Annotated in this window: 55 protein-coding genes and 1 tRNA gene (2 of these 56 running past the window's edge); 36 read left to right on the top strand and 20 right to left on the bottom strand. The window is 65.6% G+C overall.

All coding sequences use genetic code 11. The features are described 5' to 3' along the window. The 7 genes from pheT to ACYQ3G_RS06495 form a co-directional block, all read right to left on the bottom strand. On the bottom strand, positions 1-1221 hold the 5' portion of the coding sequence (gene pheT / locus ACYQ3G_RS06525) for a phenylalanine--tRNA ligase subunit beta (RefSeq protein ID WP_459823901.1). The gene continues 1161 nt to the left of window position 1, outside the view; the window shows 1221 of its 2382 coding nt (coding positions 1-1221); its start codon is at positions 1219-1221; its stop codon lies off the left edge, out of view. 18 nt (positions 1222-1239) lie between these two features. After that, a complete protein-coding gene (gene pheS / locus ACYQ3G_RS06520) occupies positions 1240-2283 on the bottom strand; it encodes a phenylalanine--tRNA ligase subunit alpha (RefSeq protein ID WP_459823899.1) in 1044 nt (347 codons plus the stop codon). After that, positions 2283-2636 carry a 50S ribosomal protein L20 gene (rplT, locus tag ACYQ3G_RS06515; protein WP_028576214.1) on the bottom strand — a complete coding sequence of 118 codons (354 nt, stop codon included), beginning with the start codon at positions 2634-2636 and terminating at the stop codon, positions 2283-2285. Before rplT ends, pheS begins: the two co-directional genes overlap by 1 nt. 76 nt (positions 2637-2712) lie before the next feature. Beyond that, positions 2713-2913 carry a 50S ribosomal protein L35 gene (gene rpmI / locus ACYQ3G_RS06510; RefSeq protein WP_028576215.1) on the bottom strand — a complete coding sequence of 67 codons (201 nt, stop codon included), beginning with the start codon at positions 2911-2913 and terminating at the stop codon, positions 2713-2715. Positions 2914-3015: 102 nt separating this feature from the next. Next, positions 3016-3537 carry a translation initiation factor IF-3 gene (infC, locus tag ACYQ3G_RS06505; protein WP_028576216.1) on the bottom strand — a complete coding sequence of 174 codons (522 nt, stop codon included), beginning with the start codon at positions 3535-3537 and terminating at the stop codon, positions 3016-3018. Next, entirely contained in the window at positions 3521-5455 is a 1935-nt protein-coding gene (gene thrS / locus ACYQ3G_RS06500; RefSeq protein WP_459823895.1) for a threonine--tRNA ligase, read from the bottom strand. The genes infC and thrS overlap by 17 nt, the downstream gene beginning before the upstream one ends. A 56-nt stretch (positions 5456-5511) precedes the next feature. Beyond that, positions 5512-5586: transfer RNA gene (locus ACYQ3G_RS06495), tRNA-Val, on the bottom strand. A gap of 120 nt (positions 5587-5706) precedes the next feature. Between ACYQ3G_RS06495 and ACYQ3G_RS06490 the strand changes: the two genes are divergently transcribed. From ACYQ3G_RS06490 to ACYQ3G_RS06475, 4 genes are all read left to right on the top strand, one after another. Further along, entirely contained in the window at positions 5707-6954 is a 1248-nt protein-coding gene (locus ACYQ3G_RS06490) for a M48 family metallopeptidase (RefSeq protein ID WP_459823892.1), read from the top strand. 74 nt (positions 6955-7028) lie between these two features. Further along, positions 7029-8150 carry a PP2C family protein-serine/threonine phosphatase gene (locus tag ACYQ3G_RS06485; protein ID WP_459823889.1) on the top strand — a complete coding sequence of 374 codons (1122 nt, stop codon included), beginning with the start codon at positions 7029-7031 and terminating at the stop codon, positions 8148-8150. A gap of 2 nt (positions 8151-8152) precedes the next feature. Beyond that, positions 8153-8566 carry an ATP-binding protein gene (locus tag ACYQ3G_RS06480; protein WP_459823887.1) on the top strand — a complete coding sequence of 138 codons (414 nt, stop codon included), beginning with the start codon at positions 8153-8155 and terminating at the stop codon, positions 8564-8566. Further along, complete coding sequence (locus ACYQ3G_RS06475) at positions 8566-8958, top strand: secondary thiamine-phosphate synthase enzyme YjbQ (protein WP_459823885.1); 393 nt, start codon at positions 8566-8568, stop codon at positions 8956-8958. Before ACYQ3G_RS06480 ends, ACYQ3G_RS06475 begins: the two co-directional genes overlap by 1 nt. A gap of 3 nt (positions 8959-8961) precedes the next feature. Here ACYQ3G_RS06475 and ACYQ3G_RS06470 read toward each other — a convergent pair whose 3' ends face one another. Beyond that, on the bottom strand, positions 8962-9954 hold the full coding sequence (locus ACYQ3G_RS06470) for an NAD(P)H-dependent glycerol-3-phosphate dehydrogenase (RefSeq protein ID WP_459823883.1): 993 nt from the start codon (positions 9952-9954) through the stop codon (positions 8962-8964). 153 nt (positions 9955-10107) lie between these two features. Between ACYQ3G_RS06470 and ahbB the strand changes: the two genes are divergently transcribed. The 12 genes from ahbB to ACYQ3G_RS06410 all read left to right on the top strand — a co-directional run bounded on the left by ahbB (position 10108) and on the right by ACYQ3G_RS06410 (position 24713). Further along, on the top strand, positions 10108-10578 hold the full coding sequence (gene ahbB / locus ACYQ3G_RS06465) for a siroheme decarboxylase subunit beta (RefSeq protein ID WP_084435218.1): 471 nt from the start codon (positions 10108-10110) through the stop codon (positions 10576-10578). 22 nt (positions 10579-10600) lie between these two features. Next, positions 10601-11869 (top strand): glutamate-1-semialdehyde 2,1-aminomutase, encoded by a 1269-nt coding sequence (gene hemL, locus ACYQ3G_RS06460; RefSeq protein ID WP_459823879.1) that lies wholly within the window; start codon positions 10601-10603, stop codon positions 11867-11869. 105 nt (positions 11870-11974) lie between these two features. Further along, positions 11975-12403: a cytochrome c3 family protein gene (locus tag ACYQ3G_RS06455; RefSeq protein WP_028576225.1), complete on the top strand. Its 429-nt coding sequence runs from the start codon at positions 11975-11977 to the stop codon at positions 12401-12403. A 182-nt stretch (positions 12404-12585) separates the two neighbouring features. Next, entirely contained in the window at positions 12586-14298 is a 1713-nt protein-coding gene (locus tag ACYQ3G_RS06450; protein ID WP_459823877.1) for a hypothetical protein, read from the top strand. 191 nt (positions 14299-14489) lie between these two features. Further along, on the top strand, positions 14490-14681 hold the full coding sequence (locus ACYQ3G_RS06445; protein WP_028576227.1) for a hypothetical protein: 192 nt from the start codon (positions 14490-14492) through the stop codon (positions 14679-14681). Then, entirely contained in the window at positions 14668-15369 is a 702-nt protein-coding gene (locus tag ACYQ3G_RS06440; protein ID WP_459823874.1) for a ubiquinone/menaquinone biosynthesis methyltransferase, read from the top strand. The genes ACYQ3G_RS06445 and ACYQ3G_RS06440 overlap by 14 nt, the downstream gene beginning before the upstream one ends. A gap of 58 nt (positions 15370-15427) precedes the next feature. After that, complete coding sequence (locus tag ACYQ3G_RS06435; RefSeq protein WP_459823872.1) at positions 15428-16738, top strand: nucleotide sugar dehydrogenase; 1311 nt, start codon at positions 15428-15430, stop codon at positions 16736-16738. Positions 16739-16753: 15 nt separating this feature from the next. After that, complete coding sequence (gene mqnB / locus ACYQ3G_RS06430) at positions 16754-17440, top strand: futalosine hydrolase (RefSeq protein ID WP_459823870.1); 687 nt, start codon at positions 16754-16756, stop codon at positions 17438-17440. Further along, positions 17437-18228: a 1,4-dihydroxy-6-naphtoate synthase gene (locus ACYQ3G_RS06425; protein WP_459823867.1), complete on the top strand. Its 792-nt coding sequence runs from the start codon at positions 17437-17439 to the stop codon at positions 18226-18228. Before mqnB ends, ACYQ3G_RS06425 begins: the two co-directional genes overlap by 4 nt. Further along, positions 18225-19205 (top strand): polyprenyl synthetase family protein, encoded by a 981-nt coding sequence (locus ACYQ3G_RS06420; protein WP_459823864.1) that lies wholly within the window; start codon positions 18225-18227, stop codon positions 19203-19205. Before ACYQ3G_RS06425 ends, ACYQ3G_RS06420 begins: the two co-directional genes overlap by 4 nt. A 1-nt stretch (position 19206) precedes the next feature. Further along, positions 19207-21708 (top strand): diguanylate cyclase, encoded by a 2502-nt coding sequence (locus ACYQ3G_RS06415; RefSeq protein WP_459823861.1) that lies wholly within the window; start codon positions 19207-19209, stop codon positions 21706-21708. Between the two features lie 20 nt (positions 21709-21728). Next, positions 21729-24713, top strand: coding sequence for a phosphoribosylformylglycinamidine synthase subunit PurS (locus ACYQ3G_RS06410; protein WP_459823858.1), 2985 nt, complete (start codon positions 21729-21731; stop codon positions 24711-24713). 237 nt (positions 24714-24950) lie between these two features. On the opposite strand, the gene pyk is transcribed toward ACYQ3G_RS06410, so the two are convergent. The 6 genes from pyk to ACYQ3G_RS06380 all read right to left on the bottom strand — a co-directional run bounded on the left by pyk (position 24951) and on the right by ACYQ3G_RS06380 (position 32163). Continuing rightward, on the bottom strand, positions 24951-26372 hold the full coding sequence (pyk, locus tag ACYQ3G_RS06405; protein ID WP_459823855.1) for a pyruvate kinase: 1422 nt from the start codon (positions 26370-26372) through the stop codon (positions 24951-24953). A gap of 31 nt (positions 26373-26403) precedes the next feature. Next, positions 26404-28239 (bottom strand): UbiD family decarboxylase, encoded by a 1836-nt coding sequence (locus ACYQ3G_RS06400; RefSeq protein ID WP_459823852.1) that lies wholly within the window; start codon positions 28237-28239, stop codon positions 26404-26406. A 136-nt stretch (positions 28240-28375) separates the two neighbouring features. Then, positions 28376-28771, bottom strand: coding sequence for an FxsA family protein (locus ACYQ3G_RS06395; protein WP_459823849.1), 396 nt, complete (start codon positions 28769-28771; stop codon positions 28376-28378). Next, positions 28771-30006 carry a phosphoserine phosphatase SerB gene (gene serB / locus ACYQ3G_RS06390; RefSeq protein WP_459823847.1) on the bottom strand — a complete coding sequence of 412 codons (1236 nt, stop codon included), beginning with the start codon at positions 30004-30006 and terminating at the stop codon, positions 28771-28773. The genes ACYQ3G_RS06395 and serB overlap by 1 nt, the downstream gene beginning before the upstream one ends. A 6-nt stretch (positions 30007-30012) precedes the next feature. Continuing rightward, complete coding sequence (locus ACYQ3G_RS06385; RefSeq protein ID WP_459823845.1) at positions 30013-30855, bottom strand: DNA polymerase III subunit delta'; 843 nt, start codon at positions 30853-30855, stop codon at positions 30013-30015. 33 nt (positions 30856-30888) lie between these two features. Next, a complete protein-coding gene (locus ACYQ3G_RS06380) occupies positions 30889-32163 on the bottom strand; it encodes an adenylosuccinate synthase (RefSeq protein ID WP_459823842.1) in 1275 nt (424 codons plus the stop codon). 299 nt (positions 32164-32462) lie between these two features. Between ACYQ3G_RS06380 and ACYQ3G_RS06375 the strand changes: the two genes are divergently transcribed. The 5 genes from ACYQ3G_RS06375 (at position 32463) to plsY (ending at position 37541) form a co-directional block, all read left to right on the top strand. Continuing rightward, a complete protein-coding gene (locus ACYQ3G_RS06375) occupies positions 32463-32858 on the top strand; it encodes a DUF6982 domain-containing protein (RefSeq protein WP_459823840.1) in 396 nt (131 codons plus the stop codon). Between the two features lie 27 nt (positions 32859-32885). After that, on the top strand, positions 32886-33362 hold the full coding sequence (locus ACYQ3G_RS06370) for an ecotin (protein ID WP_459823838.1): 477 nt from the start codon (positions 32886-32888) through the stop codon (positions 33360-33362). A gap of 125 nt (positions 33363-33487) precedes the next feature. Then, complete coding sequence (locus tag ACYQ3G_RS06365) at positions 33488-34762, top strand: IMP cyclohydrolase (protein ID WP_459823836.1); 1275 nt, start codon at positions 33488-33490, stop codon at positions 34760-34762. Positions 34763-34831: 69 nt separating this feature from the next. Next, positions 34832-36874: a ribonuclease catalytic domain-containing protein gene (locus tag ACYQ3G_RS06360; RefSeq protein WP_459823834.1), complete on the top strand. Its 2043-nt coding sequence runs from the start codon at positions 34832-34834 to the stop codon at positions 36872-36874. Positions 36875-36953: 79 nt separating this feature from the next. Continuing rightward, a complete protein-coding gene (gene plsY / locus ACYQ3G_RS06355; RefSeq protein ID WP_459823831.1) occupies positions 36954-37541 on the top strand; it encodes a glycerol-3-phosphate 1-O-acyltransferase PlsY in 588 nt (195 codons plus the stop codon). 276 nt (positions 37542-37817) lie between these two features. Here the strand turns inward: plsY and hflX are convergent, their stop codons facing one another. The 3 genes from hflX to ACYQ3G_RS06340 all read right to left on the bottom strand — a co-directional run bounded on the left by hflX (position 37818) and on the right by ACYQ3G_RS06340 (position 40755). After that, positions 37818-39278, bottom strand: coding sequence for a GTPase HflX (gene hflX / locus ACYQ3G_RS06350; RefSeq protein WP_459823829.1), 1461 nt, complete (start codon positions 39276-39278; stop codon positions 37818-37820). 202 nt (positions 39279-39480) lie between these two features. Then, entirely contained in the window at positions 39481-40074 is a 594-nt protein-coding gene (locus tag ACYQ3G_RS06345; RefSeq protein ID WP_028576243.1) for an IMP cyclohydrolase, read from the bottom strand. 123 nt (positions 40075-40197) lie between these two features. After that, complete coding sequence (locus tag ACYQ3G_RS06340) at positions 40198-40755, bottom strand: tetratricopeptide repeat protein (RefSeq protein ID WP_459823825.1); 558 nt, start codon at positions 40753-40755, stop codon at positions 40198-40200. A 251-nt stretch (positions 40756-41006) separates the two neighbouring features. Here ACYQ3G_RS06340 and flgB point away from each other — a divergent pair, with 251 nt between their 5' ends. Genes flgB through ACYQ3G_RS06305 form a run of 7 tightly spaced genes read left to right on the top strand, consistent with a single transcriptional unit; the run spans position 41007 to position 46895 of the window. Next, complete coding sequence (gene flgB / locus ACYQ3G_RS06335) at positions 41007-41417, top strand: flagellar basal body rod protein FlgB (protein WP_459823823.1); 411 nt, start codon at positions 41007-41009, stop codon at positions 41415-41417. Beyond that, positions 41417-41854 (top strand): flagellar basal body rod protein FlgC, encoded by a 438-nt coding sequence (gene flgC / locus ACYQ3G_RS06330; RefSeq protein ID WP_459823821.1) that lies wholly within the window; start codon positions 41417-41419, stop codon positions 41852-41854. Before flgB ends, flgC begins: the two co-directional genes overlap by 1 nt. Before the next feature lie 36 nt (positions 41855-41890). Further along, positions 41891-42214, top strand: coding sequence for a flagellar hook-basal body complex protein FliE (gene fliE, locus ACYQ3G_RS06325; protein ID WP_028576247.1), 324 nt, complete (start codon positions 41891-41893; stop codon positions 42212-42214). 25 nt (positions 42215-42239) lie between these two features. Then, a complete protein-coding gene (gene fliF, locus ACYQ3G_RS06320; RefSeq protein WP_459823818.1) occupies positions 42240-43850 on the top strand; it encodes a flagellar basal-body MS-ring/collar protein FliF in 1611 nt (536 codons plus the stop codon). Next, positions 43851-44861 carry a flagellar motor switch protein FliG gene (gene fliG, locus ACYQ3G_RS06315; protein WP_028576249.1) on the top strand — a complete coding sequence of 337 codons (1011 nt, stop codon included), beginning with the start codon at positions 43851-43853 and terminating at the stop codon, positions 44859-44861. It begins immediately after the preceding gene. Beyond that, positions 44854-45552, top strand: coding sequence for a FliH/SctL family protein (locus tag ACYQ3G_RS06310; protein ID WP_459823814.1), 699 nt, complete (start codon positions 44854-44856; stop codon positions 45550-45552). Before fliG ends, ACYQ3G_RS06310 begins: the two co-directional genes overlap by 8 nt. Beyond that, the gene (locus ACYQ3G_RS06305; RefSeq protein ID WP_459823811.1) at positions 45549-46895 is read left to right on the top strand and encodes a FliI/YscN family ATPase; all 1347 of its coding nucleotides are present in this window, start codon (positions 45549-45551) and stop codon (positions 46893-46895) included. The genes ACYQ3G_RS06310 and ACYQ3G_RS06305 overlap by 4 nt, the downstream gene beginning before the upstream one ends. On the opposite strand, the gene ACYQ3G_RS06300 is transcribed toward ACYQ3G_RS06305, so the two are convergent. Beyond that, positions 46892-48667, bottom strand: a complete 1776-nt coding sequence (locus tag ACYQ3G_RS06300; RefSeq protein ID WP_459823808.1) for a GspE/PulE family protein — start codon at positions 48665-48667, stop codon at positions 46892-46894. The two genes, ACYQ3G_RS06305 and ACYQ3G_RS06300, sit on opposite strands and share 4 nt — an antisense overlap. Next, positions 48657-49160 (bottom strand): D-glycero-beta-D-manno-heptose 1-phosphate adenylyltransferase, encoded by a 504-nt coding sequence (gene rfaE2 / locus ACYQ3G_RS06295; RefSeq protein WP_459823805.1) that lies wholly within the window; start codon positions 49158-49160, stop codon positions 48657-48659. Before rfaE2 ends, ACYQ3G_RS06300 begins: the two co-directional genes overlap by 11 nt. Before the next feature lie 69 nt (positions 49161-49229). Between rfaE2 and ACYQ3G_RS06290 the strand changes: the two genes are divergently transcribed. The 6 genes from ACYQ3G_RS06290 (at position 49230) to ACYQ3G_RS06265 (ending at position 54332) form a co-directional block, all read left to right on the top strand. Beyond that, positions 49230-50003, top strand: coding sequence for a hypothetical protein (locus tag ACYQ3G_RS06290; protein ID WP_459823802.1), 774 nt, complete (start codon positions 49230-49232; stop codon positions 50001-50003). A gap of 36 nt (positions 50004-50039) precedes the next feature. Then, a complete protein-coding gene (locus ACYQ3G_RS06285) occupies positions 50040-50573 on the top strand; it encodes a hypothetical protein (protein ID WP_459823799.1) in 534 nt (177 codons plus the stop codon). After that, on the top strand, positions 50570-51781 hold the full coding sequence (gene coaBC, locus ACYQ3G_RS06280) for a bifunctional phosphopantothenoylcysteine decarboxylase/phosphopantothenate--cysteine ligase CoaBC (protein ID WP_459823796.1): 1212 nt from the start codon (positions 50570-50572) through the stop codon (positions 51779-51781). The genes ACYQ3G_RS06285 and coaBC overlap by 4 nt, the downstream gene beginning before the upstream one ends. Then, positions 51757-52380, top strand: coding sequence for a hypothetical protein (locus tag ACYQ3G_RS06275; protein WP_459823793.1), 624 nt, complete (start codon positions 51757-51759; stop codon positions 52378-52380). The genes coaBC and ACYQ3G_RS06275 overlap by 25 nt, the downstream gene beginning before the upstream one ends. A 119-nt stretch (positions 52381-52499) precedes the next feature. Then, the gene (locus ACYQ3G_RS06270; protein WP_459823790.1) at positions 52500-53507 is read left to right on the top strand and encodes an NAD-dependent epimerase; all 1008 of its coding nucleotides are present in this window, start codon (positions 52500-52502) and stop codon (positions 53505-53507) included. A 36-nt stretch (positions 53508-53543) separates the two neighbouring features. Next, entirely contained in the window at positions 53544-54332 is a 789-nt protein-coding gene (locus ACYQ3G_RS06265; protein ID WP_459823788.1) for a ParA family protein, read from the top strand. Here the strand turns inward: ACYQ3G_RS06265 and ACYQ3G_RS06260 are convergent. Continuing rightward, the gene (locus ACYQ3G_RS06260; protein ID WP_459823785.1) at positions 54308-54718 is read right to left on the bottom strand and encodes a hypothetical protein; all 411 of its coding nucleotides are present in this window, start codon (positions 54716-54718) and stop codon (positions 54308-54310) included. The genes ACYQ3G_RS06265 and ACYQ3G_RS06260 overlap by 25 nt on opposite strands. Positions 54719-54811: 93 nt before the next feature. Between ACYQ3G_RS06260 and ACYQ3G_RS06255 the strand changes: the two genes are divergently transcribed. Continuing rightward, positions 54812-55696: a ParB/RepB/Spo0J family partition protein gene (locus ACYQ3G_RS06255; protein WP_459823782.1), complete on the top strand. Its 885-nt coding sequence runs from the start codon at positions 54812-54814 to the stop codon at positions 55694-55696. Next, positions 55693-56475, top strand: the 5' portion of a protein-coding gene (locus ACYQ3G_RS06250) for a bifunctional heptose 7-phosphate kinase/heptose 1-phosphate adenyltransferase (protein WP_459823779.1). It continues 237 nt past the right edge of the window; 783 of the gene's 1020 nt are visible here — the first part of the coding sequence; it begins with the start codon at positions 55693-55695; its stop codon lies beyond the right edge, outside the window. The genes ACYQ3G_RS06255 and ACYQ3G_RS06250 overlap by 4 nt, the downstream gene beginning before the upstream one ends.

Here is a 56475-nt window from a genome sequence, read left to right as displayed (position 1 = left end):
GAAATTGATGGCGCGCGCCGCATAGGGCCGGGGCTCGGCCTTGGCCACGCCCGGGGCCACGACGCCGCCCGAGACCGCGGCCATGAGCGCGGCGGCGCGGTTCATGGCGTGGGTGTTGCCAATCTGGTCCACGCCGCGCTCGAAACGGTAGGAGGCGTCGCTGGACAGGCCCAGCCTGCGGGCCGTCTTGCGGATGGAGGCCGGGTCGAAGACCGCGCTCTCCAGCAGGACCGTGGAGCTGCCATCGCCGATCTCGGAGTTGGCGCCGCCCATGACCCCGGCCAGCGCCACCGGGCGCTCGTCGTCCCAGATGAGCAGGTCGCGGCCCGTGAGCAGGCGCTCCTGGCCGTCGAGGGTTGTCAGGCGCATGCCGTCCTCGGCCAGGCCGACGCGGATGCGGGCGCCGCGCAGCAGGTCGCGGTCAAAGGCGTGCAGGGGCTGGCCGCACTCCATCATGACGTAGTTGGTCACATCGACGATGTTGTTGATGGGCCGCAGGCCCACGGCGATGAGCCGGTAGCGCAGCCAGGCCGGGCTCGGCCCGATCTTCACGCCGCGGATGAGCCGGGCCTGGTACAGGGGGCACAGGGCCGGGTCGGGCTCGATGCCGAAATTCTCGAAGGCCTCGCCGCCCTCGGTCAATTCGGTCTGCGGCACGGACAGGGGCAGGTCGAAGGCGGCCGCCACTTCGCGGGCCAGGCCGAGAACCGAGAGGCAGTCGGCGCGGTTGGGCGTGATGCTGACGTCGAGGACGGTCCCATCCAGGCCCAGGGCCTCGCAGATGGGCGTGCCCACGGCCAGGCCGGCGTCCAGGACCATGATGCCATCATGGTTCTCGCCCAGGCCCATCTCGCGCTCGGAGCAGATCATGCCGCACGACGTCTGGCCGCGCAGCTTGGCCTTCTTGATCTCCAGGCCGCCGGGCATGACCGTGCCCACGGGCGCAACGGGCACCTTCTGGCCGGCGGCCACGTTGGGCGCGCCGCAGACGATGTCGAGCAGTTCGCCCGTGCCGATGTCGACCCTGCAAACCGAGAGGTGGTCAGAGGACGGATGCGCCGCACACTCGGCGACAAAGCCGACCACGATCTTCTCCAGGGCGGCGAAGGGATGGCCGATCTCCTCGACCTCCAGGCCGAGCATGGTCAGCCTGTCGGCCAGGGTCTGGGCGTCGCCCGTGTAGGGCACGAATTCCCGCAACCAGTTGAGACTCAAAAGCATGGTGAAACCCTATGTCGCTCAGGCGAATTGCCGGAGGAAGCGCAGATCGTTCTCGAAAAACATGCGCAGGTCGCCGATGCCGTACTTGAGCATGGCGATGCGCTCCACCCCGAGGCCGAAGGCGAAGCCGGTGTAGACTTCCGGGTCGTACCCGACCTTCTCGAACACGGCCGGATCGACCATGCCGCAGCCCAGGATCTCCACCCAGCCCGTCTCCTTGCACACGCGGCAGGGCTCGCCGTTCACGCGGCCCTTGCCGCCGCAGATGACGCAGCTGATGTCCACCTCGGCGCTGGGCTCCGTGAAGGGGAAGAAGCTCGGCCGGAAGCGGACCTTGGTGTCATGGCTGAACACGGTCTGGACAAAGGCCGTGAGGATGCCGCGCAGATCGGCCATGGTCACGTTCGTGTCGACGAGAAGACCCTCGACCTGATGGAACATGGGCGTGTGCGTGATGTCCGAGTCGCGGCGGTAGACCTTGCCCGGCGCGACGACGCCCAGAGGCGGCTTGCGGGCCAGCATGGTCCGCACCTGCAGGGGCGAGGTGTGGGTGCGCAGCAGGATGGAGTCGGAAATGTAGAGGGTGTCCTGCATGTCCCGGGCGGGGTGCTCGGGCGGGAGGTTCAGGGCCTCGAAGTTGTTGAAGTCGTTCTCGACCTCGGGGCCGGACACGACCTCGAAACCCAGGCCGGTGAAGACCGCGCAGATCTCGCGGGTCACGCGGGTCACGGGGTGCAGGGAACCCAGGTCCGGCTGCCAGGACGGGAACGAGGAGTCGAAGGCGCCCAGGGCCTTCTCCTGTTCGCGCGCCTTGAGGGTGGCCTGCCGGTCCTCCCACAGGGAGGTCATGGCGGTCTTGACCTGGTTGGCGGCCTTGCCTGCGGCCGGGCGTTCCTCGGGCGAAAGCGCCGTCAGCCCGGACATGAGGTCGGCCAGGAGGCCCTTGCGGCCGAGAAAGCGGACGCGCAGTTCCTCCAACTCTTCCAATGAAGAAGCCTGGCCCAGGGCTTCAGTCAGCTCCGGGACCAGGCTTTCCAGCTTGCAAGTGATATCGTGAGCCACTAGTTCGCCTTGGATTTTACCATTTCACACAGCTTGGCGAAGGCGTCCTTTTCATAGACAGCCATGTCGGCCAGGGCCTTACGGTTGAGATTGATCTCGGCGAGCTTCAGGCCGTGCATGAAGCGGTTGTAGGTCAGGCCGTACTGGCGCACGCCGGCGTTGATGCGCACGATCCACAGCTTGCGGAAGGCTCTCTTCTTCTGCTTCCGGTCGCGGTAGGCGAAACATAAGGCGCGCTCGACGGTTTCGCGGGCGGTGCGGTACAGGACTCTGCGGCCTGCGCGGTAGCCCTTGGCAAGGGTCAGAAACTTCTTGTGCCTTCTGTGGGCTGTTTTTCCTCTTTTGACTCTCATGGTGTTCTCCTTTCAATGTCAGGCATAGTGGGAAAAGACTATGCGCTGAGCTGAGGCTCCGGCCCGATGCCGGAAACTAGAAAATGTACGGGACCAGGCGGCGAATGGCGGCAACACAGGACTGGGCAGCCGTGGTGGACTGACGCAGCTGTCTTTTGCGCTTCGCGGATTTCTTGGTCAGGATGTGGCGCATGTTGGCATGGCTTCTCTTCACCTTGCCGCTGCCCGTGACCTGAAAACGCTTGGCTGCACTTCTGTTGGTCTTGACCTTTGACATAGTTCCTCCTCGGACGACTCGTATGGCCGCGTGAGCGGCCGGCAATACTGCTCCCTCCCGCCAAAACGGCGGGAAATTTTTCTTTGGGGGCGGGAAGGGAGCCTATTTCTTGGGAAGCCCTGCCAGCAGCAGGAACATGGTCCGGCCTTCGACGCGGGAAGTCTGCTCGACCTTGGCCACATCGGCGAGCATTTCCACCACCCGGTCCAGGATGACCTGTCCGCGATCCTTGTGCGCCATCTCGCGCCCACGGAAAAAGACCGTGACCTTGCAGCGGTCCCCGTCTTCGATGAAGCGGCGGATGTGCTTGACCTTGGTCATCAGGTCGTGGTCGTCGGTGTGCGGCCGGAACTTGATTTCCTTGACCTGGATCTGGGTCTGGCGCTTCTTGGCTTCCTGGGACTTCTTCTTTTCCTCGTAGAGATACTTGCCGTAGTCCATGATCTTGCAGACCGGCGGCTTGGCGTTGGGCGCCACCTCGACCAGGTCAAGACCCAATTGTTCGGCACGTTCCAGGGCCTCGGGCACACTCATGATGCCCAACTGGTTCCCGTCATCTCCTACAACCCGGATTTCCTTGGCCCTGATTTGCTTGTTCCGGCGGGCCTTAGCAGCTGAAAGAATATCTCATTCCTCCATTTTTAAAGGGTTTCTCGCACTCTTCCCGCAACAGGGCGGCGAAGGCATCGATGGGCATGGCACCCAGATTGGTGCCGCCGAGCGCGCGCACATTGACGCGGGCCTGCTCGACTTCCTGATCACCGATGACAAGTGCGTACGGAATCTTCTCCAGCTGGGCCTCGCGCACCTTGTACCCGAGCTTCTCGTTGCGCAGATCCAGTTCCACGCGCACCCCTTCGCGCCGCAACGCTTCCTGGCACGAACGGGCAAATTCGTTGTGGCTGTCGGTCACGGTCAGGATGCGGGCCTGCACGGGCGCGAGCCAAGCCGGGAAGGCCCCGGCGAAATGTTCCGTGAGGATGCCGATGAACCGCTCCACCGATCCCATGATGGCGCGGTGCACCATGACAGGCCGGTGCCGTTCGCCATCTTCGCCCACGTATACCAAGTCGAAACGATCCGGCAAGGTGAAATCGACCTGGATGGTCGAGCACTGCCACAGGCGGCCCAGGCAGTCGCGCAGCTTGACGTCGATCTTGGGTCCGTAGAAGGCGCCGTCGCCCTCGTTGATGGCGTAGGGCAGGCCCATTTCGTTCATGGCGTCCATGAGGGCGGCCGTCGCCCGCTCCCAGTCCTCGTCGGAGCCGATGGACTTCTCGGGGCGGGTGCTGATCTCCATGGTGTATTCGAACCCGAACACGCCCATGAGGTCCTGGATCCAGGCCATGACGCCCTTGATCTCGCCCTGGAGCTGGTCCGGACGGCAGATGATGTGGGCGTCGTCCTGGGTGAACTGGCGCACGCGCATGAGGCCGTGCAGCACGCCCGAAAGCTCGTGGCGGTGCACCACGCCGAACTCGAAGAGTCGCACGGGCAGGTCGCGGTAGCTGCGCTGGCTCGTGTTGTAGATGAGCATGTGCGCCACGCAGTTCATGGGCTTCACGCCGTAGGGGACCTCGTCGATCTCCGTGAAGTACATGTTCTCACGGTAGTTGGCGTAGTGCCCGGAGGTCTCCCACAGGTCGCGCTTCAAAATCTGGGGGGTGCGCACGATGCCGTAGCCGCGGCGGATCATTTCCTTGTTCACGAAATCTTCGAGGATGGTCCGCAGCAGGCCGCCCTTGGGGTGCCAGTAGGCCATGCCCGCGCCGCCGCGTTCGTGGAAGCTGAAAAGGTCGAGCTGGGGGCCGAGCTTGCGGTGGTCGCGCTTCTTGGCCTCCTCGATCATGGCCAGGTGGGCCTTCAAGTCCTTAGGGGTGGCGAAGGCCGTGCCGTAGATGCGCTGCAGCATGGGGCGGGCGGAATCGCCGCGCCAGTAGGCGCCGGCCACGGAGGTCAGCTTCACGGCCTGCAGGAAGCCCGTGGAGGGCAGGTGCGGGCCGCGGCAGAGGTCGGCGAAGTCGCCGTGGCGGTACACGGAAACGCGGTCCGCGCCGAGGTCGTCGATGATTTCAAGCTTGTAGGTCTCACCCATGGATGCGAACAGGGCCTTGGCCTCGTCCGCGCTCATCTCCTCGCGGGAGAAGGGACGGTTGGCGGCCACGGACGCGCGCATGCGCTCCTCGATCCGCTCCAGGTCCTCGGGGGTGAAGGGGCGCTCGTAATCGAAATCGTAGTAGAAGCCGTTTTCGATGTCCGGGCCGATGGTGACCTTGGCGGAAGGGAAAAGCTCCTTCACGGCCTCGGCCATGACGTGGGCGGCGCTGTGGCGCAGGACGGCCAGGCCCTTAGGGGTTTCGAGGAACACGGGCTCCAGGGTCGCGGTCCCGGCCGGCACGGTCTGCGCCAGATCGACGAGGATCCCGTCGCACTCGCACGCAACCACGGATTTCATCTTCTTGCCGGAAAGCACGCCGCGCAGCGCGTCGGCGCAGGTCTGCCCTGCCTGGATCTCGATGTCCTGTCCCTGAATCTGAGCCATATGCCTTGCCTCACAAACACGATAGGGAGGCTTGAGCCTCCCTATGAGTTCTTTTTTGGTAGGCGCGAGGAGGGTCGAACTCCTGACCCCTTGCACGTCAAGCAAGTGCTCTCCCACTGAGCTACGCGCCTAAATGGAGAGCCGCATATATCCCCGCATTTGCGAGCATGTCAACACCCTTTTTTCACGTCTTGCGATTTTTTTTCGGAACTGCCATCGCAGGCCCACCGGTCAACACCCACGGAGCCGCAATGAACCCATATCTCATCATCGTCCTGTCCTCCGTCATCCTGGGCGCAGGCTGGAGCCTCCTCCTCGAATGGCTCAACCTCAAGTCCCTTGCCCCGTCCGCCCCGCCTCTGCTCGCCAACGTCCACGACCCGCAGGCCTACCGCCGCTCCCAGGACTACGCCCGCGCCCGCGGCGCCTGGGACATGATCGAGCAGACCGTAGGCACGGCGGCCATCCTGGTCTTCATCCTGGCGGGGGGCTTTCCCCTGGCCGACCGCCTGGCCCGCATCGGCGACAGCGACATCCTGACAGGCCTGGCCTTCTTCTGCCTGCTCTTCGCCGGTTCGGAACTGCTGGGGTTGCCCTTTTCCATATATAGGACCTTCGTGCTCGAGGCTCGCTTCGGCTTCAACACCACCACGCCCGGCACCTTCATTCTGGACAGGCTCAAGGGGTACCTCCTGGCCGCCGCCCTGGGCCTGCCCCTGCTGGCCGCGGCGCTCTGGCTCTTCTCGTCCTTCGGTCCATGGGCCTGGACACTGTGCTGGGCGGTCACGACGCTCTTCTCCGTGGCCCTGACCTTCCTCGCCCCGTCCCTGATCATGCCCCTCTTCAACACCTTCACGCCCCTCGAGGACCGCAATCTGCTGGACCGGCTGCGGGACTTGGCCCGGCGCACCGGTTTCGACCTCGGCGGCGTCTTCGTCATGGACGGATCAAAGCGGTCCACCAAGGCCAACGCCTTCTTCACGGGCCTGGGACGCACCAAACGCATCGCCCTCTACGACACGCTGCTGGCGGCCCACGAGGCCGACGAGATCGAGGCCATCCTGGCCCACGAAATCGGACACTACCGTCTGGGGCACATCACCAGGGGGCTCGTCCTGTCCATCCTGCAGACGGGGCTGCTCCTCGCCCTGATGGGCCAGGCGATCACCCTGCCGGAACTGTACGAGGCCTTCGGCATGACCGCCAAGCCCGTGCACGCGGGCCTGGTCTTCTTCCTCCTGCTGTATTCCCCGGTGTCGCTGGTGCTGACACCGTTCTTCGCCGGGCTCTCGCGCCGCCGCGAATTCGAGGCCGACAGCTTCGCCGCGGCGCACCTCCCCTCGCCCGAGCCCCTGGTCCGCGCCCTGAAGAAGATATCCGGCCAGAGCCTGGCCAACCTCACCCCGCACCCCTGGTACGTCTTCTTCCATTACAGCCACCCCCCGCTGGGCGAAAGGATTGCGGCCCTGGCCGGCATCGGCAACTCCGCGCGCAAGTGACGGCCGTCTTTGCAATTCCGGAGATTTCGGCTATCCACGCTGCCATGCACTCCACCCCAAGCCAGGCGCGCACCGTGAACGACACGACACCCTGCATCCTGATCGTCGACGACGAACCGCTGAACATCAAGCTGCTCGACATCGTGCTGACGAAAGGCGGCTACCGGACCATTTCGGCCACCAGCGGACCGGCCGCGCGCGCCGCGACCCTGGAGCAGTCGCCGGACCTCATCCTCCTCGACGTGCTCATGCCCGGCGAGGACGGTTACGTCACCTGCGAACTGCTCAAGCACGACCCCCGGACCTCGGACATCCCGGTCATCTTCATCTCGGCCCTGACGGACACTTCCAGCAAGGTCCGCGGCCTGGAAGTCGGCGGCGTGGACTTCGTGTCCAAACCCTTCGAGAAGGCCGAGGTCCTGGCGCGGGTCAAGGTGCACCTCAAACTGCGGCTGACCTACAAGGCCCTGATCGAAGCCCAGGCCCAGCGCCTGGCCCAGGTCCAGGACGCCCAGCAAGCCCTCCTGGTCCAGCCCGGCGACCTGCCCGAGGCGGGCTTCGCCGTGCACTTTGAGCCTGTCCTGGAGGCGGGTGGCGACTTCTACGACGTTCTGCGCGTGGGCGGCTCGTCCTTCGACTACATCGTGGCCGACGTCAGCGGGCACGACCTGGGCACGTCCTACGTGACCTCGGCCCTGAAGGCCCTCTTCAGCCAGAACTGCAACGTGGTCACCTCCCCGTCCGAGAGCCTGACCATGATCAACAGCGTCCTGTGCCGCATCCTGACCGGCGGCACCCACATCACGGCGGGGTTCGCCCGCCTGAACCGCGAACAACGCACCCTGCACTACGTCAACGCCGCCCACCCCGCCCCGGTCCTGCTGCGCGCCGACGGCAGCGTGGAGATCCTCCAGGCCACGGGGGACCTGCTCGGCGTGTTCGACTCGGTCCTGTTCGAAGCCCTGTCCATTCCCGTGAACCCGGGCGACCGGCTCTTCATGTACACCGACGGACTCATCGAGGGCTTCGGCGACGAAAAGATGACCCGGGAGGAAGGCCTGGAACGCCTGACCGCGACCTGCGCCGCCCATCGCGGCCTGCCAATGGCCCGGGCCGTGGAGGCAATCCACGCCGCCCTCGTTCCCCCCGGCGCGCCGCGCGGGGACGACACCATCCTGCTGGCCCTGGAGGTCTGAACATGCTCGACTTCACGCCCCTGCACCACGGCTTCGACCTGGAGATGGACACGGACCTGAGCAACGTCGACCTCTGCGTGGAGCGCATCCGGCTCTTCCTGGAGGAGCGCGGGGAGCAGGGACACCTCTTCGCCGTCACCCTCTTGGCGAGGGAGGCCCTGAACAACGCCATGATCCACGGCAACGGACTGGACCCGGCCAAGCGGGTGTCCTTCAGGTTCACCGCCACGGACGGAGGGTACGATCTGGAAGTGGAGGACCAGGGACCGGGCTTCGACTGGCAGGGACACATGCAGGTCAGCAGCGGCGTCGACGACATCCGCGGGCGGGGGCACGAAATCTACCGCAACTACGCCCGCGCCGTCAGTTACAACGACCGGGGCAACGCCCTGAGACTGGAATACCGGGGGGAATGATGCACAGCTTTCAGGTGGAGACCGACGCCAGGGAGGTGATGATCGACATCACCGGCCGCCTGGAGGAACTGCTGCGGGAGTCCGGCGCGCAGTCCGGGCTCATGACTGTCTACACGCCGCACACGACAACGGGCCTGACCATCAACGAAGGGGCCGACCCCGACGTTTGCCGGGACATCCTGGCCCATCTGCGGGTCATGGTGCCGAGGCACGCGGGCTTCCGCCACGCCGAAGGGAACTCCGACGCACACATCAAGGCCACGCTCCTGGGCTCGTCGGTGCAGGTCATCGCCGAGCGGGGGCGGCTCGTGCTCGGGACCTGGCAGCGCGTCTTCCTCGGGGAGTTCGACGGGCCCCGCAGGCGCACCCTCCACGTCACGATCCTGTCCTGACCCTCACTCCTCGCGCAAAGGGCGCGTCATCAGTTCGCGCACGGCCTCGGCCGGGTTCTTGCCTTCGAAGAGCACCGCATGCACCTGGCCGGTGATGGGCAGCTCGATGCCGAGCTTGCGGCCCAGGGCAAACACGGCTTCCGTCGTCTTGACCCCTTCGGCCACGTTATGCATGCCCCCCAGGATCTCGTCGAGGGTCTGCCCTCGGCCGATGGCCAGGCCAACGCGGCGGTTGCGGCTCAGGTCGCCCGTGCAGGTCAGGACCAGGTCGCCCATGCCCGAGAGGCCCATGAAGGTGGCGGGATTGGCGCCCAGGGCCGCGCCCAGGCGCGACATCTCGGACAGGCCGCGGGTGATGAGGGCCGCGCGCGCGTTCTGGCCGAAACCCAGGCCGTCGGAGATGCCAGAGGCGATGGCCATGATATTCTTGACCGCCCCGCCCAGTTCCACGCCCGTGACGTCGGCGTTGACGTAGACGCGGAAGGTCTCGGTGGAAAAGAGGGTCTGCACCCGGTCGGCCAGCTCCGCATCCGCGCAGCCCAGGGTCACGGCCGTGGGCAGGCCCGCCACAACCTCCGTGGCGAAGGACGGTCCCGAAAGCACCGCGTACCGGGGATCAAGGCCGGCAAGCTCGGCCGCGACCACCTGGCCCATGGTGCGGAACGTCCCCAGCTCCACGCCCTTGCTGGCGCAGACGAAACCGGCGCCCGCGGGGAACAGCGCCCTGTTTTCGCGCAGGAAGGCGCCCAGGTTCTGGCACGGCACGGCCAGCACGACGCACCGCGCGCCCTTCAGCACGGCCGCCAGGTCCGCGCTGGCCCGCAGATCCCGGCACAGGGCCTGCCCCGGGAGATAGCGGGAGTTGGTGCCGAACTCGACGATTTCCCGCGCCGCGTCTTCCCTGCGCGTCCACAGGCACGCGTCCTCCCCTTTCCGGGCCAGCACGTTGGCCAGAGCCGTGCCCCAGCTCCCCCCTCCAAGCACCGCGACGTTCACGCAACCCTCCAGGTTTCCTCGATGTCGGCAAGACGACACTATCGAGGATGCGCCCGTTTCTGTAAAGGGTCCTCTTGTCAGCATATGGCGAAACGGGTAAGGAGCGACCTCGAAACATGACCGGAAGCCTCCGGCGCAACACGAGGAATAGCCGTGCATTTCACCCAGACCGAACACGAAATCCTGCGCATCGTCCAGGACACCCTGCCCGACAGCGCCACCCCCTACGCGGACATCGCCCGCCAGGCCGGCGGCACCGAGGAGGAAGTCCTCGAACTGCTCAAGAAACTGAAGAAAGGCGGCCAGATCCGCCGCTTCGGCGCCACCCTGCGCCATCAGCAGGCCGGGTACGGCTTCAACGCCATGGTCGCCTGGTACATCGAGGAGGGCTTCGACCCCGACGAGGTGGGCCGCATCATGGCCCGGCGCCCGGAGATTTCCCACTGCTACCTGCGCCCCAACTGCATGGACTGGCCCTACGACATGTACACCATGATCCACGGCAAGAGCCGCGACGACTGCATGCAGGTCGTGCGCGAGCTCGTGGAGCAGACCGGCGTGACGCAGTACGAAATGCTCTTCAGCATCAAGGAGCTGAAGAAGACGTCCATGGAATATTTTTAGCCCCGCATTTGGAGAAAGCCCCATGACCAGATCCCAGGAACTCTTCGAGAAAGCCCAGACCCTCATCCCCGGCGGCGTGAACAGCCCCGTGCGCGCCTGCCGCAGCGTCAGCTGCGACCCGCTCTTCATCGCCAGGGCCATGGGCAGCAAACTCGTGACCGAGGACGGACAGGAGCTGATCGACTACGTCATGTCCTGGGGCCCCATGCTTCTGGGACACAACCATCCCGACGTGGCCGCGGCCATCGCCGCCACGGCCCAGGGCGGCACGAGCTTCGGCGCGCCGTGCCGCCTGGAGGTCGAACTGGCCCAGGCCGTGGTGGACGCGGTGCCGGGCATCGACATGGTCCGCATGGTCAGCTCGGGCACCGAGGCGACCATGAGCGCCCTGCGCCTGGCCCGGGGATACACGGGCCGAAACGGCGTGATAAAATTTCACGGCGGCTATCACGGCCATGCCGACGCCTTCCTGGCCAGCGCCGGCTCGGGCGTGGCCACGCAGTCCATCCCCGGTACGCCCGGCGTGCCCCAGGACGTGGTCAAGCACACCCTCCTGGCCCACTACAACGATCTGGACGCCGTCAAAACCCTGTTCGCGAACCACGGCCACGACATCGCGGCGGTCATCGTCGAGCCCGTAGCCGGCAACATGGGGATGGTCCTGCCCAAGCCCGGATTCCTGGAAGGTCTGCGCGAACTGACCCGGGCCTACGGCGCGCTGCTGATCTTCGACGAGGTCATCACGGGCTTCCGCGTGGCTTTCGGCGGCGCCCAGCAAGCCTTCGGCATCGACCCCGACCTGACATGCCTGGGCAAGATCATCGGCGGCGGCCTGCCCGTGGGTGCCTACGGCGGCAAGCGCGAGATCATGAGCCACATCGCGCCCAGCGGCACCGTCTACCAGGCCGGCACCCTCTCGGGGAACCCGTTGGCCATGGCCGCGGGCCTGGCCACCCTGAAGGCCCTCGCGTCCCGCGATTACGCGGCCCTGGCCGCAAGGACCGAAGCCTTTTCGCGGGAACTCGAGAACATTTTGCACAGCAAGGGCGTTCCGGTCACGCGCAACCACATCGCCTCCATCTTCACCCTTTTCTTCACCGAAACGCCGGTGACGGACTTCCCATCGGCCCAGACGGCCGACAGCGAACTTTTCGTCTCCTACTACCAGCAGATGCGCGCGCAGGGCATCTATCTTGCACCGTCCGGTTACGAATGCGCCTTCACGTCCTTCGCCCACAGCGACGAGGATCTGGAACGCACTCTGGATGCCGCGAAAAGGGTCAGGTTCTGAAGTGGAACCCAATTTTTCGGCATCCTTGACTGAAGACCAAGACCGTCGATATAAACGTCCCAGCTTGTGCTTTTTGTAACGTTTCTTTCTGGAGGTAGAAAGAGGATGAAAAAATCACTGTTGTTGAGCCTGATCTGCGCGGCGCTCCTGTCCCTGATCGCCGCCCCGGTCCTGTTCGCCGCCGACGCCCCCAAGGATGACTACGTCATCAAGGCCCCCGAAGGCATGAAGACCAAGGAAAAGGACGGCAAGCCCGGCGCTCTGCAGAAGTCCGTTGCCTTCCCGCACTCCAAGCACGCCGCCGTGGAGTGCAAGGAATGTCACCACACCCTTGACGCCGACGGCGGCAAGGTCAAGCAGTGCACGTCCGCCGGCTGTCACGACTCTCTGGAGGCTCGTGGCAAGGATAACGCCAAGGACGTCAAGCTGGTTGAGAACGCCTTCCACACTCAGTGCATCGAGTGCCACAAGGCTCTGAAGAAGGAAAACAAGCCCACCGGCCCCACCGCCTGTGGCAAGTGTCACACCAAGTAGGGTAGCACCCGAAATTTCGATCAGCACAAGCAAAGGCCGGCCTTTGGTTCGCCCCTGCCGCAGACCCTGCGGCAGGGGCTTTTTTTTCGGCGGGAAATCGGATAGCCCGCACCGTACATTGCCCTTGCCGACGCTTCCTGCTAGGAAATGCCGATGCCCCAACGTCAAGAAAGGATCTCGCCATGAACACACCGCACAACCCGACGGACGACATCTTGGAACTCACGGACATCGTGGAGGAAGGAGCGCCCGAGGCGCCGGGCCTCGACTTCGCCATGGACAGGGCGGTGGACGCCAGAAGCCTGGACGAGGAACTCGACAACCTCCTGCGCGACACGGACTCCACGCTGAAGGCAGTCCATGCGGGCGAAACGGACATTCCTTTCGACACGCTCCCTGCCGAAAGCCGGCAGGCCGGCGTGACCAGGGCCGCGCAGTCGGCATCGCCGCAGGCGGACCTCTCCGACCTGGATGATCTTTTCGGCTCGCTGCAGCTCGACGACGCCAACTCGACTCAGGACTCCCTGGACATGCTCCTGGACGAAAAGTCGCAGGGGCAGACTGTCACGACGGATATTCCCGCAACTGAAGAGATCATCGATCTCGACCTCGAGGTCCCCGGACTCGACGCCGACGACTCGGCCCCGGACCTTCTGGAACTGACCGACGAACTGCTGGCCGACATCCCCGAAACCGTGCTGGTCCCGCCTGCGGACAGCCAGGCGATCAAGGCCGCGGAAGCGCCCATATTTCCCTCTCCGGAAGGCCTTGATCTCGACATCGAAACCGTGACCCCACGATTCGAGACGGCCGTCGAACTTCAGCCCGAGCCGGCGCAACCGACAGCCGCTGCTCCCGAACAGCCGGAGCCGTCCGTTTCCCAGGCCGAACTCGAAATCCTGAGCGCGCGGCTGGACGCCCTGGAGGCCAGGCCCGTGCCCGAGCCGGAAATCAGGCCGGAGCAGGTGCTCGACGCCCTGCCCGACTCCCCCGACGACCTGCCCATGACACGGGCCCTGCGCGAAGGCATCATGCAGGCCGTGGACGACAGGCTCGCCGCAGCGGCTTCGAACCCGGAACTGGCGGATCTCCGCCAAGCCGCCACGGAGCTCTCGGCACGCATCGCGGACCTGGAGACCCGGCCTGAACCGAGTGTGGAAATCAGCCCGGAACAGGTGCTGGCCGCGCTGCCCGACTCCCCCGATGACCTGCCCCTGGCCCGGACCCTGCGCGACGGCATCATGCAGGCCGTGGACGACAGGCTCGCCGCAGCGGCTTCGAACCCGGAGCTGGCGGATCTCCGCCAAGCCGCCACGGAGCTCTCGGCACGCATCGCGGCCCTGGAGACCCGGCCGGAACCGACCGTGGAAATCAGCCCGGAGCAGGTGCTGACCGCGCTGCCCGACTCTCCCGATGCCCTGCCCCTGGCCCGGGCCCTGCGCGACGAGATTCTCGCCACCATGGAGGCGAAGTCCGCCCTCATGGTGCAGCCCGAAGAAACGGCCAAGCTGCAGCAGGACCTCCTCGCCATGCAGAATCAGATCGACGCCATGCCGGAAATCCTGGCCAAGCTGGCATCGACGACCGCACCGGCGCTGCAGGAACTGGAAAGCGGGCTCGGCGCCCTGCGCACCATGGCCCAGGGGCTGGAGCAGAGCCTAGCCGACGTACAGGCGGCCATGGCCCGCAAGGACGCCGACCTGGCCGACCTGCGCGAAGGCGAGGAGCGGCTGCGTGAGGAGATCGAGGCCCTGGCCGCCAGGCTGGAGGCGATGCCCGCCCCGGACGCACTCAAGACCGAGCTTGAAGCGCATGTCCGGCAACAGGTGCCCGCCGTTGTGGGGCGCGTCATCCGTGAGGAGATCCAGGCCCTGCTCAAGGAACTGGGGGCCTGACCCCGTCCGGCCGGGACGCCCCTTCGGCTCTCGACTCCCGAAAAGGGGCGTGCTAGGCATTTTGAAAACAATGAAGGGAGGGCTCCAGGGTTTTTCCTTCTTTTTTGAACCGCCCGGTTTCCCCAAAGCAGGTCGACACCATTCCCCCCGGGCGGTTTTTTTTGTTCCCATGTTCAACCAGCGAGAAAGCCATGGACCAGATCCAGAAGCAGGCCCTGCAGGTCGCCAAGGAAATCGTCGTCAAGTTCATCGAGGTGGGACGCATCTCCCCCTCCAATTTTTCCGAATACTTCGAACCCATTTACGACGACGTGTACCGCACCGTGACCAAGACGGGCCCTGCGCCGACCACAGACAAGGACGCCTCCGTTGAATCCGAATGACCACGGGAAGCGGGTTTCCGGCCTCTTCGACAACATCGCCGCCTGGTACGATTTCCTCAATCACTTCCTGAGCGTGGGCCAGGACATCTACTGGCGCCGCCGCCTGGTACGCTGCGTCCGCCCCGGGGACACGCGCACGGCGCTGGACCTGGCCGCCGGCACCCTCGACGTGAGCCGGGAGATCCGCCGGCAGCACCCGGAACTGCGGGTGCTGAGCCTGGACTTCTCGCGGGCCATGCTCTGCAAGGGCAAAAGCAAGATCGTCGGGGAACCGGCCATCCTGCCCGTCCAGGCCGACGGGCGCGCGCTGCCCCTGCCCGACGGGTGCGTGGACACCGTGACCATCGCCTTCGGCATCCGCAACATCCTGCCCAGGACCGACGCCTACCGCGAAATCCTGCGCGTGCTGGCCCCCGGCGGCCGCCTGTGCATCCTGGAGTTCGGCACGGGCAAGGCCAGGATCTGGCAGGGCCTGTACAACTTCTACCTGGGCACGGTGCTCCCGCGCATCGGCCGCTTCTTCTCCAAGAACCCAGAGGCCTACCAATACCTGGCCGACACCATCCTGGCCTTCCCCGATGCCCGGGCCCTGGCCGGCGAACTCGCCGGAGCCGGCTTCGACCAGGTCGGCTATGAGGCCCTCAGCTCCGGGATCGTGTACATCCATGTGGCCAGGAAGCCGGAGTGAACGCACCCCGGAAGGCCTGCCCGCAAACCCCAACAATCCGCTTGAAGCACAAAGAATCATGATCACCTTCGACGACATCGCATCCGGCGCAACCCCCGTTGCCGTGGTGGGGCTCGGCTATGTGGGCCTGCCCCTGGCCGTGGCCCTTGGAGACCACTTTCGCGTCATCGGCTTCGACATCTCCGGTCGACGCATCGAGGAACTGCGCAGCGGCCAGGACTCCACCCGCGAGGTGGAACCCGCCCGCCTGGCCACGGCCCGGGTCGACTACACCGACGACCCCGCACGCCTGCGCGAGGCGGGCGTCGTCGTCGTGGCCGTGCCCACGCCCATCGACGGCAACCGCAAGCCGGACCTGCGGCCCGTTGTCGGCGCCAGTTCCACGGTGGGCGAGAACCTGCGCCCCGGCAGCATCGTGGTCTACGAGTCCACGGTCTACCCCGGCCTGACCGAGGAGATCTGCGTGCCCCTGCTGGAGCGGAAATCCGGCCTGACGTGCGGCCGCGACTTCACCGTGGGGTATTCCCCGGAGCGCATCAACCCCGGCGACCGCGTGCATACTCTTGAGAGCATCGTCAAGGTCGTGGCCGGCCAGGACCAGCCCACGGCGGACCTCCTGGCTCGCTTCTACGGCACGGTGGTCAAGGCAGGCGTGCACCGCGCGTCGAGCATCAAGGTGGCCGAGGCCGCCAAGGTCATCGAGAACACCCAGCGCGACCTGAACATCGCCCTCATGAACGAGCTGGCGCTCATTTTCGACCGCATGGACATCGACACGAACGAGGTCCTGGGGGCCGCGGGCACCAAATGGAACTTCCTGCCCTTCCGGCCGGGCCTGGTTGGCGGGCACTGCATCGGCGTGGACCCGTACTACCTGACCTTCAAGGCCGAATCCATCGGCTTTCACCCCCAGGTCATCCTGGCCGGGCGCCGCATCAACGACGGCATGGGCAAGTTCGTGGCCGAGAAAACCATCAAGGCCATGATCAGCGCCGGCTGCCAGATCAAGGGCGCGCGCGTGGGCCTGCTGGGCCTGACCTTCAAGGAGGACGTGCCGGACCTGCGCAACAGCCGCGTGGAGGACATCGTCCACGAACTGTCCGACTACCACGTGGAGGTCCTGGTCCACGACCCGTTGGCAGACGCCGCCGAGGCCAAGGACGAGTACGGCGTGGACCTGCTTCCCCTTGACGCCATGAAGGACCTTGACGCCGTCATCCTCGCGGTCTCCCATTCCCAGTTCGCGGCACTCGACGCCGAACGCCTGGCGGGCATGTTCAGAAACCCTGGCGCCGGGATAATCATCGATGTCAAGGGGTTCCTCAACAGGGACGCCCTGTCGCGCCGCTTCACGTACTGGCGGCTGTAGGCGGGCGCAGCGACGATGATCATCCTGGCCTGCGCGACGGAGCTTGAATGCCGTCACGTCATGACCCGAACGGGACGCAAACCGGACGGAGACACGCGCTTCGACTTCGCGGGCCTCGACTTCCTGGCCTGCGTGACGGGCGTGGGCCCGATGGCCGCGGCCCTGCGCGCGGGCGAGCTTCTGGAGCGCCACCCCGCGGCGGCCGGCATCGTCAACCTGGGCATCTGCGGGAGCTTCGACCCGCGTGCATCTCTGGGCGCTATCTGCGTGGCCAGCGCCGAGATCTGGCCCGAATACGGCGTTCACAGCTCGGACGGAGCCGAGGAGCCCTTCGGTTTTCAGATGCTTCAGGACCTGCCGCTGCCCCAGGTCAACCGCCTGGAGCTCGACCCGTCGGCCGCGGCCCGCAGCATGGGCCTGCGGCTCCCCGAAAGCTGGCCGTGCGGCACGAGCCTGACTGTGGCGGGCGTGACGGGCGACCCGCAACGCGCGGCGCTCCTCCTGGCCCGCTACGACGCCGCCACGGAGAACATGGAGGGCTTCGGCCTGGCCCTGGCCGCGCGGCGCAAGGGCATACCCTTTCTTGAAGCGCGGACCGTCTCCAACCCCGTCGGCGTGCGCGACAAGGCGCGCTGGAACTTCCGCCTGGCCCTGGACTCCCTGGAGTCCGTCCTGCCGACCCTGACCGGAGCTGCCGCATGAACCCGCTTTCCGTGGCCATCTCTCCCTGCCCCAACGACACCTTCATTTTCGGAGCATGGGTGCTGGGCCTCTCGCCCGCCCCCGCCGGCCGGGACAGCCGTTTTTTCTGGCACGACGTACAGGAGCTCAACCAGGGCGCACTGAGCGGCGCGTGGGATGTCGTCAAGGTCAGCGCCGCCGCGGCCCTGCGACTGCAGGACAGGTACGCCATCCTGCCCTGCGGCGGAGCCTTCGGCCTGGAGCACGGCCCCAAGCTCGTCACCCGTGAGGGTTTCCGCGGCGAGCCCCGCCGGATCGCCGTCCCCGGCCTTGACACCACGGCCATGCGCATCCTGAACGCGGCATTGCACGGGAACTTCACGCCGGTGCCCATGATCTTCCACGCCATCGTCGACGCCGTGCAGGCCGGCGAGGTCGATGCGGGGCTGCTGATCCACGAAACGGCGCTGGTCTACGACCGATACGGTCTGGCCCTGCACACGGACCTCGGCCGGTGGTGGCGCAAGGAGACCGGGGGCCTGCCCCTGCCCTTGGGCTGCATCGTGGCGAAACGGGAGCTCGGCGACAGCGTCCACGCGGCCCTGGCCGACGGCATCCGCGCGAGCATCCTGCACGCCCGGTCGGACAGGCCATCGGTCATGCCTTTCATCGCCGCCATGGCCAGAGAGCTTGACGAGGCCACGCTCGAACAACATATTGCCGCCTACGTGAACGACTTCAGTCTGGACATGGGGCCAGACGGCCAGGCCGCCCTCAACTTGCTGCAAACATTCCGGGATCTGTCATGAACGACGCCTTCGCCCAACTCAAGGTCGCCTTCCTCAAGGAGCTTCCGGCCATCAACGCCGCCATCCAGAGGGAGATAGACGCCCTGCACCCGCTGGTCCGGCCCGTGGCCGCGCACGTCATGGACGCCGGCGGCAAGCGCCTGCGGCCCATGCTGACGGTCCTCTTCGCCCGCGCCCTGAATTTCAGGGGCGACGACCTGTACACCCTGGCCAGCTCTCTGGAATTCCTGCATTCGGCCACCCTGATGCACGACGACATCCTGGACAACGCCGACCTGCGCCGCGGCCGGCAGGCCGCCCACATGCGCTTCGGTGTCACCCCGACCATCCTGGCCGGCGACGCCCTCCTGGCCCTGGCCAACGAAATCGTGGCCCGCACCGGGAACCCGGCCCTGACATCCTGCATCTCCAAGGCCATCATGGAGACGGCCAGCGGGGAGATCATGGAGATCGCCGCCGTGCGCAACGCGGGCTTAAGCCGGACCGAATACCTCGAGATCATCACTGGCAAGACGGCCTACCTGATCCAGTCGGCCTGCGAGTTCGGCGCCATCGCCGCCGGGGCCTCGGAGCGCCAGTGCGTCGCGGCCAGAGCATTCGGCCTGAACCTCGGCATCGCCTTCCAACTCGTGGACGACGCCCTGGACTACACGTCCGAGGCCGGCACCTCGGGCAAGCCCCTGGGCGGCGACCTGCGCGAAGGCAAGTTCACCCTGCCCCTGCTCCTGTACCTCGAATCCCTACCCGCCAACGAGCGTAGCAACACGGTCCGGGACCTGACCGTAGCTGACCTGCCCGTTGACAGGCAGGACCGGATCGTCGCCGACATCGTGACCGGGGGCTTTGCCGGTCGGACCCGCGACGAGGCCAAAACCTACCTGGCACTAGCCAGCCGGGCCCTGGACGTGCTACCCGTGTGCCTGGAAAAAAACCTCCTCGGAGCCATGATCGATTTCGTGCTGAAGCGGGACAAATAGCATGACACAACAGGATCGCCTTCCTCCGCGCAATTTCACGACTTCGTTGCGTGCCAGCCTGAAAGCGACCTTTTCCCCCGCCACGGCCGGACTCCTCCAGGAAGCGGTCAAACCCGACCCGAATTTCGGGGTCATCGCTTCCATCCTCAAGGCGGACCCCGCCCTGGCCACGGCCATCCTCTCCCTGGTCAACTCACCCTACTACGGCCAGACGAGCAAGATTTCGGACCTCCAGCGCGCGGCCATCATCCTCGGCAACAACGAGATCCTGCGCATCGCCCTGTCCCTCTCCCTGCAGAAGAACCTGAACGCCTCCCTGGAAAAGCACGGCTTCGACACCTTCGCCAACTGGCGGGTCATCGTCTGGGCGGCCCTGGGCGCGGAACTCGTCGCCCGGCGCCTCTGCCCCAAGGAAGCGGAGACGGCATACATCTGCGCCCTGGTCAAGGACCTGTCCCTGCTCCTCTACGCCGCCAGCTACCCGGAAGACCTGCGGCCGCTCCTTTCCCGGCCGGACTTCGTCAACACGGGACCGTCCTTCATGTGCTGGCAGGAGTGCCTGCCGGAGGATCACTGCGCCCTGACGGCCGAACTCCTCGCCGAATGGAATTTCCCGGCGCACATGGTCGCGGCCATCACCGCCCACCACGACCTCGAAAACCTCTTCGACCACCCGCCCCTGACCCAGGCCGTGATTTTCGGCACCCGCTGGGCCGAGGTGGAGTTCCGCACCGACCCAGCCCCCGACGGCCTCGCGCAATTGCATTTCCTGCTAAAAAAGGCCGGCGCGCTGCCCCCCGAGGGTGTCGAAGGCCTGCGGCAGCGCTGCTCGTCGCTTTTCGCCGAAATGTGCTCGGCCATGAACATCACGGAGCTGCCCCCGGAAAACCGCTACTACGAGCACTCCCTGCAGGCCATCCAGGACTTCCACTACCAGGCCAAGGAGATCGAGGGGCTGACCGGCGGCAACGCGGCCATCGCGGCCTGCATCGGGCGGCACCTGCGCTGGAACTGGAACTGCCGCAAGGGGGAGATCATCCTCGGCGCGGCGACCAACAGGCACTGGGAGCGCTTCGCTCTGGCCGCAGACGGAGTGACAGGCCCGACCGTTGCGCAGTCCCTCAAGGATTTCAAATCCCACGGCGACTTCACGGTCCGCCTGGAAACCGAGGACGGTGTGGCCGGCGAACTCCGTCTGCCCGGCCTGCACGACTCGGGGCAGGCCCGGGCCGAGACGGCCCTCTATGCCAGGTTGCTGGCCCGGAGCCTGTGGCGGCAGATCACCACCGTGGCGCAGCTTGAGATCAAGGCGGAACTGCTCGACATCCTGCCCACCGGCGTCGCCCTGCTCGACACGGACGGCCGCATACTGCGCGCCAACCCGACTTTCGCCCGCTTCCTGGGCAGCGCCGCCCAACTCGAGGACAGGCTGCGCGAGGACATGGCACCGGAACAGTTCCAGAGTGCCCGGCACGGATGGCGCATGTTTCTCCTCGACCCCTCGCAGAGCGCCCACTGCGCCATTCACGCCCCCCTGGGCCCGTCGGAGGCTCCCGCCTCGCCCTTCGCCCTCTCGAGCTACAAGATCCGCCAGGGCTCCCGAACCAATATTCTGGCAGTGGTCCAGGATCTGAGCGAAATCCGCATCCACGAAATCGAGGCCCTGCACCAGCGGGACTTCCTGAACAACCTGCTGTCCACCATGCAGGACCTGGTCATGACCACCGACAGCAAAGGGGGCATCACCTTCGCCTCGGGACGCCACGGCGCGTTCCTGAAGGGCCGCAACCTCTTCCAGCTGACTCGGCCCATCAACCTGCAGGAAGAGCCCTGGGACATGGAATTCCTGGAGCAGAGCCAGAACGCCGTGGAGGTCCAGATCGTCCTCGATGACGAGCACCTGCAGTTGGAACTGGTTTTCTCCCGGTTTGCCCACGGTGCCGAGTACGGACTCGTGGTCGGTCGCAACATTTCCGCCATCCGCAGGCTGGAGCGCAAGATCCGGGAGCAGGCCCTGTTCGACTCCCTGACCCAGGTTTTCAACCGTCACCACCTCCAGCCCCTGCTGGAACGCGAGCTGTCCAGGTCCCGCCGCACCGAGACGCCCCTGGGGCTCATCTTCTTCGACATCGACAAATTCAAGGTCTTCAACGACACATACGGTCACCACGGCGGCGACAAGGCCCTGAAGGATCTCGGGCTGCTGCTGCGCAACGTGCTGCGCAAGGGCCTCGATTTCCCCTGCCGCTTCGGCGGCGACGAGTTCGTCATCATTTCGAGCAATTCCAGCGTGGCGAGCCTGCTGACCGTTGCGGAACGAATTCAGAACGAATTCAAGACGCTGCACAACGGCTCCGTGACGCTGAGCATCGGCATGAGCCTGCTCGAACCCGAGGACACCGCCCATTCCCTGCTTGAACGCTGCGACAAAGCCAATTATCAGGCCAAGGCGCAAGGCGGAAACGTCATCGTGCACCTGCAGACCAACCCACCAGCAAACTAAGCACCACCCAGGAGAACAGCATGCCGATCCGAGTCGAAGTGGCTCTGCGCAAGGCAGTCATCGATACCCAGGGCAACAAGACGGCCCACAAGATACATGGTGAACTTGGACTTCACGTGGACCAGGTCCGGATCGTCCGGGTCTACACCGTCGAAGGGCTGACCGCGGCGCAGGCGGAACAGGCCATCGAGGCCGGCGCCCTGCACGACCCGGTCCTGCACACGGCCCAGACCACTCCCGCGGCCTCCGGTTTCGACTGGATCATCGAGGTCGGCTTCCGGCCCGGCGTGACCGACAACGAAGGCCGCACCGCCCGCGAGACCCTGCGCACCGTGCTCGGGCTGGACAAGGACACCAAAATCGCCGTCTACACCTCCACCCAGTACCTGATCTCGGGCACGCTGGACCGTGGCCAGGTGGAGCACATCGCCAAAGACCTTCTGGCCAACGAGCTCATCCAGCGCTTCCAGATCGGGGACAAGGCATCCTGGGCCGCGAACCCCGGTTTCCCGGCACGCACGGCGGCCGTGACCGGCGAAGCCTCGAGCACCGTCGAGATCGTCGACCTCTCGACCATGGACGACGAGACCCTCCTGCGCCTGAGCCGCGAGAACACGCTGGCGCTGAGCCTCGAAGAGATGCGCTGCATCAGGGACTACTACGCCCGCCCCGAGGTCGTCGCCCACCGCAAGGCCAAGGGCCTGCCCGCCGCGCCCACGGACGCCGAGCTCGAATGCCTGGCCCAGACCTGGTCCGAGCACTGCAAGCACAAGATCTTCAGCTCCCGCATCTCCTACGAGAACCGCGAAAACGGCACCACGGCCGAGATCAACAGCCTCTACAAGACCTTCATCCAGGGAAGCACCAAAAAGCTGCGCGAGCGCATGGGCAAGGACGATTTCTGCCTGTCCGTGTTCAAGGACAACGCCGGCGTCATCCGCTTCAGCGACGACATGAACGTCTGCATCAAGGTCGAGACCCACAACAGCCCCTCGGCCCTGGACCCGTACGGCGGAGCACTGACGGGCATCGTCGGCGTGAACCGCGACCCCATGGGCACGGGCATGGGCGCGAACCTGCTGTGCAACACCGACGTGTTCTGCTTCGCCTCCCCCTTCCATGAAGGCGAGCTGCCGCCGCGTCTCCTGCACCCGCGCCGCGTGTTCGAAGGCGTGCGCGAGGGCGTGGAGCACGGGGGCAACAAGTCGGGCATCCCCACGGTCAACGGCGCCATCGTCTTCCACGAGCGCTTCCTGGGCAAACCCCTGGTCTTCTGCGGCACCGTCGGCACCATGCCGGCCACCGTGGCCGGGCACCCCAGCCACGAGAAAAAGGCCATGCCCGGTGACCGCATCATCATGACCGGCGGCCGCATCGGCAAGGACGGCATCCACGGCGCGACCTTCTCCTCCGAGGAACTGCACGAAGGCTCGCCGGCCACTGCCGTGCAGATCGGCGACCCCATCACCCAGCGCCGCATGTACGACTTCCTCATGCGCGCCCGGGACCTGGGCCTCTACAACGCCATCACCGACAACGGCGCCGGGGGGCTGAGCTCATCCGTGGGCGAAATGGCCCAGGACTGCGGCGGCTGCGACATGGACCTGGCCAAGGCGCCCCTCAAGTACGACGGCCTGCGGCCCTGGGAAATCCTCGTGTCCGAGGCCCAGGAGCGCATGACCCTGGCCGTGCCGCCCGCCAGCCTCCAGGCCTTCATGGACCTGGCCGCGGAAATGGGCGTGGAGGCCTCGGACCTCGGCTGCTTCACGGACTCCGGCTACCTGCACGTGCGCTACGGCGACAGGATCGTGACCGACCTGGACATGGCCTTCCTGCATGACGGCGCCCCGCAGATGCGCCTCAAGGCTGCCTGGGAGCGCCCCGTGAACTGCTGCGGCTGCGAAACGCCCAAGCCCAAAATCGACGATCATCAGGCGTTCCTGCAGACCATGCTCGGACGCCTGAACATCTGCTCCCGCGAATACGTCATCCGCCAGTACGATCACGAGGTCCAGGGCGGCAGCGTCGTCAAACCCCTCATCGGCGCCGAGAACGACGGCCCGGCCGACGCGGCCGTGGTCCGTCCCCAGCTCGGCAGCGACAAGGCCCTGGTCATCGCAAACGGCATCTGCCCCAAGCTCTCCGACCTGGACACCTACTGGATGATGGCCAACGCCATCGACGAAGGCGTACGCAACGCCGTGGCCACGGGCGCGGACATCCGCCACATGGCCGGCGTGGACAACTTCTGCTGGTGCGATCCGGTCCAGTCCGAGAAGACCCCGGACGGCGAGTACAAGCTGGCCCAGCTGGTCCGCGCCAACCAGGCCCTGGCCCACTACTGCCTGGCCTACGGCGTGCCCTGCGTCTCGGGCAAGGACTCCATGAAGAACGACTACACGGGCGGCGGCACCAAGATCTCCATCCCGCCCACGGTCCTCTTCTCGGTCATGGGCGTCATCGACGACTGCACCAGGACCATGACCTCGGACTTCAAGCGCCCCGGCGAGACGGTCTACGTCCTGGGCCTCACCCGCAACGAAATGGGCGGCTCGGAATACGCCGACCACCTCGGCGTATGCGGCGCCGTGCCGCAGGTCGACGCCGTCTCGGCGCGCACCCGCTACGAGCGCATGCACCAGGCCATCACCTCCGGCCTGCTCACGGCCGCCCACGACGTCTCCGACGGCGGCCTGGCCGTGGCCGTGGCCGAAATGGCCCTGGCCGGCCGCACCGGCGCCGACATCGACGTCGACAAGGTCCCGGCCCTGGACTGCCCCCTGCCCGAACAGCGCCTCTACAGCGAATCCGCCAGCCGCTTCGTCGTCACCGTGGCCGACCAAAACCGCGCCGCCTTCGAAGCCCTCTTCGCCGGCGACTTCCTGGCCTCCATCGGACAGACCACGGCCGACGGCAAACTCACCCTGCGCTCAGGCGCCACCACCCTGGCCAGCGCCGCAGTCGAGGATCTGGCTGTGGCCTGGAAGAAGACGCTGGATTTTTAAGCATGCCTCCGGCGGGCAGGGGACTCGTCCCCTGCACCCCATTCAACAGGTTGTAAACGCGAAACGGGCGGCCCAATGGGTCGCCCGTTTTTGTTTCGATCGAAGCATGGATTCCCGCCTTCGCGGGAATGACGCAATATGAATGCCTTCCTCCTTGTCATTCCCGCGAAGGCGGGAATCCATCCCCCTATAAGGGGTGCAGGGGACGAGTCCCCTGCCCGCCGGAGGCATCTTCCCCTATTTGTAATACACCTTGATCTCGTTGGTCATGACGGTCCCCATGCCCGGAGTGGCCTGGCCGCTGGCGATGATGACGTTTTCGCCGGGCTTGAAGCCTGCGTATTCCTGGACGAATTTCTCAGCTCGTTTCTGGTGGCTGCGCGGTTCCAGGGGGCTTTCGACGGGGTTGATGCTCCAGAAGAAGTTCATCCAGCGCAAGATGCGCGCGTCGGTGGTCATGGCGTAGATGGGCTGGGCCGGGCGTCGGGAGCTGATGTAGCGGGCCGTGGCGCCGGTGGTCGAGTGGCAGACCAGGGCCGCGCTGTCGGCGTTGTCGGCCATGAGGCAGGCCGAGTAGGCCAGGAATTTGGGCGGGTTCTTCTCGGCCTTGGGCATGAAGGGGCCGCCGATGCGTTCCAGGTAGTAGGGCTCGGCGTACTGGGCGATCTCGTTGATGAAGCGCACGGCCTCGACGGGGTAGCTGCCGATGGCCGTCTCCTCGGAGAGCATGACGCAGTCGGCGCCGTCGAGCATGGCGTTGGCCACGTCCGTGGATTCGGCCCGCGTGGGGATGGGGTTCTTGACCATGGACAGGAGCATCTGGGTGGCGACGATGGCCGGCTTCTGGGCGTGGCGGCAGGAGCGCAGAATCTTTTTCTGGATGATGGGCAGTTCGGCCGGGCTGCATTCCAGGCCCAGGTCGCCGCGGGCGACCATGATGGCGTCGGCGACTTCGAGGATGGAATCGAGCTTTTCCACGGCGTTCTTGCGCTCGACCTTGGCCACGACGGGAATCCAGGTACCGTGGCGGGCGATCTCGGTCTTGATGTCCTCGATGTCGTCCTTGCTCTGCACGAAGGACAGGGCCACGGCGTCGATGCCGATGTCGAGGCCCTGATGCAGGTCGCGACGGTCCTTGTCGGTCATGGCCGCGACCTTGAGAGTCTTGCCCGGGAAGGCGATGCCTTTGTTGGAGGTCAGGATGCCGCCGTTCAGGGCCTCCATCATGACCAGCCGGTCGGGCACGATGACCTTGACCACGGTGAACTGCAGCATGCCGTCGGACAGGGACACGGGCATGCCCTCGGCCAGGCCTTCGAGGAGTTCGGGCACGTCGAGGCTGATGAAGATGTCGCTTTCGTTCCTGGCCTCCATGTCGGGAGCGCCCAGGCAGACGTAGGCGCCCTTGCGGATCTGCAGGGGCGAGCCCTTGACCTCGCCGATGCGGATCTTGGGGCCGCAGAGGTCGCCCATGACCGTCAGGCGGATGCCGGTCTGCTTTTCGACCTCGCGGATCTTCTGGATAACCGGGCCGAAATAGGCCGCGTCGGCGTGGGAGAAGTTGAGGCGGAAGACCCGCACGCCGAGTTCCACCATCTCCTTCATGACGTTCTGGTCCATGGAGGCCGGGCCCAGCGTGGCCACTATTTTCGTGCGCATAAGCATATCCTCAGTTCTGTGTGTTGGATGACTAGAGGATTCCATACAGGGGTCCGCCGGGCAGGGCAAGGGCGTCCACCTTTTTCTCGATTTCCGTAACGTCCGCGAGCGGCGGCGCGTGATAGGTCTTGAGGCGCGCGTCCACGACCATGGACGAGCAGCCCCAGTGCTTGCAGCGGGTGAAGGCGTTCACGCCGTAGGTGTCCGTGGCCGGGTCCGAACGGGTGAAGGCCACCCAGAGGAAGTTGTCCCAGTCTGCGGCCGTGAAGTCCGCGTCGTCGGCCACGACAACCAGGGGAAAGCCGTCCAGGCCGCCCTGGGCGTTCAGGGCCGCGGCCAGGCGCTCCATGGCAGGGTCGTGGGTGTCTCGGGGTTGGCCATGGGCCGGGCCAGAGAGGACCAGGATGCCCGGGGCGAAGACGCGGGCTCCGTGAAAGCCGTCCGGCAGGTTCAGGGCAGGGGCGCTCGTGGCCAGGGTCCGCTTGGGGCCGCCGGCGGCGGTCCACAGGACTTTGGAGCCCTGGTTCAGGCTGATGCCGGAGTAGTCCAGGGTGTCCATGGTCGTGCGGGTGATGAAGTGCAGGTCCCGGGAGAGGTCCAGGCGCTCCAGCACGTGGCGGAAGAATTCGGGCACGCGGTGGCAGGACAGGGACGGCTCATCCTCGCGGGCGGCGATGATGACGTACTTGGACAGGGAGGTCTGGGTCGTGCCCAGCAGCGAAAGGCCGTTGGTGATGAGCTCCTGGGGCTGGCGTTCGCCCGCGTAGGGCACGTAGCGCTCGCTGCCCACGGCCAGCAGCAGCGGGTGCACTCCGGCGGCGTCCACGGCGTGGACCTCGTGCACGCCGCCGAAGACCTGGGGGACCAGTTCGGCCGTCAGCTCGTGGATGAAGGCCCCGAACATGGTGTCTTCCTGGGGCGGGCGGCCCACGGTGGTGAAGGGCCAGATGGCGTCCTCGCGGTGCAGGACCTCCTCGACGCGCATGACGGGAAAGTCGTGGACCAGGCTGTAGTAGCCCAGGTGGTCGCCGAAGGGCCCCTCGGGCTTCTGGGCCGTGGGGTCGATGTGGCCGCGGATGCAGAAGTCCGCCTCGGCCAGGACGGGCAGACGGCCGCGCCCCGTGACCATGGGGATGCGGTGCCCGCCGAGGGCGCCGGCGAAGAGGATCTCGGCAATGCCCTCGGGCAGGGGCATGATGGCGGCCAGGGTCATGGCCGGAGGCCCGCCGACGAAGACGTTCACGGGCAGCTTCTGCCCGCGGGCGATGGCCTCGGCGTGGTGGTACCCGATGCCGCGGTGGATCTGGTAGTGCAGCCCCACTTCCCTGTCCCGCTCGAAGTCGTTGCCCGAGAGCTGGATGCGGTACATGCCGATGTTCGAGCCCATGAAGCCGGGCTTTGACGGGCTCTCGGTATAGACCAGCGGCAGCGTCACGTAGGCCCCGCCGTCCATGGGCCAGGACACGAGTTGCGGCAGCTTCGAGACGGACGTCGTGCGGGCCATGACCGGCCCGGTCTTCACGCTTCTGGGCATGGTGTGCCAGCCGCCCAGGGCCAGGCCGGGCCACAGCCACGGCTTCTTCATGACGGCCGCGGGGTCGGCCTTGGCCGAGAGCATGGCCTCGACGCGGCGCAAGGTGGAGCGGAAGATGAAGCGGGTCCGCTCCAGGGTGCCGAAGATGTTGGCGGCCATGGGGAAGGACGTGCCCTTGACGTTCGTGAACAGGAGCGCCGGGCCGCCGGCCTTGAAGACGCGGCGCTGGATGGCGCCGACCTCAAGATGGGGGTCGACGGGGGTGTCGATGCGGACGAGCTGTTTGGAGCGCTCGAGGTCATCGAGGCAGGACTTGAGGTTGCGGTAGATCATGGGGCGGGCTCCCGAACTGGGCTTGGTGGACTGTATGGACGATATGGACGGTATGGACTGACACGGACGGGCACGACAAAACCCTGTTCGGGGTGCAGGGGGCGCGCCCCCTGCCCGCCGGAGGCATGCCTTTACTCTATCTGTAGAATGTTATGTGCACGTTGGGGTTTTGGCGCCATTCGTCGAATTTCTTGCGCAGCCAGCGTTTGAAGATGTTGCGGGTGGCGGGCAGCAGGATCAGGAGGCCCATGATGTCGGTCAGGAAACCCGGGGTCAGGAGCGTCATGCCGGCCAGGAAGATGAGCAGGCCGTCGAGGAGTTCCTCGGCGGGCATGAAACCCTGGGCGAGGTTCTCACGGATGCGCATCATGACTGCCAGGCCCTGCATGCGCGCCAGGTGCGCGCCGACCAGGGCCGTCAGCAGGACCAGGGCGACGGTCGGCAACACGCCGATGACGCCGCCCACGGAGACGAGGACGTAGATCTCGGCCACGGGGATGATGGCGAAGAGGAGGAAGAGTTTCCCGAACATCAGGCCTCCCTGCCGGCCAGCTGGTCCATGGTTTCGCGGTCGCGCAGTCCCAGGAAGTAGAGGACGCCGTCGAGGCCGACGTTGGAGATGGCCTGGCCCGCGCCCTGCCGGACCACGGGCTTGGCGTGGAAGGCGATGCCCAGGCCCGCCACGTCGAGCATGGGCAGGTCGTTGGCGCCGTCGCCCACGGCGATGACCTGGGACAGGGAGATGTGCTCCTTGGCCGCGATCTCCTTGAGGAGCCGCGCCTTGCCGGGGCCGTCGACGATATCGCCGACCAGGCCGCCGGTCAGTTTGCCATCACGTATTTCCAGTTCGTTGGCGTGGACGTAGTCGATGCCCAGGCGCTCCTGCAGGCGGCGGCCGAAGTAGGTGAACCCGCCCGAGAGGATGGCGATGGTGTAGCCGAGGCTCTTCAGGGTGCGGATGAGGCGCTCGGCCCCTTCGGTCATGGGCAGGGTGGCGGCGACGTCCTGCAGCACGGATTCGGGCAGCCCTTCGAGAAGGCTCACGCGTTTGCGCAGGCTCTGGGAGAAGTCCAGCTCGCCGCGCATGGCGGCCTCGGTGATGGCCGCGACCTGTTCGCCGGCGCCGGCGCGCTTGGCCAGCTCGTCGATGACCTCGGCCTGGATGAGCGTCGAGTCCATGTCGAAGCAAACCAGGCGGCGGATGCGGCGGAAGGCGTTGTCCTCCTGAAAGCCGATGTCGATGCCCTGTTCGCGGGACAGGTCGAGAAAGGCGGCGCGCATGGCCGAGATGTCCGCGGGCGTGCCGCGCACGGAAAATTCGAGGCAGGAGCGCGGCATGGCCGGGGGCACGGCCAGGGACCGGCGGCCAGAGAGGCGCGTGATGCAGTCGATGCTCAGGCCGTTGCCGGTGATGACCTCGGCCATGGCCGCGAGGTTGGCGGCGGTGATGGTCCGGCCGAGCACGGTCACGATGTGGCGCTTGCGGCCCTGCATGCCGACCCAGCGCTCGTAGTCGTCCTCGGTGACGGGCGTGAATTTGAGGTTGAGGCCCTGGTTGTGGGCCCAGAACAGGAGGTCCTTGAGGATGGGCGAAGATTCGCTCTCGCGGGGCACCTCGATGAGCACGCCCAGGGAGAGGTCGTCGTGGATGACGGACTGGCTGATGTCGAGGATGGTCACGCCCGAGGCGGCCAGCTGTCCCATGATGCCGGCCAGGAGGCCGTTCCGGTCCGTGCCGGAAATCTGGATGAGGATGATTTCGCGCATAGCTCTCTAGTGCAGAAGGTTCCACATGCGGATGGCGGCCCATTCCAGCACGACGGCAGGGTTGGCGCCGACCTCCAGGCTTTCCAGGGCGTTTTCGACGACGACGCCGACCTGGCGCACGGCGACCACGTCCAGGCGGGAGGCCAGCAGGCGGGCCAGGGCGGTTTCGGGGTTGCCGTAACCGGCCTGGACCAGGCAGCGCTGCACCTCGCGCAGGACGCCGTCGGCAAGGCTCGCGTCCACGTTGCCCTTGCGGCCCGTCCATTCGAGCCAGGGGCCGCGGCCGGACTGGATGAACTCGGCCAACGCCTGCAACCACTCGCGCAGATCCGTATTTTCACGGTCGCCGCGCGGCCAGCCCAGGGTCAGCACGAAGCTGCGCGAGACGAGGGTCGGCAGCAGGATCTCGCGGCTGGGGGCCAGGAGGACGAAGACGTTGCCGGGCATGGGCTCTTCCAGGGACTTGAGCAGGGCGTTGGCCGCGCCGTCGCCCAGGGCCTGGGCCTCGGCCAGGATGATGACGCGCGGCCCGCGCCCGGCCGGCGGGTCGCCCAGCACGGCGCGCACTTCGCGCACGGTATCGATGGTGATGTTCCCCTCGGCGCCGTTCAGCAGGAAAAGGTCGCGGCTGGCGTCCTCGGCGACCTGCTGGCAGATGCGGCACTGCCCGCACGGCGGCGAGGACTCGCGACACATGAGGTGCGCGGCCCAGAAGCGGGCCAGGGCCAGGCGCTCCTCCACGGTCCCGCCTTCGAGGAGCAGGGAACGGGGCGGGTCGCCGGCCAGCCGGTCCAGGAAGGCCGCGATGCGCGGCTGGGTGGAGAGGGCGTGTTGCCAGGGTGCGGACATGGGAAAAAAAGGGGGAGGCGGGCCTCCCCCGGTTTATCTGAGAATGGTTTGGTCGCGGTCCGGGCCCACGGAAACGATAGCCACGGGGATGCCGAGGATTTCTTCGATGCGCCCGATGTAGTCGCGCGTGGCCTGCGGCAGGTCGGCGTAGGCGCGGCAGCCGGAAATGTCCTCGCTCCAGCCGGGCATGCTCTCGTAGATCGGCTCCACATAGGCCATGCCGTTCTCCTCCTGGGGCGGGTAGGCCACGTCCTGTCCCTTGTAGCGGTAGGCGGTGCAAAGCTTGAGCTCGTCCAGGCCGCCGAGGACATCGAGCTTGGTCAGGGCGATCTCCGTGGGGCCGTTGAGACGCTGGGACTCGCGCAGGACCACGAGGTCCAGCCAGCCGCAGCGGCGCTTGCGGCCCGTGGTGGCGCCGAACTCCGCGCCCTTCTCCTGCATGTACGCGCCGGGGCCGTCGGACAGCTCCGTGGGGAAGGGGCCCGCGCCGACACGGGTGGTGTAGGCCTTGACGATGGCCACGATGCGGTCGAGCATGCGCGGCGAGCAGCCGGAGCCGGCCGAAGCGTTGCCGGACACGGTGTTGGACGAGGTCACGAAGGGGTAGGTGCCGTGGTCGATGTCCAGGTGCGTGCCCTGGGCGCCCTCGAAGAGGATGCCTTGGGCCGAGAGCTCCTGGATGGCCGAGGACACGTCGCCCAGGTAGGGCACCAGGCGCCGGGCCACGGGCAGCAGGTCGGTGAAGATCTGCTCGGCCGAAAGGGGCTCCTGGCCGTAAAGTCCCGCCAGGAGGGCGTTCTTCTCCACCAGGGCCTTTTCGATCTTGTGGCGCAACAGGACCTCGTCGGCCAGGTCCGCGGCGCGGATGCCGATGCGGGCGACCTTGTCCTCATAGCAGGGACCGATGCCGCGGCCCGTGGTGCCGATCTTGTCGGAACCGCTCTTGAAATTTTCGCGCGCGCCGTCGATGGCGCGGTGGTACTGCATGATGAGCTGGGTCTTCTTGCTGATCATGAGCCGCGCGGGGCTGACGTCGATGCCGGAGGCGGCGAGCTTGTCCATCTCCTGGCAGAACACGAAGGGGTCCAGCACCACGCCGTTGCCGATGAGGCACTTCTTGCCGGGATGCAGGATGCCGGAGGGGATGAGGTGCAGGATGGTCTGCTTCCCGCTCACCACCAGGGTGTGCCCGGCGTTGTTGCCGCCCTGAAAACGCACGATGGCGGCCACGTCCGTGGTCAGCAGATCAACGATCTTGCCCTTTCCCTCATCGCCCCACTGGGCGCCCATGACTACGATATTCGCCATGAATCCGATCTCCTCGTCTTGATGTATTGGCCGTCAGCGCAATGGCAAATGGCTCCCTTCTTTACGGGGCGCGGGCCTCGAAGTCAATTTAAGTCGGATCCGATTTTCGCATCCAACACCTGGGCGACAGGAACGGCAAAAACATTGCCGTATGCGTACACATGCAATATCTTCGGCCAATGATGAATCTTTAGGACTGTCCGACGCACCAACCTCAGACATCCCGGCAACGCCCCTCATGACGCCATTCCCCGTTCGCGGCCCCACCGAAACGGGCGTACCGGACCGCAGGAGCCCCAATGAACAAAATCGTGGCGCGCTACGCAGACGGCCGCATGGTCAAAGGCACGACGGTGGACTTTTTCCCCACGAAAGACCTTTTCCACGTCAGCGTCGCGGAAAATGGCGCAACGCGCCTGGTGGAGGTCAGCCTCAAGGAACTCAAGGCCCTCTTTTTCGTCCGCGATTTTTCCGGTGACCCCAAACATGTCCTGGCCAACGACTTCGACTCGACGAAGCCCGCTCCGGGCCGCAAGCTCAAGGTGGTCTTCGCTGACGGCGAGATCCTGGTCGGCACCACCACGGGCTACCAGCCCGGCAGACCGGGATTTTTCATCGTGCCGGCCGACGCCGCCGCGAACACCGAGCGATGCTACGTCGTCACGGCGCATACGCGCGAAGTCACCTTCATCTAAACTAAACGGCTGCGGCCCGGACACCCCATGCGCGGAACATTTCTCCCGATCCTGATGGCCATTCTCCTGGGCGCCTCCCCCCTGTGGGCCCAGGACGACATGCAGGCCTTCCCGGCGGCCGACAAGGGCATGACGCGTCATGTCCTGCGGCTTCCGGCCGAAGCCGACGAAGCCCTGCTCAAGGTCGAGCTGATCCTCGGCAAGGCGGTCCTGACGGACGCGGCCAACAGGTATTTCTTCGGCGGCGAAATCGCGTCGGAGACGATTCCCGGCTGGGGGTACACGCGCTACATACTGCCCACCCTGGGGCCCATGGCGGGCACCCGCATGGCCGTGGACCCGGCCGCGCCCAGGGTCGAACGGTTCGTCGCCCTGGCCGGGGAACCGTACCTGATCCGCTACAACAGCCGCCTGCCCGTGGTGGTCTATGCTCCGGCGGGCGTGGAGGTGCGCTGGCGGGTCTGGCGCGCCGACGCCCGGGCGCAGGCCATGCCGCAGGGCTGATTCCCTCTCGTTTGACGCCCTGGCACAGGATTTGCCGTCCAGGCGGGCCTGTGCTAGGGGCACGTGGATTCGCGCGGCATGACCTGCCGGGGCGATGCGACAATCCATTTTTCCGGAGAACTTTGATGAGCGATCTCAAGAAGATGTACCATACCCTGAACAGGGACTCCTTTCCCGCCGACCTGACCCTGACCATCGGCGACCAGACCATCCGTTACGCCAAGAAGACCTGGAACATCGGCGGCGAACAGAAGGGCCTGCGCTACGGCGAGAATCCGGACCAGCCCGCGGCCCTCTACGAGGTGGCCGAGAGCTCCTTCGCCATGGACGGCGTGGCCTTCCAGCAGGGCCAGCACAAGCTCGTCTCGGCCCTGACCGAGGAGAACCTGATCCAGTCGGGCAAGCACCCGGGCAAGATCAACCTGACGGACGTGGACAACGGCATCAACATGCTGCAGTACCTCACGGCCAAGCCCGCAGCCATCATCCTCAAGCACAACAACCCCTGCGGCGCGGCCTGGGCGGCCGAGGGCCTGCTCACGGCCCTGAGCCGCGCCTTCGCCTCGGACCGCATCGCGGCCTTTGGCGGGACCATCGTTGTCAACCGCACCCTGGACAAGGCCTGCGCCGAGTTCATCAATTCGAGCTACTTCGAGGTCATCGCCGCCCCGGCCTTTGACGCCGACGCCCTGGAGGTGCTGACCTCCAAGAAGAACCTGCGCATCATCCGCATCCCGGCCCTGGCCGAACTGGAGAAGATCGTGGGCACGCCCTTCCTGGACATCAAGTCTCTGGTCGACGGCGGCCTCATCGTGCAGGCCTCGTTCCGCAACCGCATCCTGGCCGAGGAAGACTTCCTGCCGGCCGAGACGGTCAAGGACGGCACCACGTACATCGCCCGCAAGCCCACGCCGGCCGAGGCCGACGACCTACTCTTCGCCTGGGCCGTGGAGGCCGGCGTGACCTCCAACTCCATCATCTTCGCCCGCGACGGGGCCACGGTGTCCATCGGCACGGGCGAACAGGACCGCGTGGGCTGCGTGGAGCTGACCATCCAGAAGGCCTACACCAAGTACGCCGACCGGCTGGCCTTCGTGCGCCACAACCTGTCCCTGTACGAGCTCAAGATGAAGGCCAGGGACGACGAGGCCCTTGCCGCCTCGCTGCAGGACATCCTGGCCAAGACCGAGACGGACAAGGGCGGCCTGCCCGGCACGGTCCTGGTCTCGGACGGCTTCTTCCCCTTCCGCGACGGCGTGGACCTGGCCATCGCCCAGGGCGTGACGGCCATCGCCCAGCCCGGCGGGTCAATCCGCGACTGGGAGATCATCCAGGCCGTGAACGAGGCCACCCCGCAGGTGGCCATGGTCTTCACGGGCCAGCGCTCCTTCAAACACTAAACCCGGCCTCCGGGCCGCCTTCACGGGCCGGCTCCGGCCGGCCCGCGCGCGACGCGCATAAGGTCTCACATGTCCACCTCCCCCACCCTGCAGCCGGGCTGCATCATGGAGTTCCTGCAGGACAACCAGCCCGTCACGGCCTGGGTCCTCGACGTGCAGGGCCCGCGCCTGCGGGTCTTCACGGCCGGGCAGCGGGAACTCAAACTCCCGGTTTCGCGCGCCCTGCCGTGGACCGGGCCGCAGTACGCGGCCGGCTCCAGCCGCCAGGACATGCTCGACCTCCTGCGCACCCACAACGGCCGCCGGGAGCGCCTGGCCGAGGCCGTGGACGCCCTGGAGATCTGGGACCTGGCCCAGGGCGAGGTCGACGAGGCGGAGATCGGCTGGTTCGCGAGCCTGGTGTTCGAAGACCCGAACCCCGACCAGCTTGCGGCCTTGGGGCGCAAGCTCCTGCAGACCAAGACCCATTTCAAGTTCTCGCCGCCGGCCTTCGAAATCTACCCGCAGGAGACCGTGGAGCGCCGTCAGGAGGAGTTGCGCAAGGCCCAGGAGCGCGAACGCCTGGTGGGCTTCGGCCAGGTTTTCCTCAAGGGGCTGTGGGACGCCTTCTGCAAGCGCCGCAGTGCCCTGCCCGAGCCCGACGAGGAGCAGACCGCGCGCATCCGCGACCTGCTCATGACCCGCCTGTGCAACCCCGACGACCGGGACTCGGACGCCCTGTGGAAGACCATGACCCAAGGCCTGCCCGAGGAGCCCCATCTGGCCCTGTTCCTGGCACAGGCCTGGGGCATCGTGCCAGCCCACTTCAATTTTCATCTCTGCCGCGCGCAGTACGATTGGGAGCCCGGTTGGGCGGAACCCTTCGCCGGGGCCGTGGAGGCCCAGAGGGAACGCGTCCTGCAGGGGCGCCAGGAGCCCATGGCCGAGATCGTGACCATCGACTCGGCCACGACCCAGGACATCGACGACGGCTTTGAACTCACGCGCGACGAAAACGGCTTCCGCCTGCGTCTGGCCCTGGCCTGCCCCTGCCTGGAATGGGAGTTCGGCAGCCCCCTGGACCGCGCCGTGCAGCACCGCTTCAGCTCCCTCTACCTGCCCGAGGGCACGAGCCACATGCTGCCTGAGGAGCTGGGGACCCGCTTCTTCAGCCTCAACGCCGGCCAGGACCTGCCGGCCCTGGTCATCACCTTCGACCTCGACCCCGAGGGCGACCTGCGGGGCTTCGCGCCCGAAGTCGCCTGGGTGCGGGTCGCGGCCAATCTGACCTACACCGGCGTGGAAACGGACATCGCCGAGGGCGCGTCCGACATGCTCCGCGACGCCCGTGACCTGGCCCGCCTGCTGCGCCAGGCGCGCATCTGCGAACACGCCGTGATCATGGACCAGCCCGACCCGCGGGTCGTGCTCGACGGCGACCCTGCCAACCCGCAGGTCGGGATCGTGCAGAGCCCGTCAACGCCGGAAGCCCAGACCATCGTTTCGGAATTCATGATCCTGGCCAACAAGGCCATGGGCTCCTGGGGCCTGGAGACGGGCACGGCCCTGCTCTACCGCACCCAGAACATCACCCTGCCCGCCGAGAGCGCCGGCGTGTGGAGCGAGCCCACGGACATCTACCGCATCATCAACAACATGGGCCCCTCCATCCTGGAGTGCGAGCCGCGGCGCCACGCCACCATCGGGGCCAAGGCCTACGCGCCCGTGACCTCGCCCCTGCGCCGCTACTCGGACTTCATCAACATGGCCCAGATAGTGGCCCGGCTCACAGGCCGCGGACGGCTCCTGAGCCAGTCCGAACTGGAGAGCCTGCTGCCGGTCCTCTCCAGCCGCGCGGAACTGGTCGGCCAGGTCCAGCGCATGCGCCCGAGATACTGGAAGTACGAGTACTTCCGGCAGAATTTCAAGAAGATGCGCTGGTCGGGTCTCATCGTGGACCCGGGGTCCGTGCTGGTGACCATCTCCCTGCCGGAGCTGCAGCTCTTCCTCAAGGCCCCGCGCAAGATCTTCGGCGACAAGATACGGCTGGGGCAACGCTTTTCCATCCGCATCGGCAAGGTCGACCCCCTGAACAACGAGATCAGGACCGTCGAGGCCTGGGAAGAGGAATGAACTTGTCCGGCCACCGGTTTTGCCGTAGTGAAATGCGGCACATGAAATCCCCAAAATCCAAAGACCAAGGAGAGCGCACATGGTGACAATATTCTGGCTCGCGATCAGCTACCTTCTGGGAGCCATGCCCTTCGGCCTTCTGATTTCCCGCACCTGCTGCGGCATTGACCCTCGCGAAGAGGGCAGCGGCAACATCGGCGCCACCAATGTCGGCCGCCTGTGCGGCACCAAGTACGGGGCCATGACCCTGGCCCTGGACGTGCTCAAGGGTTTCATCCCCGTACTGCTGGCCACGAGCTTCTCGGATTCGTACTTCTTCCTGACCCTGGTCGCCACGGCCGCGGTCTGCGGCCACATGTTCTCGGTCTTCCTGCACGGCAAGGGCGGCAAGGGCGTGGCCACGTGGGTCGGCGCCTTCCTGGCCATCTCGCCCTGGGCGGTGATCATCTGCGGCCTGGCCTTCCTGGCGGCCCTGTACTTCTACAACTTCGTGTCCCTGGCCTCCCTGGTCATGGTGGCGCTGATGCCCGTGGTCCTGCTCTTCCAGGGCCTCTTCGGCGCCATCCCCATGGCCCTGGTCCTCATGGCCCTCATCTTCTGGAAGCACTCGGCGAACATCCAGCGCCTCATGGCCGGCGAGGAGCATCCCTGGAAGAAGAAGGAATAGCCTGATTTTTTTGGGAATCGACGCAGAAAGCGCGGGAGCCTCGGGAGCTTCCGCGCTTTTTCTTTGCGAGGCGAGAAGGCTCGTACGGGGTGCGTGCCGTCGAGGAGGAAAAGGAAGAAGGAAGATGGATTCCCGCCTTCGCGGGAATGACGTTTCGGCGGGCGCGCAGATCCGCCCCATGAACAAAACCCAGTGCTCCCGCGTCAGTTCCGGGTCATTCCCGCGAAGGCGGGAATCCATGCCTTTTGGGCCGCCCTGAAGGCACGACGCGCTACGTCACAAAAGCGACTTGATGCGCTCCACCAGAGGAGCCAGCGAGGGGCGCTGAACGGCCGAAATGAAAACCGCGTCGGGATGGACGAAGGCCAGGGCCTCGCGGGTCTCCTCGGAGATGCGGTCGACCTTGTTCAGGGCCAGGACGCGGGGGATGGTGTCGATGGACAGGTCGCGCAGGATGGATTCCACGGCTTCGAGCTGGGCCTCCATCTCGGGGTGCGACGCGTCGGCCACGTGCACGAGCACGTCGGCGCCCTCCAGCTCCTCCAGGGTGGCCATGAAGGCCTCGCGCAGGTCGGCGGGCAGATGACGGATGAAGCCCACGGTGTCGGTCAGGATGATCTCGCGGTCCTCGGGGAAGCGCAGGCGGCGGCTGGTGGGGTCCAGGGTGGCGAAGAGCTTGTTCTCGGCCAGGACGTCGCTCTGGGTCAGGGTATTGAGGAGCGTGGACTTGCCCGCGTTGGTGTAGCCCACCAGGGAGACCACGGGCAGCCCGGCCTTGTCGCGGCGGCTGCGCGTGGCCTTGCGGTGCTTGCGCACGCTGCCGAGCTCGGTCTTGATCTGGGCGATGCGGGCGCGGATCTTGCGGCGGTCCATCTCAAGCCGCGTCTCGCCCGGCCCGCGGCCGCCGATGCCGCCCGTCAGGCGGCTCAGGGCACGGTTCTGGCCCACCAGGCGGGGCATCATGTACTTGAGCTGCGCCATCTCGACCTGCAGCTTGCCTTCGCGGGTCTGGGCGTGCTGGGCGAAGATGTCGAGAATGAGCTGGGTGCGGTCAAGAACCTTGCGCTCGGTGATCTGGCTGACGTTGCGCTGCTGGGTCGGTGTCAGTTCCTGATCGAAGACCAGGGTGGCCGCGTTTTTCTGCAGGGCCAGGACTTCCAGTTCGGCCAGCTTCCCACGGCCCAGGATGAGCTTGGGGTTGACCTGACTGACGCGCTGCACCACCGTGCCGACCACCTCCAAACCGGCCGTCGCCGCCAGTTCGGCCAGTTCGGCCAGGGACCGCTCCTGCACGCCCTTGGGCTGGGAGCCGACGCTGACCAGGATGGCTGAGCCCTCGCGCGCGGAAGAGGCCACGGTCTGCCCCGTGCGGGCCAGCTCGTCCTCCAGGGCCTTGGCGCTGGCCCCGAAATCGAAATCCACCTCGTCCCAGATCATGGCCGGATGCACCTGATAGGGCAGCTCGTCGGCGTTGGGCGGCAGCAGATGCGCGAACTGGCAGGTGCGCGGCGCGCCGTCCGAGCTCACGGTCAGCACGCAGACCGCGTCCAGGCGCAGGAAGGCCATGTCCATGAGGTCTTCCTGGGTCAGGAGCGAGGAGTCGAGGTGGGTGTGCAGCAGGCGCAGGCCCGACAGGCGCGACTCGGCCTGGCGGTGGCGTGACAGCTCGGGGATGAGGATGCCGTCCTGCTCGCCGACGATGACCATGACCGGCACGCCCTTGCGGTTGATGAGCACGCCCAGCTGGCGGCCGACGCCGCGGCTGAGGATGGCCAGCTCGCGGGCCTGGTCCGGGGTGAAGCCGCCCTGGTCGGGGAAACGGCGGTTGTAGAGGCGCGAGATGGCCGCGGTCTGGCTGGGCTTGAGGCCCGTGAGGTTGCCGAGGGGTTTGGAAGCTATGGCGTGTCTCCGTCGCCGGTTCGGGCCGGCGGGGCCGCCCCTAGGGGCGGCTCAGGTATTCGGTGATCATGCGGTCGTACTGCGACGTCAGCGCGAAGGTGGCCACGGCCATGCGCTTGCGGAATTCGAGGGAGAGACTGCCGCCGTTGGCCTTCATCTCCTGCATGCACTCGACGTAGTACGCAGGGTCCGGGATGACGGCCACGGAGTGGAAGTTCTTGGCCGAGGCGCGCAGCATGGTCGGGCCGCCGATGTCGATCTGTTCAACGGCCTGCTTGTCTTCCAGGGTCTGGCGCACGGCGTCGGCGAAATTGTAGAGATTGACGCAAATGAGGTCGAAGGGCGCCAGGCGCAGATCCTTGAGGGTGCGCATGTGGGCGGGATCGTCCTTGTCGGCCAGGATGCCGGCGTGGACGTGCGGATGCAGGGTCTTGACGCGGCCGCCGAGGATTTCCGGGAAGCCCGTCACGTCGCTGACGGATCGGACCTTGAGGCCGGCCTGGACGAGCTTCTTGCGCGTGCCGCCGGTGGAGACGAGCTCGACGCCCTGCTCCTGAAGAAATCGCGCAAAGTCATCGAGTCCGGATTTATCTGTGACGCTCAGGATGGCCCGGCGTATAGGCAGCATGTTCATGGTATTTCCCCTCACAAAAAGAATGTTCGCCGTGCACTGCCAGCTTTGACCGCAATATGCAACAGCGCGGTCGGGCCCCGAAATCCGGGGACCCGACCGCGTCGGAGGGGAACCGGAACCGCTCTAGAGCTGGGCCAGGAGCTCGGCCGCCGGTCCGTAGGCGGGATCCATCTCCAGCAGGCGTTCCAGCTGCGCCTTGGCCTCGTCCGGCCGGCCGCAGGTCGTCAGGCAGCCGCCCAGGGCGTAGCGCACCTCGCTCTTGCCGGGGTTGAGTTCGAGATAGTGCTCCAGGGGAGCGATGGCCTCGCCGGTGCGGCCCAACATGTGGGCCGTCTGGACGAGCCCGAAAAGGGCGATGAGGTTTTCGGGGTTGGCCGTCAGGGCGCGGCCGTGCAGGTCGAAGGCCTCCTCATGCCGGCCCTGCTGGGCGCAGATGAGGCCCATGCCGGCCAGGGACTTGTCCGAGGACGAGATGCCGTCGGCCTTGCGGTACATGGCCATGGCCTGGTCCAGGTCGCCGCGCTGCACGGCGATGGTCGCCAGACCCAGATACGGGTCCGGGTGGACGCCGTTGCTGCCCGCGGCCTTATGGTAATAGCTTTCGGCCTTGTCCAGCTCGCCCATGAAAAGATAGCACTCGCCAAGTTCCTTGTTGATTTCGTAATCCAGATGCGAACTCATGGTTCCTCCTCCTTGTCGGCAGATCGGGTATGCTTTGTCATCCACCCGACGCCAAGCAACATTGATGCCAGCCGAGCGAACCACCATCGCCGCCGCGCCCCGTCGCCCCATTTCCATTGCCAATATGCCGGATTAACACGCGTATCCCGACTTCCTCGTTTCTGGAATGGTCATTGCAAAACCGTCGTCGTCAACGACCCGGCTCCGCCGCTGCGCGGCCAAGCACATGCCGGAATGACAAGGGGTTACCGATGAAAAGCATGTTTCCCGAACACCTGGATCTGACGGCCAAGGTCATGGATTTCCAGCTCCAGCGTCAAAACATCGTCAGCGCCAACATGGCGAACATCAATACGCCCGGCTACAAGGCGCGTCACCTGGAGTTCGAAAAGGACCTGCAGGCCGCCCTGGGACTGGCCGAGGGCGGGGCCATGGCCAGGACGCATCCGGACCATTTCCCGGCGCCCTTCTCGCCGGAACAGACCGAAGCCAGCGTGACCAAATCCCTGACGCCCAGGGTCATCCAGGGCGTGGACAACGTGGACCTGGACACGGAAATGGCGGCCATGGCCAAGAACAACCTGCTCTACAGCGCCCTGACCACGGTCATGCAAAAGAATTTCGCCGGCATGAAGCAGATCATACAGGATGGAGGCAAATAATGGACTTCATGACATCCATCGACATCGGCGCGTCCGCCCTCAAGGCCGAACGCACCCATTTGAACGTCATCTCCATGAACCTGGCCAACGCCAAGACCACCAGAACCGTGGGCGGCGGACCCTATCGCCGCAAGGAAGCCATCTTCAAGGAGACCGAGGTGGACAGTCCCTTCTCCAAGGCCATGAACGCGGCCCTGGACCAGGACGCCAAGGGCGTACGGGTCGAATCCATCCAGAACGACCGCAGGCCCCTGAAGCAGGTCTACGAACCCGGACACCCTGACGCCAACGAGGAAGGTTACGTCAGCTACCCGGACATCAACGTGGTGGAGGAGATGACCAACATGCTCCAGGCCATGCGCGCCTACGAGGCCAACGTCTCGACCATCACCACATCCAAGAACATGTTCACCAAGGCCCTGGAAATCGGCCGCTAGGCCACACACTGACGAATAGCACGAAGGAGGAGTTCCATGGCGGTGTCACCGATGGCCATCAAGGCCTATTCCGCGGCCAGCGAGCTTTTGAACAATCCCAAGGGGCTCGGCGCCAAGAAGGGCGCCACGGCCGAGGCGACACGGTCCTTCGCCGAGACCATCGAGGAGTCCCTGGCCACGGTCAACGACATGCAGGCCGAAAAGGGGCGCATGATCCAGGATTTCGCCTCGGGCAAATCCCAGAACGTGCACGAACTGATGATCTCCCTGCAGAAAGCCGGACTGGCCATGGACATGACCTCGGCCGTGCGCAACAAGGTCATGCAGGCCTACCAGGAACTCATGCGGATGCAGTTCTGATCCGTAATCGCAACGAGGACGCACCATGCCCCCATTTCTGCAGACCACTCTGGCCAAGGCCACGGACTTCTGGACCAACAAATCCCTGGCCCAGCGCATCCTCCTCGGAGGGCTGCTGGCCTCGCTCATCGTCACGTTCTTCGGCATGATCTTCTGGATGAACAGAACCGACTACAAGGTCCTCTACAGCCAGCTCTACCAGGAAGACGCCGCCAGCGTGGTCAGCTACCTGCAGAAGGAGAAGATCCCCTACCAGATCTCCGAAGGCGGGACGGCCATATTGGTGCCCGCGGACCAGGTCTACGAGGCCCGGCTCAAGCTGGCCGGTGAAGGCTCCCTGCACGGCCAGGGCGTGGGCTTCGAGCTCTTCGACGAGAACAACATCGGCCAGACCAACTTCGTGCAGGGCATCAACTACCAGCGCGCCCTGCAGGGCGAACTGTCACGCACCATCTCGGAGCTGGCCGAAGTCGAGAGCGCCCGCGTGCACCTCGTGCTGCCGAGCAAGAGTCTCTTCGTCGAGGAGCAGGCCCCGCCGTCGGCAGCCATCATGCTCAAGCTCAAAGGCGGCCGCTCCCTTTCGTCCCAGCAGGTCCAGGCCATCGTCAACCTGGTGTCCACCAGCGTCGAAGGCATGACGGCCGAACACATCACCCTGGCTGACAGCCGGGGCAAGGTCCTGTACGAGCCCAAGTCCGACACGGACATGACGGGCATGACGTCCACGCAGCTCGAATATCAGACGGGCCTGCAGCGCAGCCTCGAACAGCGCATCGAGCAGCTTCTGGTGCCCATCGTCGGCCCCGGCCGGGTCATCGCCCGGGTCAACGCCGACCTGGACTTCAACCGCACGACCATCCGCAAGGAAATCTTCGACCCCAAGTCCGCCGTGGTCCGCAGCGAGGTCAAGAGCGAGGAGGAGAGCCGCGGCTCGGCCAATGTCGCCGGCGGCACGCCCGACCCCAATTACCAGGGCGAGAACGACCGGACGGCCTCGGGCACGGCCCAGTCCAGCACCCGTACCTCCGCCACCACCAATTTCGACATCAACCGCGAGGAGCAGCAGATCGTCTCGCAGGTCGGCAGCATCAAGCGCCTGAGCGTGGCCGTTCTGGTTGACGGGAAGTACACGCAGCAGCAGGATGGGACCTTCGCCTTCGAGGCCCTCCCCGCCGACCAGCTCGCCCAACTGCGTCAGCTGACCCAGCGGGCGGTGGGCTTTGACGACCAGCGCGGCGACGCCATAGAGGTGTCTTCCATCTCCTTCGGCGAGCCGGCAGGAGCCGAGCAGGCCCCGCTGCTGGACGTGGCCTCCAGGTACTTCCAGCTTCTGGGCAAGCCGCTTCTGAACACGCTGGTCATCCTGCTCTTCCTGCTCTTCGTGGCCCGTCCCGTGGTCCTGGCCCTCATCCGGCCCAAGGTCACGGAGCCCACCACGGTGCAGGAGGCCCAGGAACTCGGCGCGGCCCAGGAGCTCATGGCCCTGACCGAAGGCATGAGCGACGAGGACCTGGCCGCCGTGGACGCGGTCAAGCGCATCGAGAACGCCAAGCATCTGGCGCAGCAGCTGGTGGATCAGAACATGGACCAGGCGGTCATGATCATGCGCCAGTGGCTGACCCAGGGAGAAGCATAAATGGCTGCACCAGTCGGCAAGCTCACGGGCCCCCAGAAAACGGCCGTCCTCATCCTGGCCCTTGGCGACGCCTTCGCCTCGGAAGTCTTCAAGAAATTCGACCGCGCCGAGATCACGGCCGTGTCCCGGGCCATGGCCAAACTCGACTCCGTGGGCAAGGAACAGGCCGAAGAAGTGCTGCGGGAATTCAACCAGGCCATGACCATCGGCAAGGAGATGCTCTACGGCGGCCCCGAACAGGTGCGCAAGATGATCTCCTCCAACCTGGACTCCGACACGGCCCGCTACATCCTGGACGAACTCGATTTCGACTCGGGCCCGGTTCCCTTCAAGGAACTCGGCAACGTCAGCCCCAAGATCCTGGCCCAGATCCTGCGCAACGAGCACCCGCAGACCCTGGCCCTCATCCTGGGCCACCTGCCGCCCGAAAGCGCCGGCAACCTGCTGCAGAACATGGGCCCGGGCGTACGGGCCGAGGTGCTCATCCGCCTGGCCAAGCTGGAGGCCGTGGCCGAGGAGATGCTCGTCGAGGTGGACCGCGTGCTGCAGAGCCAGCTCATCGCCATCGGCGGCAAGGAAGGCCGCAAGGTGGGCGGCGTGAGCTCCGTGGCCGAGATCCTGAACGCCATCGACCGCGCCACCGAAGAGGAGATCATGGCCGACATCGAAGAGGAGAGCGCGCAGCTGGCCGAAGAGATCAAGCAGCTCATGTTCGTCTTCGAGGACATCATGAAGATCGACGACCGCGGCATCCGCGAGATTCTCAAGGAGATCAGCAACGAGGACCTGACCATGTCCCTCAAGACCGCTCCCGAGGAACTGCGCGAGAAGTTCTTCAAAAACCTGTCCGAGCGCGCCGGCAACATGATCCGCGAAGACCTCGAGATTATGGGCCCGGTCAAGCTTTCGGAAGTCGAGTCCGCACAGCAGAACATCGTCAAGCAGGTGCGCCGCCTGGAGGCCGAGGGCCGCATTGTCATCGCCGGCAGCGGAGGCGAAGTCCTTGTCTGAGCACCCTCCCCTCACCGGAAGGCTCATCCGCGGCATGCGCCACGGCGATTTCAACGTCATGAACCGCCCCGCGTCCGCAACCTGGAACGACGAAACAGAGGCCAGATACATGGAACAGGTACGGGAACGCGCCCAGCAGATGGCCAGGGAGATCCTGGCCCAGGCCCTGGCCGAGGCCGAGCGGATCCGCCGCCAGGCCATGGACGACGGGCTGGCGGCCGCCCGGCATGAAGCCAAGGCGCTCGCCGAGGCCGAGGCCGCCAAGGTCGCCGGTTTCCTTAGCCAGTTGCAGGCCGCCCTGGCCGCCGAAAAGGAGCGCGTCGCCGCCGATCACCGGCAGACCCTTTTCCGCGTCCTGCAGCTGGCCTTCGAGAAAACACTCGGCGTGATGCTCGACGAGGAGCGCGAGCGCGTGCTGAACGCCCTGTTCGACGAGGCCATCGCCCAACTCCAGACCACGGGCTGCATCACGGTCCACGTCTGCCCGGCCGATCTGGACCTGGCCAAAAGCCTCGTCGAGAAGACCCGGGAGCAGCGCCCGGACCTGCCCGAACTGCGCGTCTGCCAGTGCGCGGACCTTGAACTCGGCGGCGTGCGCATCGAAAGCGGGGACGGCCTGGTGGACAACTCCGTGGCCAGCCGCTTCGAACAGGTCCGGGCCATCCTCGACGGGTTCAAGGACAATTCATGACCGCCGACCTGGACGGCACGCTGCAGCTCCTCTCGGGCCTGCAGCCGGCCCAGGCCTACGGCAAGGTGACCAAGGTCGTGGGCCTGGTGGCGGAAGGCCGCGGCATCAAGGCCCCCCTGGGCTCCGTGTGCCAGCTGCTGCCCGGCGACCCGAACCGGCCGGTCATCAACGCCGAGGTCGTGGGCTTCCGCGACGACGTCATGCTGCTCATGCCCTACGGCGAGATGCGCGGCATCCGGCCCGGCAGCCTCATCCGCAACACGAGCACGCCGCCACATTTCCCCGTGGGCCAGCGCTATCTCGGCCACGCCGTCGATGCCTTCGGCGCGAGCCTCGACCCCGGCGTGACCCTCCAACCTGCCCGCCACTATCCCCTGCACGCCGACCCGCCCAACCCGCTGACGCGCCCTCGCATCACCGACCCCCTGGACGTGGGCGTGCGCGCCATCAACGGGCTGCTGACCCTGGGCAAGGGCCAGCGCGTGGGCATCATGGCCGGCTCGGGCGTGGGCAAGAGCACGCTCATGGGCATGTTCGCGCGCTACACGTCGGCCGACGTCAACGTCATCGGGCTTATCGGCGAACGCGGCCGCGAGGTGGTGGATTTCATCGAGAAGGATCTGGGGCCCGAAGGGCTGGCGCGGTCGGTCCTGGTTGTGGCCACCTCGGACCAGGGCCCGCTGGTGCGCATGCGCGCGGCCTACGCGGCCACGGCCATGGCCGAGTTCTTCCGCGACCAGGGCAAGGACGTGCTCTTCATGATGGACTCGGTCACGCGCTTCGCCATGGCCGCGCGCGAGGTGGGCCTGGCCGCGGGCGAGCCGCCGACCACGCGGGGCTACACGCCGACGGTCTTTTCCCACCTGCCGCGATTGCTTGAGCGGGCCGGCAGGTCGGCCGAGGGCAGCATCACCGGCATCTACACCGTGCTGGTCGAAGGCGACGACTTCAACGAGCCCGTGGCCGACGCCGTGCGGTCCATCCTGGACGGCCACATCGTCCTGACCCGCGACCTTGCGGACCAGGGCCACTACCCGTCCATCGACGTCCTCAAGAGCGTCAGCCGCCTGGCCTCGGACGTGACCCCCGGCCCCGTGATCGCCGCCGGGCGAAAGCTCATCCGGCATCTGTCAACCTTCCGGCGCGTCGAGGACATGGTCAACATCGGCGCGTACGCCCAGGGCACCAACGCCGAGATCGACCAGGCCCTGGAGATGATCTCGCCCATCAGAAACTACCTTCAGCAAAACATCGAGGAGCGCTCCACCCTGGAGCAATCCTTCGACGCCCTGCAGAAGCTCACGGGGCAGCCCGTCCACAAGTCCGTCAGGCCACGCGCCTAATCGATGGAACCTCCGGCCACGCGCAGCACCTCCTCGTAGGTCGTCACGCCGCGGACGACGCGCTCCATGCCGTCGTCCATGAGGGAGCGCACGCCCTTCCTGCGCACCAGCGACCGCAGGTCCGCCAGGTCCACGTTGCGGCGGATGGCCTCCTTGACCTCCGTGTCGTAGGGCAGGATCTCGAAGATGCCCGTGCGCCCGTAATAGCCCGTCTGGCGGCAGTGATCGCAGCCGCGCCCCTTCCACAGCATCTGGTCCTTGGCGATGTAGCCCGCCAGCCCCAGGGCCGTAATCTCGTCGTAGTCCGGCTTGAATTGCGCCTTGCAGTTCGGGCAGATGTTGCGCACCAGGCGCTGGGCCATGCAGCCGATGACGGCGGCGTTGATGAGGTAGGCGTCCAGGCCCAGGTCCAGCAGGCGGGTCAGGGCGGAACTGGCGTCGTTGGTGTGCAGGGTCGAGAAGACGATGTGCCCGGTCAGGGCGGCCTGCACGGCCTGCTCCGCCGTCTCCAGGTCGCGCATCTCGCCGATCATGACGATGTCGGGGTCCTGGCGCAGGATGTGGCGCAGCATCTGCCCGAAGGTCACGCCGATGCGCGACTGGATGCCGATCTGGTTGAAGTCGTCCACCACCATTTCGATGGGGTCTTCGAGAGTGACCACGTTGACCTGCGGGTTGGCCAGGACCTTCAGGGTCGAGTACAGCGTCGTGGACTTGCCGCTGCCCGTGGGGCCCGTGACCAGGATGAGGCCGTAGGTGTGGCGCAGGAAGCGGCTGAAGGTCTCGAACTGCTCGGGCAGCATGCCCAGCTCCTGCAGGTTCTTGAGGGTGCTGTCGCTGGAGAGCAGGCGCATGACCATCTTCTCGCCGAAGGCCACGGGCACCGTCGAGACGCGCACGTCCGTGGGCACCCCGCCCAGCACCAGCTGCACGCGCCCGTCCTGGGGCCGGCGCTTTTCGGATATGTCCAGGCGGCTCATGCCCTTGAGCCGGTTGATCATGGCCAGGTGCACGGTCATGGGCAGGCGGTGCAGGTCGTGCAGAATGCCGTCGATGCGGAAGCGGACCAATGCGTGGTCGCGCTTGGGCTCGACGTGGATGTCGCTGGCCCGCTCGCGCAGGGCCGATCGCAGCAGGTAGTCCACGGCCTTGATGATGTGCCGCTGGGAGTCCGGGTCCGACTTGTCGGACACCTTGACCCGCGCCTCCAGGTTGCCGATCTCGTTGGAGGACATGAACTCGATCTCGGCGGCCTGGATGGCCGTGCGGAACTGGTAATAGTCGTCGATGAGGCGATTGATGTCCTGGCGGGTGGAGAGGAAGACCTTGTAAGGCAGGTCGCTGACCCGCTCCATGTCGTGCCACAGCTCGGGACGGAAGGGGTTGAAGACCGCAAGTTCCAGTTCCCCGTCGCGGATCATGATCGGGACCAGGGTGTTCATGCGCGCGAAGCTTTCGGAGATGGTCCTGGTGGTCACCTCCAGGTCCAGGTCGAAGGGGTCCACGCGCCTGAACTCCAGCCCCTCGCGGCGCGCCACGGCCTTGAGGATGACGTCCTCGGTGATGCGCATCTCGGGCCCGCCGGGTTCCTTGGGCGCCTTGCGGATGTTGAAGCGGATGAGGCTGTCGATGCCCTCGCCGCAGTCCAGGTCGATGTCGTTCTTGCGCGCGTGCTCGGTGATGATCTCCGCCTGGGCCGCGCTGATTTCCCCTTCGCTCGTCAGGGTCTCCAACAGATACCGCAGGGAATAGGTGATCCGCTTATTCTTCACGCCGATCTGCATGGCTTCCCCCCGCGTTCAAGGCCAGAATTCTGTCGATGATGCCCGTGGTCGAATGGCCGGGGAGCAGCGGGATGGACAGCACCCTGCCGCCGCGCTCCTCGACCAGGTCGCGGCCGACGATGCGGTCCACGCTCCAGTCGCCGCCCTTGACCAGAATGTCCGGGGCCACGGCCCTGATCAGCTCGTACGGGGTATCTTCCTCGAAAATCACGACGTGGTCGACGCAGGACAGGGCCGACAGGACCATGGCCCGGCTGGCCTCGTCGTTGACGGGCCGGGTCGGCCCCTTGAGGCGGCGCACCGAGGCGTCGCTGTTCAGGCCGACCACGAGGCGTTCGCCAAGATCCCGCGCGCGCTGGAGATAGTCCACATGGCCGGGGTGCAGGATGTCGAAGCAGCCGTTGGTGAAGACCACCCCGCCCCTGCCGGCGAGCCGGTGCGCCTCGTGGCGCCCTAAAATCTTGTTCCTGGTGTTGTGCATGGGCTCATGGGGTTTGACGTGAGCAAGGCCGTGCCGTACATGACGCGGAAAATTCCGCCGGGTAACGCGATGTCCAAAAGCTGGCTTCAGACCAAACACGATTCCTTTGTCCGTGACGTGCTGCGCGATTTCTGCCAAATCGCCAGCGCCATGGAAACACATTTTTCCGAATTCGACGCCAGCGGGTCCGTCAGCTTCCATTTCTTCGACGACATCCTCGGCCGGCAGAACAGCAAGGGCCCTCTGTGGCGCCTCAAGGACACGTCCCACCTGCTGTTCCGCAACGAGGAGCCGTCGCACCTGTCGGTCCTTGGCGAATACCTGGACTGGGCTCTGGGCTACATCTTCCACGAGTGCATCAAGCTCAAGGAGGACGCCTACCAGCAGATGAACTACAAACCTCGCTTCAAGCAGCTGCAGCGCAGCACGTCCCTGACTCCGGAGGAGCAGCACATCGGCTCCGAACTCTACGCCGTCATCAGGCAGACGTCCGAAAGCATCGAACGGGAAGTGCGCCGCGTGCGCTTCATCCTCTTCCACTGCAAGCGCATGTTCATCCTATATCTTCCCCAGCACCGTGAAAACCCCTTGCTGGCGCGTTTTCTGTACGCGCAGAACGACCTTGTGCGCGGCGTGTTCAAAGGGTACGCCGACGAATTGATAGAGGCCGTCTACCGCGACGGCGTGCACCGCATGTACGAACTGGCCGCCCAGTCCCTGGAGGAGGGCGGCTGGCTCGACGAAGCGTCCAAGGCGCGGGCCGCCGCGGCCAAGGAACCGCGGCCGGAAAAAAAGCTTGAAATCGCCACCGGCGATGCTAGGTTTTCGAACACTGGCTCGTGATATTTCCAAACTTTAACGAACGTGAAGGATGCCATCATGCGTTACCTGAAATGTCTCGTCCTCGCCCTGCTGCTCGCCTCGTGGGGCTGCGCCGGATCGGATCTCATGGGCTCCGGTTCCGAGGACCCGGCAGCGCCCAAAGTGCAGCAAAGCTTCTTCTATGATTACAACGACATACGCGTCCCGGAAGAGATGGAGATCCAGACCGACAAGTCCTCCATCACCCCGACGGCCGACGGCAAGTTCGGCACCATGAAGTTCAAGGGTTGGGCCGAACCCATTTCCCTCTTCGACTTCTTCTTCCACAACATGCCCAAGGACGGCTGGACCATGGTCACCTACCAGAAGTACCAGCGCTTTTTCCTGGTCTTCACCAAGGACAACCGGGTCTGCATGATCAACATCGAGGAGACGCCCCTCTGGTACACCTGGCTCGAAATCAAGGTCAGCCCGAAGGTCGGCAACACATACTCCCCGGCCTATTCCACCGGCGGCCAGCCCATGGACACCTATCCCTCCTCGGGGACCACGGGCGCGCCCGCGGAAGGTGAGAGGACCCTCAGCCAGTGATCCCGGCCCACTATCTCTTCGACACGTTTCACGGGAAACGCGTCCATCTCGGAGTCACGGGCTCCATCGCAGCCTACAAGGCCCTGGACCTGACCAGGGCCTTTCTTCGTCTGAACATCCAGGTCGGCGCGACCCTGACGGAGTCCGCCCGCCGGTTCGTCACGGACCTGTCTTTCGGGGCCCTGGGCGCAGACCCCCTGTTCACGGACATGTTCGCCCGGGGCATGGACTACGACCACCTCGAACCGGCCGTGGCCGACGCGTTCGTCGTGGCCCCGGCAACGGCCAACACGCTGGCCAGGATGGCGAACGGACTGGCCGACGACCTGCTCAGCTGCCAGCTTCTGGCCTACCCCGGCCCCGTCCTCGTGGCGCCGGCCATGAATCCCCGCATGTGGTCCGCTCCGGCTACCAGACACAACTGGGAGGTCTTGGGACAGCGAGGTGTCATGCGGATCGAACCGGATTGCGGCAGCGTGGCCTGCGGCGACACCGGCCAGGGCCGGCTGGCGCCCCTGGAGGAAATTTTCATCCGCACCCTGGCCGCCCTCTCCCCCCAGGACATGCGCGGCAAGAAGGTCATGCTGACCCTGGGGCCCACGCGTGAATATTTCGACCGCGTCCGCTTCTGGTCCAACCCGTCCACCGGGACCATGGGTGCCTGCCTGGCCATCGCCGCGGCCCTGCGCGGCGCTGAAGTCACGGCCGTAACCGGCCCCGTGGATCTGCCCCTGCCGGCCATGATCCGCCGCATCCCCGTGGTCTCGGCCCGGGAGATGTTCGAGGCGGCACGCGACGTGTTCCCGTCCCAGGACATCGGCTGCTTCACGGCTGCCGTGGCTGACTTCCGGCCGCCGGCCTGCGAGTTGGGCAAGTTCAAGAAAGGCGGCGCGCCCCTGGCCCTGACCTTCGAACCCAACCCCGACATCCTGGCCACCCTGAGCGGCCGCAAGAAACCCGGACAGGTGACCGTCGGCTTCGCGGCCGAGGCCCAGGACCTGGAACGCAACGCCGCCGGCAAGCTTGAGCGCAAGAACCTCGACCTCATCGTGGCCAACCCCGTGGGCGAGGCCGGGGCCGGCTTCGCCACGCCGACCAACCGCGTGCTCGTCATGGACCGCCACGGCAGGCGGGAATCCTGGCCGCAGTTGCCCAAGACCGAAATCGCCTGGAGGATCTGGGATTGGATCTCGATGAATACGCCCTGACCGAAGCCCAGCGCACGCTGAAGCGTCTCGGCATCACCCACCTCTGGCGCCAAAAAGATTCTGCTCTGCAAGAAACCGCCCCGGCTGTTGCAAGCACCGCGGCCACGGCACCGGACACCGTTCCCCTACCTGCCTCTCCGCGCAGGCCGGCCCAAAAACCGAGCCAAACCGAGGAGCCTGTGCCGCCGCTTCTGCGCTCCCTGTTTCACGGGAAACAATCGCCCGTCCGCACGCTGTGGACCTACACCGGCCTGTTTGCCGACATGCAGCAGCCCACCCCGCCCCCGCGCCTGGACATGTTCAGGAAAATCCAGGCCAGCGTCCGCTCGCACCTGGGCTGGCCGGAGAACGACATCTGCGCGTGGCCCCTTGATGTTTCGCCAGGACTCTTTGCCCAGGGCATGCGGTTTTTCGTTCCACGCATCATCATCTGCTTCGGACCGGCGTCGCCCGTTTCAGGAGATCCGAACTCCGGCAACGCCGTTGCCGTGTTTGGCAGCTCCGAGCTTCGGCTGCTGCCGAACCTCGAAGACATGGCTGCAGGCGACAAGCAGCTCAAAAACGACGCCTGGCAGATTCTGCAGGGCATCCGCAGCTGAATTTCCCTCCCGTCTGTCCGTTCCACCTGCCTCATTTTTCACGCACACAATTCCGTATTGCTCAGAAATGCTTGTTGCGCTAGGTGAACTCCATTGTCACGTTTCACATGGAGCACCGCATGAAAATTCTCATCACGGGCGCCGCGGGGTTCATCGGCTTTCACCTCGCCAAGCGTTTCGCCGCCGCCGGAGCGGACGTCTACGGCATCGATAATCTCAACGATTACTACTCGGTAGCGCTGAAGAAAGACCGCTTGCGCCAGCTCGAAACAGAGCAGAATTTCCGTTTCGAACCCATTGACCTGGCCGACGGCGAATCCCTGAACGAACTTTTCAAGGCCTTCGGGTTCACCCACGTCGTCAACCTGGCGGCTCAGGCCGGGGTGCGCTACTCGCTCATCAACCCGAAATCCTACATAAACTCCAACATCGTCGGCTTCGCCAACCTGCTGGAGTGCTGCCGCCACAACGGCGTGGAACACCTGGTCTACGCCTCGTCAAGTTCCGTCTACGGGCTGAACACGCACATGCCTTTCTCGGTTCACGACAACGTCGACCACCCCGTCAGCCTCTACGCCGCCAGCAAGAAGTCCAACGAACTCATGGGCCACACCTACAGCTACCTCTACAAGCTGCCGACCACGGGCCTGCGATTCTTCACGGTCTACGGGCCGTGGGGACGGCCCGACATGGCGCTGTACCTCTTCACCAAGGCCATCTGCGACGGCAAGCCCATCAACGTCTTCAACCACGGCAAGATGCGCCGGGACTTCACCTACATCGACGACATCGTCGAAGGGGTGTTCCGCGTCGTGCACCGCATCCCCGAACCCAACCCCGGGTGGGACGGCAACGCACCGGACCCGTCCTCCTCGCCCGCCCCTTACAGGCTCTACAACATCGGCAACAACAACACCGTCGAGCTGGAGCGATTCATCACCGTCCTGGAGGACGCCCTCGGCCGCAAGGCCGTGCGCAACTACATGGACCTGCAGCCCGGTGACGTGCCGGCCACGTACGCCAATGTCGACGACCTGATCCGCGACGTCGGATTCAAGCCGTCCACGACCATTGAAGAAGGAATTTCGAGGTTTATCGACTGGTACAAGGACTATTACCGCAACTAGTTTCCCGTGAAACAACTGGACCGGGAGGACGAACCTTTGGCGCAGACAATCGTTTTGGCGAATCAGAAAGGCGGCGTGGGCAAGACGACGACCACCGTGAACTTGGCGGCCTCGCTGGCGGCCATGGAGCGGCGGGTGCTGGTCATCGACTGCGACCCCCAGGCCAACGCGTCGAGCGGGCTTGGAGTCGACGTGAGCGGCGTCCGAAGTTCCGTGTATCAGGCCCTTTTCGACCCTAGGTCGGCCTCAAGGGCCATTGTCGGGTCGGACATGGACTTTTTGAAGATCATGCCTTCGACGCCGGACCTTGTGGGCGCCGAACTCGAACTGAGCGGGGAGCGCGACCGGGAGTTCATGCTGCGCGCCGTCGTGCAGGGCCTGGAAAAGGACTTCGACTACATCCTCATCGACTGCCCGCCCTCCTTGGGCCTCATCACGATCAACGCCCTGTGCGCTGCCCGGTGGCTGCTCGTGCCCCTGCAATGCGAATACTACGCCATGGAGGGCATCGCGCAGCTCATGAAGACGTACGGATTGGTCAAGGAACGGCTCAACCCGAAGCTGGACATCCTGGGGATTCTGCTGACCATGTTCGACAAACGCAACAAGCTCTCCTTCATGGTCGAACGCGAGGTGCGGGACCATTTCGGAGAGCTTGTCTTCAGCACGTCCATACCGCGGAACGTACGCCTGTCGGAGGCCCCGAGCCATGGCCTGCCGGCCATCCTTTACGACATCCGCTCCCTGGGCACCCAGTCGTACATTTCCCTGGCCCAGGAGATCATCGAGTGTCCCCGGCTTCAGCCGCAGGTGCAGGACGCGTGAGGCGCGCAGGTGACCGTGACCTTGTCCTTGAAGTGGCGCTTGGTGATGCGCGAACCGCAGCCGGCGCACCTGAAGGACAGCAGGCCGCCCATGTTGGCCGCGGCCAGGGTGAACTTGCGCGGCTCGTCGGCCTGCCAGTCCTCGGTGGTGGCGCCGCAGGTTTCGCAGGTCACATCCGTGGGGAGGTCATAGCGGAGGTCCCAGTATTTGACCAGAAGGTCATAGTCGGCCATAGGCTCGACCAAGGGTTTCTCCGAAGGGCAAAGCTTGTCGAGGACGGCAAGGACATGCTTGCCGACATGCTGCCACATCTCCTCTTCCAGAAAGACGCCCTGGGGCTGGCCCTTGGCGTCGACGACATATCTGATGGCCGTTTCCTTGTTCACATGGGCTCCTGAAGTTGAAGTTACAAACAGCTTTTCTCTAAATACGAAACGCTCGGGGTCAACGACCCTGACCCAAACATCCGCGGGTGGATTATGACTCTCAAGAAACGCGGGCTCGGACGCGGGCTTGATGTACTCATCAAGAGCCGCAATGTCGAACCCGAACATGAAGCCGAAATCGTGAACCTGAACATCGAGGCCCTGAGCCCCAACATTCACCAGCCCCGCCACCATTTCGACCAGGCCGCGCTGGAGGAACTGGCCGCGTCCATCAAGGCCCAGGGACTCATCCAGCCCATTCTGGTGCGTCCGCTACCTGAAAGCGGCAAATACGAGATCGTGGCCGGAGAGCGCCGCTGGCGGGCCTGCCAGATGGCGGGCCTCAGAAGCATCGACTGCATCGTCCGCACCATGGACGACTACGAGAGCATGGCCATCGCGCTCATCGAGAACCTCCAGCGCGAGGATCTCAACCCCATGGAGGAAGCCCGTGCCCTGGGGCAGATCAAGGAGCATTTCGAAATCACCCAGGAGGAGTTGGCGGACAAGGTCGGCAAGAGCCGCCCTGCCGTGACCAACAGCCTGCGCCTCCTGCGTCTGCCGCAGACCGTGCAGACCATGCTGGAGGACGCGACGCTGTCGGCCGGACACGCCCGATCCCTCCTCGGGCTGACCGAGGAAAAGGACATGGAGGACGTGGCCGCCATCATCGTCGCCAAGGGGCTCAACGTCCGGGCGACGGAAGAGATGATCAAGAAGTTCAAGCAAAAGAAAGGTCGGGGCGCCAACGCTGGAACACGCAGAAAACCGGTTGCCGAGGATATCGCCAAGGTCCTGTCGGGGCTGAACAAACGTTTCTCCATCAAGCATTCCGGGTCATTGAAGAAGGGCAAGATCATCCTGTCCTATGCCAGCAGCAAGGAGCGTGAACGGATCGCCGCCTTGCTCGAACGCATGGCCGAGGAGGAACACACATGAACCTGGCCTTCAACGCGTCCCGCATGATCGGCTCCCGCGTGCTGATCATCGGCGACATCATGCTCGACCAGTACCAGAAAGGGGTTGTCGAACGCATCTCGCCCGAAGCGCCAGTGCCCATCGTCAAGGTCACGGACCAGAGCTTCAAGATCGGCGGCGCGGGCAACGTGGCGCAGAACGTCGCCACCCTGGGCGGCAAGCCGACCCTCATCAGCCTGTGCGGCGAGGACGCCTACGGCCGCAATCTGATCGAAATCTGCACGGAACTCGGTGTGGAATGCCGCCTGATCACGTCGCAATTCAGGGAAACGACCCTCAAGACGCGCATCATCGCCGCCCACCAGCAGATGCTGCGTGTGGACCGGGAAACGGACAGGCCCCTGGACAGCCTCGAATTCTCGAAACTGACCGAGGCCGTGGACGCCAGGATCGATGAGTTCGATACCGTCATTCTCTCGGACTACGGCAAGGGCGTCATCTCGGAAAAATTCCTGACCTGGTTGCACGGGCGAAAGAAAACCGGACAGAAAGTCATTCTCGACCCCAAGACATGCAACTTCCCGCACTACTCCGGCCTGTACGGCATGACGCCCAACACCAAGGAGGCGTCGGAAGGGGCCGAGATGCCCATCAGGTCCCGCGAGGACATCATCGAAGCCGGGAAAAAGATCATCCGTGAACGCAGCCTGCAGACACTGGTCATCACCCTGGGCGCGGACGGCATGGCCGTGTTCCTGCCCGGAGCGGGCGTCTTCCACCTGCCGACCATGGCCAAGAAG

Source organism: Desulfomicrobium salsuginis, from assembly GCF_054657795.1.
Note: the sequence above shows the minus strand (reverse complement) of the source record. Positions and strands in the feature narration are given on the sequence as shown.

Coding starts and splice junctions, on each gene's coding strand:
- rplT (WP_028576214.1), bottom strand. CDS start 2,636: ATGAGAGTCAAAAGAGGAAAAACAGCCCACAGAAGGCACAAGAAGTTT.
- rpmI (WP_028576215.1), bottom strand. CDS start 2,913: ATGTCAAAGGTCAAGACCAACAGAAGTGCAGCCAAGCGTTTTCAGGTC.
- thrS (WP_459823895.1), bottom strand. CDS start 5,455: ATGGCTCAGATTCAGGGACAGGACATCGAGATCCAGGCAGGGCAGACC.
- ACYQ3G_RS06490 (WP_459823892.1), top strand. CDS start 5,707: ATGAACCCATATCTCATCATCGTCCTGTCCTCCGTCATCCTGGGCGCA.
- ACYQ3G_RS06480 (WP_459823887.1), top strand. CDS start 8,153: ATGCTCGACTTCACGCCCCTGCACCACGGCTTCGACCTGGAGATGGAC.
- ACYQ3G_RS06475 (WP_459823885.1), top strand. CDS start 8,566: ATGCACAGCTTTCAGGTGGAGACCGACGCCAGGGAGGTGATGATCGAC.
- hemL (WP_459823879.1), top strand. CDS start 10,601: ATGACCAGATCCCAGGAACTCTTCGAGAAAGCCCAGACCCTCATCCCC.
- ACYQ3G_RS06455 (WP_028576225.1), top strand. CDS start 11,975: ATGAAAAAATCACTGTTGTTGAGCCTGATCTGCGCGGCGCTCCTGTCC.
- ACYQ3G_RS06450 (WP_459823877.1), top strand. CDS start 12,586: ATGAACACACCGCACAACCCGACGGACGACATCTTGGAACTCACGGAC.
- ACYQ3G_RS06445 (WP_028576227.1), top strand. CDS start 14,490: ATGGACCAGATCCAGAAGCAGGCCCTGCAGGTCGCCAAGGAAATCGTC.
- ACYQ3G_RS06435 (WP_459823872.1), top strand. CDS start 15,428: ATGATCACCTTCGACGACATCGCATCCGGCGCAACCCCCGTTGCCGTG.
- mqnB (WP_459823870.1), top strand. CDS start 16,754: ATGATCATCCTGGCCTGCGCGACGGAGCTTGAATGCCGTCACGTCATG.
- ACYQ3G_RS06425 (WP_459823867.1), top strand. CDS start 17,437: ATGAACCCGCTTTCCGTGGCCATCTCTCCCTGCCCCAACGACACCTTC.
- ACYQ3G_RS06420 (WP_459823864.1), top strand. CDS start 18,225: ATGAACGACGCCTTCGCCCAACTCAAGGTCGCCTTCCTCAAGGAGCTT.
- ACYQ3G_RS06415 (WP_459823861.1), top strand. CDS start 19,207: ATGACACAACAGGATCGCCTTCCTCCGCGCAATTTCACGACTTCGTTG.
- ACYQ3G_RS06410 (WP_459823858.1), top strand. CDS start 21,729: ATGCCGATCCGAGTCGAAGTGGCTCTGCGCAAGGCAGTCATCGATACC.
- pyk (WP_459823855.1), bottom strand. CDS start 26,372: ATGCGCACGAAAATAGTGGCCACGCTGGGCCCGGCCTCCATGGACCAG.
- ACYQ3G_RS06400 (WP_459823852.1), bottom strand. CDS start 28,239: ATGATCTACCGCAACCTCAAGTCCTGCCTCGATGACCTCGAGCGCTCC.
- ACYQ3G_RS06395 (WP_459823849.1), bottom strand. CDS start 28,771: ATGTTCGGGAAACTCTTCCTCCTCTTCGCCATCATCCCCGTGGCCGAG.
- serB (WP_459823847.1), bottom strand. CDS start 30,006: ATGCGCGAAATCATCCTCATCCAGATTTCCGGCACGGACCGGAACGGC.
- ACYQ3G_RS06385 (WP_459823845.1), bottom strand. CDS start 30,855: ATGTCCGCACCCTGGCAACACGCCCTCTCCACCCAGCCGCGCATCGCG.
- ACYQ3G_RS06380 (WP_459823842.1), bottom strand. CDS start 32,163: ATGGCGAATATCGTAGTCATGGGCGCCCAGTGGGGCGATGAGGGAAAG.
- ACYQ3G_RS06375 (WP_459823840.1), top strand. CDS start 32,463: ATGAACAAAATCGTGGCGCGCTACGCAGACGGCCGCATGGTCAAAGGC.
- ACYQ3G_RS06370 (WP_459823838.1), top strand. CDS start 32,886: ATGCGCGGAACATTTCTCCCGATCCTGATGGCCATTCTCCTGGGCGCC.
- ACYQ3G_RS06365 (WP_459823836.1), top strand. CDS start 33,488: ATGAGCGATCTCAAGAAGATGTACCATACCCTGAACAGGGACTCCTTT.
- ACYQ3G_RS06360 (WP_459823834.1), top strand. CDS start 34,832: ATGTCCACCTCCCCCACCCTGCAGCCGGGCTGCATCATGGAGTTCCTG.
- plsY (WP_459823831.1), top strand. CDS start 36,954: ATGGTGACAATATTCTGGCTCGCGATCAGCTACCTTCTGGGAGCCATG.
- ACYQ3G_RS06345 (WP_028576243.1), bottom strand. CDS start 40,074: ATGAACATGCTGCCTATACGCCGGGCCATCCTGAGCGTCACAGATAAA.
- ACYQ3G_RS06340 (WP_459823825.1), bottom strand. CDS start 40,755: ATGAGTTCGCATCTGGATTACGAAATCAACAAGGAACTTGGCGAGTGC.
- flgB (WP_459823823.1), top strand. CDS start 41,007: ATGAAAAGCATGTTTCCCGAACACCTGGATCTGACGGCCAAGGTCATG.
- flgC (WP_459823821.1), top strand. CDS start 41,417: ATGGACTTCATGACATCCATCGACATCGGCGCGTCCGCCCTCAAGGCC.
- fliE (WP_028576247.1), top strand. CDS start 41,891: ATGGCGGTGTCACCGATGGCCATCAAGGCCTATTCCGCGGCCAGCGAG.
- fliF (WP_459823818.1), top strand. CDS start 42,240: ATGCCCCCATTTCTGCAGACCACTCTGGCCAAGGCCACGGACTTCTGG.
- fliG (WP_028576249.1), top strand. CDS start 43,851: ATGGCTGCACCAGTCGGCAAGCTCACGGGCCCCCAGAAAACGGCCGTC.
- ACYQ3G_RS06305 (WP_459823811.1), top strand. CDS start 45,549: ATGACCGCCGACCTGGACGGCACGCTGCAGCTCCTCTCGGGCCTGCAG.
- rfaE2 (WP_459823805.1), bottom strand. CDS start 49,160: ATGCACAACACCAGGAACAAGATTTTAGGGCGCCACGAGGCGCACCGG.
- ACYQ3G_RS06290 (WP_459823802.1), top strand. CDS start 49,230: ATGTCCAAAAGCTGGCTTCAGACCAAACACGATTCCTTTGTCCGTGAC.
- ACYQ3G_RS06285 (WP_459823799.1), top strand. CDS start 50,040: ATGCGTTACCTGAAATGTCTCGTCCTCGCCCTGCTGCTCGCCTCGTGG.
- ACYQ3G_RS06270 (WP_459823790.1), top strand. CDS start 52,500: ATGAAAATTCTCATCACGGGCGCCGCGGGGTTCATCGGCTTTCACCTC.
- ACYQ3G_RS06255 (WP_459823782.1), top strand. CDS start 54,812: ATGACTCTCAAGAAACGCGGGCTCGGACGCGGGCTTGATGTACTCATC.